We start from the raw sequence: 40,836 nt of genomic DNA on the forward strand, positions 1-40,836 counted from the left end.
GGTTGGGATTGGGATAAAAAATGCATCAACGAAGCCATAGCGACTTTTCCAACAACCTCCCAGGCGCGGTTTCATTTTCCCAGTAACCTACCAAGTTAGATGGTGTAGGGTGGAACATTTTCTAATTCATAGTTTATCTAAACTTATCCATTGAGTAACGCATTAATAATCGTTGCTAGTTTCTTCAAATTCACAGGTTTGGTCATATAATAGGATACACCAGCGGCTAAACATTTTTCGCGATCGCCTGACATCGCCAGCGCCGTTATCGCAATAATTGGAATGTTAGCAGTGCGGGGGTTGGCGCGAATCTGTTGGGTGGCGCTTAACCCATCGAGTTCTGGCATCTGAATGTCCATTAAAATCAGATCAGGCTTCCGCCGTTGGCTGAGTTGTACGGCTTCTTTGCCATCTTTTGCTATGATCATTTCATAGCCGATTCCCTGTAAGTAATCGGATAAGGTTTGGGTGTTGGCTTCGTTGTCTTCAGCTAATAAAATTAAGGGAGTCGTTCGCGGCAAATTAGTGTCTTCAATGTCTGATAAACTACACCCAAACGTCGCCTTTTCCTCTGGGGAACTGATGGGATGATTTGCTGAATGAGAACGCCAAGGAAGTCTCACGGTAAAACAACTTCCTTTTCCGAGTTCACTGTCTACTGTTACCCATCCCCCATGTAATTCCACAATTCGCCGGACTAACGCCAATCCTAACCCGGTTCCCTGATGACGCCGGGATAAACTGCTATCAATTTGGACGAAGGATTGAAAGAGTTTCTCTAGATGTTCTTTAGCAATACCTATTCCGGTATCACTAACACTGATACAGAGAATATCTCCTGGGGATGTAGAGGCGTAGCCGGCTACGTCTCTACATTCCGTATCTTGATGAATTTCTACCGTAACCCGTCCCCCCTCTGGGGTAAATTTCACCGCATTACTTAATAAGTTAATTAAGACTTGCTGTAAGCGTCGTTCATCGCCCAGAATCGTCCCTAATCCTTCGGCAATATTAGCCGTCAACGTAATATTTTTATCCAAAGCGAGAGGTTTAATCAAGGTTAAACTCGCATCACACAGTTGGGTAATACTGACGGATGTCAGGTTTAACTCCAACTTCCCCGATTCAATCTTGGCTAAATCGAGAATATCATTAATTAACTCCAGTAAATGTCTACCACTTTTTTCAATCGTGGCGAGAGATTTGCGCTGCTTGTCGGTAATCTCCCCATAAACTTCTTCTTGTAAGCTTTCAGATAAACCCAGAATCGCATTTAGAGGCGTTCGCAATTCATGACTCATATTTGCCAGAAACTCGTCTTTTAACTGGGTGGCGTGGGCGAGTTCCGCATTTGTTGTCGCCAAGATATCATTATTGTGGCGCAATTGCTCGTATAATTGAGACTGTTTAATCGCGATCGCGAGTTGGGTGGCTAGGGATAGGAGTAACTCAATTTCCCAGGTTTTCCACTCTCGCGGATGGGAACATTGATGCACGATTAGTAATCCCCAGAGGATATCCTGTTGGACAATGGGGACAACCAGTTTTGCCCGGATTGCGTACTCCCCCATGAAGTCTACCATACAGGGTAAAACATCCTCGCGATCGCGATCGGCTAAAGTATACACTTTCCCCTGAACATAATTGTGATAACAGCTTCTGGGAAAGGCTTCCGCCGAAAAAATAATATTCAATAACTGGGGAAATCCTGACGCTACCCCTTCCGCAATCGCCCGTCCCCGATTATCCTCAAAAAGCTGATACACTAATACTCGGTCAGCCATCAGTAATTGTTGGACTTCTTTAACCGTTGTAGTGAGAATTGTCTCCAAGTCTAGGGATTGACGAATGCGTTGAGACATCGCACTGATTAATCGTTCCCGTTCAACCTGTTGACGCAGAGTTTCTTCAGCCTGTTTGCGCGACGTAATATCTGACGCCGTACCCAGAATCTGTTTCGGTTTCCCCTCAGATGTGCGAGTAAAAATGGTATCCCAACTATATAACCAACGCCATTGACCATTTGCATGGCGCATCCGATACTCACATTCAATAATATCCCCATCTTTCGCCTGATCAAAGCGTTGTTGCTTGAGTGACATTAAAGCTAAATCATCGGGATGCATCAGAGAGGGAAATAATCTAGATTCCATCTGCTGAATTTCTTCTGGGCTATAGCCCAAAATTTGAGCAACGGAACGGTTAATGTAGATATTTCGTTGTTCTACTAGATCATAAATATATAACACATTCGGGTTCGTATCCGCAATCCGTTGGATAAATCGCTGACTTTCTTGCAGCGCCAATTCTGCTTGTTTGCGATCGCTAATATCCCGAAAATAGACGGATAACCCTTCCTCCGAGGGATATACCCGCACTTCAAACCAGATATTATGGGGTGCATACAACTCCTCAAACGCCATCGGTTTTTGTTCCCGCGCCGCTTGGCGATAGACATCTTCAAATTTCGTTCCGATGGCGTCAGGAAATTCATCCCAGATACATCTACCAATCATGTCGGGTACGGGACGATTAATTAAGGGGGCTAAGAGGGAGTTAAAGTGGGTAAATCGCCAATTTTGATCCAGGGCAAAAAAGCCTTCAGTAATACTTTCTAATATATTATTAATCTTGCGATGAGAGTCTTGTAGGGCTAATTCCGTTTGATGGCGTTCATTAATTTCTCGGTGCAGTTGTTCCACCGTCTGTTCTAACGCCGTTGTCCGTTCTTGCACCCGCCTTTCTAGGGCTTCATTCAAGTGTTTCAGTGATTCTTCGGCTTGTTTGCGATCGCTAATATCTCGATAGGCACTTAAAAAGAAAATTTGATTATCTTGGTAAATAATTGAATTCGATACTAACAGGGTTTTCTGTCTGCCTATTTTATCTACAAACGTGGTTTCAATATTTCGCAGTTTGCGTCTGCGATTGGAATTTTTTTGCCATTGCTTCACTTGCTGATAGAGAACCGGATCAGGATAAAGTTGGAGGAGAAAATCATCACAACGATTCGCCTCCTGGCGTGTATATCCGGTAATTTGCTGCATTTGATGATTAAAGATGCGGAATTTTCCCTGACTATTACTCAGGGTAATTCCTTCGCCTACGGTATCAATCACTGTAGACAACTGTCCCGCCATAGATTGAATCGCTTGTTCGGCTTTTTTTCGTTCCGTGATATCCGTAACCGTGGTTACCCGCAAACAGCGTTCCCCTTGCTGCATGATTGGTCCAGTGGTAACCTGAATATCAATTAATTTACCATCATGACGCCGTACCTGCCATTCCCCGGAATGGTTAGGGTTAAGGAATTCGGTTAAGGGGCGTCCTAATAAATAATCATACGGATAGGCAAATAGTTGGCAAAAGGCAGGATTCACCCGAACCAGTTGCCATTGTTCATCGGTAATACATAAGCCTACTGGGGCAGATTCATAAAATAACTCTAACAGTTTTTCACTGGTTTGGGCTTTTTCCTGCGCCTGAACCCGATGGGAAATATCCAGCCATGCACCAATTATTTCTTGGGGGATTCCTTGTTCATTGCGAATTAATTTCCAATCATCTTGTAGCCAAATATACTCTCCATTTTTCTGTTTAAATCGATATTCTTGAATCGAATAGCCTTGCTGAAAAAGTTGAGCAAATCCGGTGAGGGCGGTGGGTAAGTCTTGGGGATGAATATGATTTAACCAAAAATCGGCTTGTTCCAAGATTTCCGCTGGTGTATAGCCAATCAGAGCAGTAATATTATCACTAATAAATGTGGTTGGATAGGGAGGAATAAACTGGCGACTATAAATTGCTGTGGGACTCGCGGAGAGTAAATAATGCAGTCGTTCTTGAGTCGCCTTTGCCAATTTTTCTGCCTTTTGTCGTTCAGCGAGTTCCGTTTGCAATTGGGCAAAAGCATTCGCTTGTTGAATCGCGATCGCGATTTGAATGCTGAGTTGTTCTAATAAGTCCAATTCCTCGGGTTGCCATTGATGGGGGGCAGCACAGTGATGGGCGACTAATAAGCCCCAGAGTTGTTCGTTAATAATAATGGGTACGGTGAGAATAGCTTTGACTTGAAACTGTTCGAGTAATTCTAAATGGCAGGGATTTAACCCTTGATGATAGATATTATTCGCCACCTGACGCCGCCCATTCAGATAGTCAGCCCCCTTGGTTTCTTGGAAGTAACTATCGCGAATTTGTGAGCCGATAACTGGGGGGAAATCACCCACCGATTCAGCGACAATCTCTCCACTCCAATCCTCAGTGAACTGATAAACCAAGACGCGATCGCAATGGAGTAATTGCCGCACTTCCTGAACCGTGGCTTGGAAGATATCCGGCAGTTTCAGGAAGCAGCGAATCCGTTGGGCAATGGAACGTAAAATATGTTCCCGTTCTGCCTGTTTTTGTAACTGTTCAGTGCGGGATTGGACTAATTCTTCTAGCTGGGTATTGCGACTTTCTAATAAGTCAATTTTTTCCGCTTCTAACTGACCGATGACTTGCTGTAATTGGTCAATCACGCCATACATTTCCATCGGATCAAGAACTTGCAGCAACCGAGTTTGGGTGACAATTCCCAACAATTCCTCCTCGTCACCCGTGACGACTAATCGCCGTACATAGCGACGCTGCATTTCCTGATTGGCGTGCCAAAGATTATCTGTGGAACGCAGGCAAAATAGGGGTTGACTCATGACATCATTTGCCTTTAATCCACTTAGATTGACACCCAATACCTGAAACTGGACAATATCCCGTTCCGTGACAATTCCTACAGGTTTTTGTTGATTTTTTCCCGAAATCTCTTGACAAATGACCACACAACTGACTCGATGTCGTGCCATCAACTGTGCCAGTTTGAGAACTGAGGTATCGACGGTTGCTTGAATTACGGTAGTATTCATCACCTCATCTACCGTTCGTAGTTTGAGCAGATGAGATGGTTCAATGACTGAACGCAGGGTGGAAAGCGTAATTAAACCTAGCAACTGTTCCTGATCATCCACCACAGGTAGATGACGAATCTGGTATTGTTTGAGAATACCTAGGACACTAAAAACATCTCGAAACTCGCTCGACTTGAGGCGATAATCCGGGGGACTCATTACCTGGCGAATACTCACCCCCGCCAAATTTCGCCCTTGTGCAGTTAAGCGCACCACATCCCGTTCAGTAAAGATACCCATAAGCTGTGATCCTTGGATGACTAACACACAGCTAGTGGAGAGAAACAGTAAGGGATTCTCAGAGGGTTCTGGCGTCTGATCTTTATCCTGGGAACAGGAACATCCCTGCACCTGACTCATTCGCGCCAAAACCTCAACCACCGGGGTATCCAGCGTCACTGTAACCGGCTGGCGATCGAGGATATCGTTCAGTTGGGGAGAGTGGAAGCACCAAGGTTGGTTAGGGAGATGAGGAGCGGATGCCATAGGGATGCTAAACTAATAAGCTATGAGTGATTAAGTCATAAAGTCGAATGGAAGGTCGCATTAGTGACCGTTTTGGGATAAAGGTGTACTATTCCTTTTTCAGCATACTGTTTTGATTACTGTTCGTAGTTGCGATGCGAGCGCCATAAGCCAGTGGAGCGCTGAGGACTGGCGTGATACAGCTAAAATAGTTCTTGTTGGAAACGTGGAAAAGCCTAACTCCCCAGCCCCCTTAAGAGCCTATGGCTTACTCACATCTTTCTGGGCTCAATACGTTTTTCTCTATATCTATGACGTAGAAAGCCGCTTTTGAGATGGTGATCGCTAAAACGATTATGGGATAAGGCTTTAGCCTTGCTGTAGTATATCTACACTGGGGAGACTTCCTTCTAAGATTGCTACTGCGCCGAAAATCAAAAATAACACTCCCCCTAACGCCGTCACCCAACGTTCAGAAATTCGTCCTGCAATTAATCGTCCACCGATTACCGCAATCGCCGTGCAAATCCCATGACCTAAAATTGCCCCTAAAGTAACGCCAATCGGTTGATAGGAGGCGGCTAAGGCGATGGTGCTAATTTGGGTGCGATCGCCCCACTCCGCCAGAAAGGTCATGGTAAAGGCTTGCAGTACAATAGCGAGATTGGCAGAACGTGACTTATCTTTTGCTGAACGTGCGATCGCGCCATCCGGATTCTGCTTGGCGACTTCCATCGCCGCTTCCTTTGCCCCTGTATTTTCAGCTTGAGCTGGCATTTGACTGGCATCATACAACAGCTTAAAGCCAAATCCTAAAAATAAAGCAATTTCCCCATAATGAATATAATATTGAGGGAGCAACGACACCACCTGTCCCAATAACACGGATAGTAGTGTCATCGCGGCTAACGCCCCTAGGACTCCTAAAAAGACCAGCCGCCGCGAATGGCGCATGGACAAGATTACGCCGATAAAAAACGTCTTATCCCCTAACTCAGAAATCGTAATCAGTAATAATCCGGCGGTAAATGCGGCTAACATTCTCTCAAGCTCCTTAACTAATATACCGCTGATAGAGCTTGATGAGAAAAGGCAGACCTCACCAAGCTCACATCAACTTGTGAACTTAGTGAAAGTCTCGCTACCAAGGGACTAGAAAAAAGTGCAGCTCGTGATTCTGGAGATTTAACTGACATTACACTTCAGTCCCTTGTCACCTGAACCAGGCTCATCGCCAGTATGTTGATTCAGGTGTCCTGGTAATATTTGACCAGGAGCTACTCCCTTTCATTATTTTTTAAGATAGCATAATTTATTTTTTTTATCGAGTATTCTCAGAGATTCAATTCAGAAGCTATTTTCCATATCTGTTCATTTTTCATTCATATTGATTTCATCTTTTAAAGTAAGGAGTCTGACAAAATTCCTTACTATACCGTAGGGTGGGCATTGCCCACCAGCCAAAATCTCTTAACTTTATCCATCAGGATTATTTGTTATAATATGGAGTTTTATCCATCATCCAGATTCCCGTTCCCCAGAGAGTAAGTCGGTAGATAACTCTCTTCCAGAAGGATAATGGAGCTACTCAACGGCTCAGGGCAAGCTCATCAATCAAGTTTTTCAATCGTAGAGATAGACACAGGCAACATCCGTCTATACCTGATCAGCTTGACTAAATTTTCAGTATCAGTTGTAGCAAATTTAGGTTCAAAGTCCTGGACAATGATTCTCCAAAAACCAATTGACGAATCTTGCCGAAACCTGCAAGCTTGAAAAGAACTGACAATCCGTCTATAAACAGTAAGGGATAGCTAACCGTTAATTAGGGAGCATTCTAAAGAAAACCTAAAGAAGACGCGGGTACAGCTAATGTCATGTCAGACGAATGCTGCTGAGAACGCTGACATTAGCTGATATTAGTATGCTCCCCTTTGAAGCTGTACCCCATGGCTTTCATCGGCATACTCAGTAAAAATTAACCAAAAGGAGAATTTCATGGCACCTATCAAAGTCGGCATTAATGGATTTGGTCGCATCGGACGCCTAGTTTTCCGGGCTGGACTAGCAAACCCCAATATCGAGTTTTGCTGCATTAACGACCTAGTTCCGCCAGAGAGTATCGCCTATTTGTTAAAGTACGACTCAACCCATGGTCGTTTCAACGGTAAGGTAGAAGCCAAACCCGACGCCATTGTCGTCAACGATAAGGTAATCCCCTGCGTCTCAATCAAGAATCCAGAAGAACTACCGTGGGGTAAATATGGCGCTGAGTATGTGGTTGAGTCCACGGGTCTATTTACCGATTATGCTGGTGCATCCAAGCACCTCACCGCAGGGGCGAAGCGAGTCGTCATCTCAGCTCCCACTAAAGAAAAAGACCCCGAAAAAGTCCCCACCCTCTTGATGGGTGTGAATCACAAAAGCTACGATCCCGACAAGCATACTGTCGTATCCAACGCCAGTTGCACCACAAACTGCCTCGCTCCCATTGCCAAAGTCATTCAAGACAACTTCGGTTTGGCAGAAGGTTTGATGACCACCGTTCACGCCATGACCGCAACCCAACCCACTGTAGACGGACCGAGTAAGAAAGACTTGCGGGGTGGACGCAGTGCGACTCAAAACATTATCCCCGCCTCTACAGGTGCAGCCAAAGCCGTCACTTTGGTTCTACCCGAACTCAAAGGCAAACTTACCGGCATGGCATTCCGTGTACCGACTCCCGATGTCTCGGTAGTTGACCTCACCTTCCGTACCGACAAAGCCACCAGCTATCAAGAAATCTGTGACGCGATGAAGAAAGCCTCGGAAGGGGAACTAAAAGGGATTCTGGGATATACGGACGACTCCGTTGTTTCCACAGACTTCACCACCGATCCCCGTTCTAGCATCTTTGATGCTGGAGCAGGTATGGAACTCAACTCCAACTTCTTCAAAGTCGTGGCTTGGTATGACAACGAGTGGGGCTATTCTAATCGCATGATTGACCTAATCCTGTCCATGGCAGCCCAAGGGTAAGTAGCGGTAGAACATCCTGGACAAAATCTATCTTGGGTAGGGGTACAGCAAAGACAAAAGCTTGCTTTAACTTGCGGTGGGGGATTGGGGGGCATGGGTCCTAGATAAGTGGCGCAGGGCAGCAATGTCTAACAGCGATGTTGGAAGCCCACACCAAATCAAAGATTATGGTGTGGGAGGATGTCACTCAAACCAAGTTGCTACCCCCAACAAGGGCGGGTGTGAGTAAAGTTATCGGACATCGACAAAACTTTGCTCTGTTAAACCCGCCCCTGTCCCCCTGTTGACAATTGTTTGACAATTCCGAAACTGATTCCGTAAAATCGTATTTTTTTATAGCGCGGTCGAAGACAACCAACCGGGTTGTCTTTACAATTTTTATAGCCAGATTAAGGATACAGTGGGATGACAGAACCTTTTGCGGATGTCTTTTGGTTGACCTCGGTGAATCGGCATCAGTTATTATATGTCAATGGGGCGGCTGAGCAGATATGGGGTCACACTCCTGAACAATTATTGACTCATCCGGGAGGGTATCTACAGTGTATCCTCAATGGGATTGAGCCCAGGGATCGAGAGCGAGTGGCGGCGGCTTGGACTCAACAACCCGCGAGTGAAGTGCCGCAAGAGTATCGAATTGTCAAATATGATGGCTCAATCCGATGGGTGCGATCGCGCTCTTTTATTATCCCTAATCCCTGGGGGGAAAGCCAAACAGGTGTTCCTCAAGTTCTCCTCGCCACGATTACCGAAGATATTACCGAAGACAAACAGATTGCAGACACGCTCAATCAACGGGAACAGGAATTTCGAGTCCTACTGGATCATTCTCCGGATATCGTCGCTCGCTTTGATCGCAATCTGCGTCATGTCTACGTCAATCCAGTCATTGAACAGGAAACAGGTATACCCTATCAGGACTTTCTGGGGAAAACCCACCGGGAATTAGGATTACCAGAATCTGTTATCCCAGTATGGGAGGAATCCTTACAAACTGTGTTCCACAAGGGTGAGGAAAATGAGAGTGAATTCAGTTTCTTGACCCCCCATGGACAACGGTATTACCAATCGCGTCTGGTGCCCGAATTTGCCCCGGATGGTTCCGTCGAATTCGTCCTCAGCGTTTGCCGCGATATTACCGAAATTCAGCAGGCTCAACAAGCTGTGCGTGACAGTGAAGCGCGTTTCCGCACCGTATTTGAGTTGGCGCCGATTGGGATGGCGATCGCGAATGCTCAAGGGCGGGTCATGCATACTAATTGGGCGCTGCAAGATCTACTCGGCTACAGCGCTGATCAATTATTAAATAAATCATTCCATCTGTTTATCCATGCCGATGATCTGACAGAGTGCTATCAAAACTTACAGAAACTGATCACTGGGGAAATTACTCACCTGAACGCCGAAAAACGCTATATTCACAAGCAAGGTCATCTGGTTTGGGTAAATGTGTCGGTGTCAGCTGTTCGTGGCGCTAATGGCTTCTCGGAGTACACGATTGCTCTGATTCAAGATATTAGCGATCGCAAACAAGCTGAATTTCTCCTGCAACAGGCTCATCTCCAATTGGAACAACGAGTTAGCGAACGAACCGCCGAATTAGAACAAGCGAATATCCGCCTCCAGCAAGAAATTACTCACCGTCAGACGATAGAGATACAATTACAACAAGCCAAGGAGCAACTGCAAGCGGTTTTGGATGCGGTGCCAGGGTGCGTCTCCTGGATGAATCGCCAAGGACAATACCTGGGAGTTAATCAGTATTTGGCAGACATGTTCAACCTGTCGCCGATAAATTTTGTCGGTCAACCCCTCGGCTTTCTCAACAATAATCCGACCTTTGTCAGCTATATCGAGCAGTTTATAGAGAGTTCGGCTCAAACTGACCAAAATATTCTTGAAATTAATATTAAGGGTTCCCGTAGATACCACCTGATTGCTGCTCAAAAATACCAGCAAGGAACAAATATTGTTTGTGTGGGAATTGATGTCACTCAAAGTCAAAAATCTCAGCAAGAATTACAAAATCAAAAAGATTTTTTGCAAACAATTATTGACACAAATCCGAATTTAATTCATGTTAAAGACAAAATGGGAAATTATATCTTAGCAAATCGCATGTTTGCCGAGCATTGGGGTATTCCGGTAGAGGAATTGCTGGGAAAAACAACAGCAAAACTCCATAATAACGCGGCAGATGTAGAACGCTTCCTCGCTGAAGACCAAGAGATATTGACGACCTTACAGCCGAAGTTAATTCCCGAAGAATTTTCCTGGAATCACAGGGGTGAAATGCGGTGGTATCAAACCATTAAAACTCCCTTAGTTTCTCCAGATGGACAGGTAAATCAAGTTCTCGGTGTGAGTACAGATATCACTGCCCGTAAACTAGCAGAGGAACTCTTACAGCAAAGTGAAGCCCGCTTACGTCTTGCCCTAGATGCTGCACAGATGGCAAAGTGGGATTGGAATTTGCAAACCGGAACCATTACTTGGTCTCATCGCCTCGAACAACTCTATGGATTGGCATTTGATAGTCCAGAAATTCCCTACGAAAATTTTTTAGAAAAGGTTCACCCAGAAGATAAAGAACTGGTTAAAAAAAATATGCAAAATGCAATTAAAACGGGGGAGGATTATGATATTGAATACCGGATTATTTGGCCCGATCAGATTGTGCGTTGGATTCAAAGCAAAGGTCAGATTATTTATGACAAAACAGGTCAGCCTATCTGGACAATTGGACTAAATCTGGATGTGACAGAACGTAAGCTCGCCGAAGAACAGCTACGCCAACGTGAAGAGCAATTACGTTTAGCCCTAGATGCGGCTCGTATGGGATTCTGGGATAGAAATCTGGAGACGGAACAAATTACCTGTTCCTATCATCTGCAACACCTGTATGGGTTAGACGCCAAAACTACGCAGATTAGCTACGAAACGTTCCTGGAAATGGTTCATCCCGAAGATCGCGATCGCGTCAACCAGGCGGATCGACGAGCGATTGATCAGCAGGAAGATTGCTATGATATTGAATTTCGCATTCTCAGAAACGAGGATAACCTGCGTTGGGTGGAAAGCAAATCTCAGGTATTTTACGATGAAGCGGGTCAGCCTGTACGGGTGATGGGAATTAATCTGGATATCACGGAGCGCAAGCAAGCTGAAATCCAAATTCAAGCCTCTCTGCGAGAAAAAGAAGTCTTGCTTCAGGAAATTCACCATCGAGTTAAAAATAATTTGCAGGTGATTTCGAGTCTGTTGGATTTACAATCTCAGTACATTACCGATCCAACGACAGTGGAGTTATTCCAGGAAAGTCAGAATCGGGTTAAGTCAATGGCGCTGGTTCATGAAAAATTATATCAATCTCAAGATTTTGCCCGGATTAACTTTGCCGAGTACATAGAGAATCTGACCAGTTATTTGTTTCAAATTTATATTGTCGAATCCAAACAAGTGAATTTAGAATTTTATATCCATGAGGTTAACTTAACCATTGATACAGCCATTCCCTGTGGTTTGATTATTAGTGAATTAGTCTCCAACGCTCTCAAATATGCGTTTCCGGATGACAGAGAAGGGACGATTGAGGTATTTCTTACCGCAGAATCTGGTGATCGATGTCACCTAACGGTCAAAGATAATGGCGTAGGATTTCCACCAAACCTTGAATTTGCTAAACCTAAATCATTAGGATTACAACTCATTAATGTTCTGACTGAACAATTGGAGGGTGATCTAAGCTTTAACCTGGAAAAGGGAACAGAAGTTAATATTACTTTTCCCATTGGAAGTTGTAATTATAGCAATCGCCATAGCGGTTAGGACGCATCATTTTGTATTTTCAACTAAACAAATGATCAAAGCCAAAATTTTAGTCATTGAAGATGAGAGGGTTGTCGCTCTCAGTATTCAAAATCGACTAGAAGCCCTCGGATATATCATAACCGCCAATGTGATATCCGCCGAAGTTGCGCTTACTAGAATCCGGCAAAACCCTCCAGACTTAGTGCTGATGGATATCCAGCTCAAAGGCGAGATGGATGGAATTGAAGCGGCTGCTCAAATGCGCCAACAGTTCCAACTACCAATAGTATATTTGAGTGCCTATAATGATGAGGAGACTCTGGAGCGAGCTAAATTCACAGAACCTTATGGTTACTTGCTCAAGCCCTTTGAATCCAAAGATTTAGCGACCACGATTGAAGTAGCGCTCTACAAGCATAAAATGGAGCAACAGCTTCTGGAGCGAGAGCAAAGTATAAACTCAAGCCCCAAAATTTAAACCAGTAGATTTAGGTGATTCCGTTTCATTGTACTTTAGCGTAAAATCGAAACATAAGTACACACTTAGAACCAACATGCAACAGGGGCATCTGTCAACGATGGAAAGTAGAAGCACTCAAAGTCAGCCAGATATGAAAAAACCCGAAATGCAAATGAGACGGATTACCAGTTATCAGGCACTGTGGAGACCCCTAGACAATAAAGGTCACTTTTGGTTTACCTATTTTGATGGCGATAGAGAACGCACGGAAGATTTAGATGCAGACAATTTCCGAATCATGCTCGATATTTTAGATACAGATAAGCCGATTTTCGGCGATCACTCCACATCGGCTGTTGCCGTACATTGGCCCGATAACGATATCCAGACTGGAGCCTGGGCGTAATTGGAACAGATATAGGCAAGATGGGGGAGGTGGGGAAGATGGGGAAGGTGGGATGAAACGAATTACCAGCTATCAGGCATTGTGGAAATCTCTGGAAAACAAAGGTCACTTTTGGTTTACCTATGCAGATGGTGAGCAAGAACGCACCGTTGATTTAGATGCCAAAAACTTCCAGATGATTCTGGAAATGCTGGGAACCCAGAAGCCAATTTTCGCCGATCGCACCATCTCAACTGTGGCATTACACGGGGCAGTTCCCCAGAAACGCCTAGAGGTTCCGCTTAACGATGTTACGTTGTGTAAACCTCCCTCAAACCCTTCCCCATGACAAAGGACATAGAGCCAATGACGATCCTCACCGTTGACGTTAACCCATGCTGACCTACTGATTGGACTTGATCTAACACAATTGTTAAGAAGTTTCATCAATGTTGCCTTTCCCCTCAATAATGATATAAGGAGAATTTTTTGGGAGAGGTTATTATGGCTTACGTATGCGAGATAGGCACGGGCCAAAGAGTTTACCTCGATAATCAAGGAACACAGACAATTGTCACCACTTTCAGTGGTAGTCCCGGACAGCAGCAACAAGCCAGTAACGGGTTTCAAACGGGAAACTGGACATCACCGCCGGAGATATTCCGCACGCCTAACGGTGTGGTGTTAAAGATTTCGACAGCGCAAGGTGACCATTTTATCCAAGTGCAAGGAAGCAGCATGGGCGTAATCAGTGGAACTCCGTCTGTTAGTAGTTCCCAACAAATGCAAGTGCAGCAAGTCGATAGCACACCCGCTTCATCCATGCCTTCGATGCAGCCGATGCAGCCGATGGAACCGATGAAGCCGATGGAACCGATGAAGCCGATGAATATGGGAGACATGCAAATGAACATGAACCCCATGGAAATGCGGATGGGCAATATGGAGATGCGGATGGGATCACCGAAGTCCTCTTCGTCTCCGGCTCAAAGCAGCAAACGCTTTTGCCCTCAATGCGGCTCATCCCTGACTCCTAGTGCTCGCTTTTGTTCAAGTTGCGGACATCAGCTCAATTAAATCTGATAGTGGACACTCTACTACCATTTTTCCGTAATCATGCAACGAATACACCCTCCGGGCTATCGCCAGGGGGGTCGGATATGGCGCAACATCATGGAAAATTGGTATAACGTGACGATGGCTAAAAGTCCTGTATAGTAGCGGCAAGGAGGTGATGCAAATGTTCTGTCTAACCTACGAGTACAAGCTTAAGCCAACCTCTAACCAAATAGTCATTTTTGAAGATTGGTTAGAGCAAAATCGCCGTGTATACAACTACGCATTAGCTGAACGTAAAGATTGGTTTCGTTCTCGTTCGTGCCGGATAGACGCTTGCTCCCTTCCCTGTGAATACATCATCCCGGCTGATGTACCCCGTCCGACCTATAACCGTCAAGCGGTAGCTTTAACTGCCTATCGCCAAACAAGGGAAAACCTGCAACAAGTCCACTCACAAGTCCTACAACAGACACTTAAACGGTTAGAGCAGGCATTCGTCAGTATGTGGGAAGGTGGGCATGGGTTTCCACGCTTTAAAAAGGTCGGTAAAATGCATTCCTTTGTGTTTCCTCAGTTAGGGAAAGACCCTATCCAAGGAAACACAATTAAGCTACCCAAAATTGGGTTAGTCCGTTTCCGGCAATCGCGCCCTATAGCTGATGGCGCAACCATTAAACAAGCCCGTGTAGTTAAGCGTGCGTCCGGTTGGTACGTTATGCTCACTTTGCAGTGGAATGTGTCTGTACCAGAGATTCTTCCCCACGGAGAACCCATTGGGATTGATGTTGGAATAAGTCATTTTGTCGCTGTGTCTAATGGGCAATTATTTCCTAATCCGCAACCGTTTAAACGCCTCGAACGCCAGCTTAAATTGCTGCAACAGAGGGTTAGTCGGAAACGGCTAGGTTCAAATAATTGGCGCAAGGCACAAGCTAAGGTCAGTAGACTGCATGAACGAATTGCCAATGTTCGTAAACAGTATCACTGGAAATTAGCTCATAACCTTTGTGATTGGGCGGGGATGATATTTGCTGAGGACTTAAACCTAAAAGCCTTAGCCAAGGGAATGCTAGCTAAGCATTGTCTAGACGCGGGTTGGGGTCAATTCCTTAATATTCTTCCCCAGTGCTGTTTTAAGCGGGGTGTTTATTTCCAAAAAGTAGACGCCAAAAAGACATCGCAAATATGCCCAAATTGCTTAACACAAACGGGCAAAAAACCATTGTCACAGCGCGTTCATTCATGCCCAGAATGTGGCTACACAATCGACCGGGATGTAGCCGCAGCACAGATAGTCTGTATTCGTGGACTTGCAGCCGTGGGACACACGGTCAAGATGCTTTCCGAGGGTAAATTCATTGGAATCCCTGCGACGAAAGAATCACCGTCCTTTTAGGGTGGTGATTGTCAACAATCTGCTTTCACTAACATCCTCCCAGATCAGAAATTGCATTAAATCATAAATTATCAATTATTAATTATCAATTATCAATTTCCTATTTCCTATTTCCAGACCAATGACAAAAGGATGACCAATGTCCATCAAAGTTAACCTAAATCATCAGCTTGCCTATCACTTCGAGCGCCCCGTTATTCTTGGTCCCCACACCCTAGGATTGCGTCCATCACCTCACTGTCGCACACCTATTCAAAGTTATTCTCTAACCATCCAGCCTCAAGAGCATAGCTTGACCTGGCAAAATGATCCCTACGGGAACAGCCTAGCCCGGTTGAATTTTCCTAAGCCTACCGATACTCTCGCTATTGAAGTCGATATTATTGCCCAACTGCAACCCATTAACCCCTTCAATTTCTTGGTGGAACAGTATGCTGAACGCTATCCCTTTAACTATGATCCCCAGCTACAAAAAGAACTGAGTCCTTTTCGAGAAATCAGCGAATCGGAAAAACTCTTATCAGCTTGGGTAGAAACGAATCGAAAAACTGATATCTATATTACGGAATTTTTAGGAACACTTAATCAACAGCTTGCCCAGGATATTTCTCATACCATTCGCTTAGAAGCCGGGATTCAATCCTGTGAAGAAACCCTGACAAAAAAAGTCGGTTCCTGTCGCGATACCGCCTGGTTACTGGTGCAAATCTTGCGGCATTATGGTTTAGCGGCGCGATTTGTTTCCGGTTATCTGATTCAACTCAAAGAAGACAACCCCCCTATAGATGGACCTCAAGGTATCGAAGCCGATTGTGCCGATTTTCACGCTTGGGCACAAGTGTATCTTCCTGGTGCCGGTTGGATTGGTTTAGATCCCACATCAGGTTACTTGGCGGCGGAAGGACATATTCCCCTTGTCTGTACTCCCAACCCAGAAGCGGCGTCTCCAGTGAGGGGAACCAGTGAATCTTGCCAGTCTCGATTGGAGTTTGCTGTAACGGTGTCGCGCCATGAGAACATCGCCAGCCCCAGTCAACCCTATACGGAAACCCAATGGCAAGAGATTGATACCTTAGGGAAAGCTGTAGAGGAAACGCTACAAGGTGCAGGTGTGGGCTTAACCATGGGAGGTGAACCCACTTTTGTTTCCATTGACGATTTTGAATCTCCCCAATGGCAAATTGCTGCCCTCGGTGATGAGAAACGGAAAATTGCCGGACAGTTACTCAAACGCTTAGAAGCCCGGTTTTCTAAGGGAGGTGGATTATTACATTATGGTTTAGGGAAATGGTATCCCGGCGAGATTTTACCCCGTTGGGCATTGGGATGCTATTGGCGCAGTGATGGTATTCCTATTTGGCGGAATCCAGAGTGGTATGCAGAGGAAGGGAAGAATTACAGTCATACACAAAAGCACGGAGAGTCTTTTATTCAGGCGTTAGCGAAGCATCTGGGTGTTAATCCAACCTGTATTATTCCAGCTTATGAAAATGAAGGGGACATCGGTGGGTATGTTTTACCGATATTACCAGTATTAAAAGATGAGCAATTGTATTGGACTACCTGTCATTGGCGATTCCCGGATGAGACGTTGAATCTTCTGGTTGGCGACTCCCCCGCCGGGTTCCGTTTACCCCTGAACTCCATAGATTGGTCTGAGGAATTGGTACAGGAAGGAATTGTACCCTTGGACGCTAACCCAGCCATACCAAGTCCTGAATTTATTGATTCGCCCGATAATGCGATTCGTATTGCTTTAAGTGTAGAAGCTCGGCAAGGAATTCTGCATATCTTTCTACCGCCTCTGACTTCAGCGCGAAGTTTCTTAGATTTAATCACCGCGATTGAACAGACAGCCGAAAAGGTCAAAACCCCGGTGTTAATTGAAGGCTATACGCCTCCCGGTAATGCGGGAATTGAAGGGTTTCAAATTACGCCTGATCCGGGTGTGATTGAGGTGAATATTCATCCAGCAGGAAATTGGCAGGAATTGGTTGATATTACCACAACGCTGTATGAAGAGGCGCGGCTTTGTCGTTTGGGGACAGAAAAATATACGTTAGATGGACGGCGAGTGAGTACGGGGGGCGGTGCTCATATTACGATTGGCGGCAAAACTCCATTAGAGAGTCCTTTATTAGGGCGTCCCGATTTATTAAGAAGTTTGATTAGTTATTGGCAAAATCACCCCAGTTTGTCCTATTTGTTTGCTGGGTTATTTGTTGGACCAACCAGTCAGTCGCCCCGTGTTGATGAGGCGCGACATGAGAGTTTGTATGAGTTAGAGATTGCCTTTCAAACGTTAAAACCGGGTGAGGAGGTATCGCCGGAATTAGTAGACCGATTGTTACGCAATCTATTGGTTGATGTGACAGGGAATACCCACCGCACAGCCTTCTGTATTGATAAGCTTTATCCGGTAGAAAATTACCGGAATCAGTTGGGCTTACTTGAGTTTCGGGCGTTTGCGATGCCTCCCCATCTGAGAATGAGTTTACTGCAAATGCTGCTGATTCGGGCGCTGGTGGCGTGGTTCTGGGATCATCCCTATACCCAGAACTTAATTCGCTGGGGGACGATGTTGCACGATCGCTTTCTGTTACCGTACTACATTGGTCAAGATTTGCGGCAGGTAGTCAGCGAGTTACAGGAGGCTGGGTATCCGTTTAAATGGGAGTGGTTTGAGCCGTTTTTTGAGTTCCGTTTCCCGCGCTATGGGGAGATTAACCGAGAGGGAATTGAGTTAGAATTACGACACGCGATCGAACCGTGGCATGTTTTAGGGGAAGAAACGGGTAATGGCGGAACGGCTCGTTATGTGGATTCTTCTATGGAACGGATTCAGGTAAGGCTGCGGGGAGCGATGGGACATTCCCCCAATCGAGATAATTTTTCATCCCGTTATCAGGTTACTTGTAATGGGTATCCGATACCGTTAAAGTCTACAGGAATACCGGGAGACTATGTGGGTGGGGTACGCTTCCGCGCCAGGGAATGTGCGGCGTTATTGCATCCTTCAATTAATTCTCATTCACCATTAGTATTTGACATTGTAGATACCTGGACTCAACGGTCAATTGGCGGCTGTCGCTATCATGTTAATCATCCCAATGGCATCGTTTATGATAAATTTCCCGTTAACCACCGGGAAGCGGAGTCACGTATGTTGGAACGGTTTATTCCTCAGGATCATACACCGGGAATAATTTCGATTCCACCATTATCATTGAGTCTGGAATATCCGTTGACATTAGATTTGCGACGGGTGAATTCGTTTAAGGAAGAAACATACAGCGCTGCGCGCTGTAATATTTACAGATACTGAAAGGCGGCATCAGCAGCTTGATGAACATTAAAATCATGTTTGAGCAACTCTTTTCCTATAGCCGTTTTCACTTTGTGCCACCAATGTTCAAATTGAAGTTTTTCTCAGACGTTCGATAGCTTAACCTATCTAACCTTAGTGGAAATCAAAACCAATCAAGCTAATGTGAAAACAACGCCTATTTATAAGAGACTCATCGCCTTTTCGGGAATGTGTTGCTCAGATGCAGTAAATTTTGATTCCTTGACACGCGATCGCTTAGGAAAGAGAAAATTCATGAAACTTAGTCAGGCTCTTACTCAGAGCGTTTCACTCATCGTCACTTCAGTGGGAATGATTTGTGGTATTGCGACTGTACCTACCTTGGCGGCAGGCTTATTGAGAATGAATAAGTGAATGAGAATGATAATCATCTGGGTGACGATCCAAGAGTCTGTTGGTTATCTTTAATTCTTAAATGCCCCCCAAAGCAGCACCCAGCAAGGGTCGCAAGGTTTTTGGGTCGGCGTGCGATCGCGTCCTATTGAAATTGCCTCTGAAATCCAGTCATGTCTTAGGATAACGCGGTTGATGATGCTGATTTATCGCCCTCGCAGTTATCGATAAACCTTTTTAGCCACTAAAGTGGCTACTACAAACGATCGCACCCTCTCCGGGTTGACTACCCGCTTGATAAGTTAGTCCGCGTAGGCGGACTTTGTTTGTGTAGCTGCGATTTAAATCGCCATCGCATAAAACTAACAAATAAACCCCCCGGAATCCGGAGGGTTGGAGAGATCTCAAAGGAGGAGAGATCAAACCTTCGCTTCTTCTTTCACCAACTTATCCCAACCCAAATCCTTGAGGCTGTTATTGCGACGCAGGGGACGAGTTGCCAACTCCAGAATATCCCGCGCATTGGTAAAGCCGTGAATCTGAGCAAATGTAAACTCAACGGACCACTTGGTATTAATTCCTCGCGCTTCTAAGGGATTCGCATGTGCCATTCCCGTAATTACCAAGTCCGGTTTCAACTCATAAATTCGCTGAATTTGATTGTAGTTATCCGGTTTCTCGATAATCTTCGGTGTCGGTACTCCCATCTCCTGACAGGTTTTCTCCAGCAGATCCAATTCCGCCTTTTGATAACGCTTATCCATATAGGGAATGCCAATTTCTGGACAAGTCATCCCGCAGCGAATCAGGAAACGAGCCAGGGAGATTTCCAGCAAGTTATCCCCCATGAAGAAAACCGACTTACCGCGTATTAACTTGACATATTCTTCCAGGTTTTCCCAAATATTCGCTTCCCGTTCATCTAACCCTTTCGGTTCAATTCCAAACACCGAACAAATCTTCTCAATCCAGGCGCGAGTTCCATCGGGACCAATGGGGAACGGTGCGCCGATTAGTTTACACTTGCGGCGACGCATTAAGGTTGTCGCGGTGCGGCTTAAGAAGGGGTTGACACCAGAGACATAATACCCTTCTTCAATCACGGGGAGTTCCGTATATCGCTTCGCGGGTAACCAACCAGAAACCTTAATTCCTTGCTTCTTCAGTTCTAGGGTAAGGTTTGTCACCACGGGGTCAGGTAACGAGCCAAATAATACTAGGGGTGGGTGATCCACATACTCCGATTCTTCAGCCGCTACCTCTTCTTTCTGGCGTCCAAAGTTGAGCAGTTTGGAAATCGCATTCCGTTCTTCTTTTTCCGCTTCTACTTTTGGTGCTTTACTGGGACATTTGTGAGCCATCGCCGCGAGGACTGTATCTTCCCCTTGAGTGAACGCATAGTCCAACCCATTCGCCCGCGCTGTAACAATGGGAATCCCAAGCTCCGCTTCCAGCTTCGGCGCTAAGCCTTCTAAATCCATCTTAATGATTTCCGTGGTGCAAGTGCCAATCCAGACAATTACACTAGGGTTGCGATCGCGCTTAATCTGTAAACATAACCGCTTCAGTTCTTCGTAGTCATTCAGTTGAGCGGAAATATCTCCTTCTTCTAATTCCGCCATCGCATAACGGGGTTCAGCAAAAATCATCACCCCCATGGCATTTTGCAGGAAATAGCCACAGGTTTTAGTCCCAATCACTAAGAAAAAGCTATCTTCAATCTTCTGATATAGCCAAGCCACACAGCTAATCGGGCAAAATGTATGGTAATTTCCAGTTTCGCATTCAAACTCTAGCGATTGGGGGTTTTGAAGCGCTGTCATAATTAATTCTCCTCTCTTCGTTTATTAAAATTTTCATTTGTCATTTGTCCGTTGTCTTTCGTAACTGTTCCTTATTTTTTGGTTCTCGGGTTTGGGTGAAGCATTTGGGAAGAAGCATTGATGTGACAGTGACAACAGATAGTCCCCCAAATGCTTCACCCCTACAAACCTACAAACCTAACCACAAATGACTAATGACCAATAACCAATGACTAATTAAACCATCATCAGGTCAAGTTCTTCTTCCTCTGATGTTACCTTGGGTTGTGGGGGATTCAGGTAGAAGTCAGACAGTAAGGAGAACAACTCGCGATCGGGGGAGTCGTTGGGAATGACTCCTTCTGGACGTGCCAATACTTGATCGGCAATATTGAGATAATAATCACACACAGGTGTCAGAGACGGATCAGTTTCTGCCATTTCAAAAATGGTTTTTCCCTTAACCCGAGAGATGCGAATATCTTCAATTAAAGGCAGAATTTCCAACACGGGAATGGGTACGGCTTCAATATACTTATCGATCAGATCCCGCTTCGAGGTACGATTCCCGATGAGTCCCGCTAGGCGCAAGGGGTGGGTACGGGCTTTTTCACGCACGGAAGCCGCAATTCGATTCGCCGCAAATAAAGCGTCGAAGCCGTTATCGGTAACGATCATGCAGTAGTCGGAATAGTTCAGAGGCGCAGCGAATCCCCCACAAACTACGTCACCGAGAACATCAAACAGAATTACATCGTACTCGTCAAAGGCATTGAGTTCTTTGAGTAGCTTCACCGTCTCACCGACAACATAGCCACCGCAACCTGCACCGGCTGGGGGTCCACCCGCTTCGACGCAATCAACGCCACCATAGCCTTTGTAGATCACGTCTTCGGGCCAAACGTCTTCGTAGTGATAATCCTTTTCCTGAAGCGTATCGATAATCGTAGGAATGAGAAAGCCTGTCAGGGTAAAGGTGCTGTCATGTTTCGGATCACAGCCAATTTGCAACACCTTTTTGCCGCGTCTGGCTAAAGCTACGGAGATATTACAGCTTGTTGTGGACTTACCAATACCGCCTTTTCCATAAACTGAGAGTTTCACGCTTCGTCGTCTCCTATCGTTTGGATCAAAACTGGAATGTTGTCGTAGCTATTAAATGAGCTGGCATCTGGGCTTGGGCTGAGTCGTCAGCCGTTGCTTACCGCCTGCTAATCGCATTATTGACATAACTCCTCTGGAAAGGAAAGGGGGAGTTGGAATGGGATGGGGTTTAAGTCTCCATCTAATGACGCCTATGAATGCCTAAAAGCTTTTATGGGTTCAGAATGACTCTGAAGCCAATTTAAGCAAATTATTCGAGTTTTGTGTATTTTATTTATATAAATGTGAACAAAAGCAAAAAATACGGGTAATTGACCTCAAGGCTGACCAAGCTGGCTCACTTTAGTGACCTGATTCCAGCTCAACGCTGACGGGAAATGGGGTATATAGATGGGGTTTGGCGCGATCGCATCCCCTAAGCTCGAAACGCCCTGATCCCCAAAAACCCTAGATTTACGTCAGTTATAGAACCTGCGATCGCGGGTTTGGCTTTCCTTCGGCAAGATGGTTGTAAATAAAGATTAATTTTTGTGGCAGTGATTACACTCGCCGCGATCGGCAACCACTGGCATAGCTTTAAATCTATGGTTGCAATATAAATATACATATAACCAAAAAACCAATGGTGTTGAGATCGTTCACCGGAGAAAGGCGGAGCGGGTTTAGTCACATCCCTTGTGCAACCAAAAAGATAATAGTGAAACCCGCCCCTACGCACGCGCCAGGTTCCCTATTGTTTTTAAATAGCATCAGGATAACCACAACCCAATAGAAAAGCCGCGACGCTTGTTTACTACTAAAATAAGATTACTAGCGCTCCTTTAACTTCAGGCTTAACAGGGATAAAACTATGAAATTTATCAGCCCCAAGGTCGATTATGCCTTTAAAAAAATATTCGGTTCAGAACAAAGCAAAGAGGTTTTAATCAGTTTCCTCAATGCCATTATTTATAATGGAGAGAAAATCATTCAATCTTTGACAATTGCCAATCCTTATAATCCAGGTCAGGCAATAACCTTAAAAGATACTTATTTAGACATAAAAGCTGTTTTAGCTGACGGCTCTGTTGTTATTATTGAAATGCAAATAGCGCGGGTGACAGCTTTTAGCAAACGGATCGTTTACAACCTGACTAAAGCTTATAGTAATCAGTTAGGAATTGGGGAAAATCACCTGATTCTCAATCCGGTGATCGCCGTAACGATTACGGATTTCATCCTGTTTAATAATACCCCAGATGTGATAAATCAATTTGTTTTTCAGGAAAAAAACAAAAATTTTAAATATCCTGATCCAGAATTGCAGCTAATCTTTGTAGAGCTACCGAAATTCAACAAAACATTGTCAGAGTTAACAAGTTTAAGCGATAAGTGGATTTACTTTCTAAAAGAAGCGGCTAGTCTTGATAATATTCCTAATAATTTGGGAGACGTGTCTGAGATAGAACTGGCTTTAAATATTGCTAACCAAGCTAAAATGACAGTAGAAGAGTTAGAAGTCGTGGAGCGGCGGGGGATCATGTTGCAAGATGAGAAAGGGCGGATAACCTATGCGGCAGAACAAGGGGAAGCAAAAGGAAGAGAGAAAGGACGTTTGCAAGAAGCGATTGCTCTAGTTATGCGTTTACTTAAAAAGCGTTTTGGAGAACTGCCAGAGGCGATAAGTACCAAAATTGAAAGCTTGCCTTTACAAGAGTTAGAAAATTTAACCGAGGAGATTTTAGATTTAAATCGTTTGGAGGATTTGGAACGTTGGTTAGACGAACATTCACCGTCTTAATCAGGTTTACGAGAATCTAGGTACGCCAATGGGTTCTCTTGGATCTGGGGTGGAAATTGTAGCAGGAAAATACAAAATAGATTTTGGTGATCACGCAAATGCTTAAATCTATCCTAGAATAATGTTTGTTTATCACCCTCAGTACAATGGCACTGAAATAAGCATTTTTTGATTAACGAAACCTTGATATACCGTAGGGTGGGCACTGCCCACCAGCATACCAGTCAGCGCCATTCACCCTAAGAAGGAGAGAGAGCAACCGGAAGTTGCTTTTTGGAGTTAGGGACTTTCAACCGGAAGTAACTCTCGGAACTCCCAATGACCAAGTTCACCTAAGCGGTTAATCAGTGCTACAGCCGTTTTTTAGCTTGATCATTACTGCTTTCAATAGCAGCAGATAGGATAATCTTATTATACACAGATCAATAGGTAATATAGCTTTCCCAAGCCGAATCCCATAGGTGAGATAAAGCCTCATCTGCTGGAAAAATTTTACTCACATTCTGACTCGCCCAGCCTGAATCAAGTAAAACTAGCCAAGGAAACCACTGACCATATACTGAACGAATTGCCTGTGATGGCTCATAATCTGGATCGAGATGTTCATCAAGTATCTGTCGAACTTATCTCTGGGTTGTACCTGCATCCTGATTATTCAAGTTAGGTTCTATTACAGCAAGCAGTAACTTAGCCAGTCCCAGTGCTTGTTTAACTTCTTTATCTCTCTTGGCAATCGCACAGAATGATAGTATGAGCCTTTCCAGCTTGATAACTTTTGCCCACCCTACCTAAAATTGACGGCTTTCAATTCTGGTAATTGATCTTCTGGCTATATAAGTCAACAATCTTCTTGAACCGAACTAATGTTTCAATCGTTTACGTCGATTACGACGCCGCAAGACTTGTGCTAATCGGATGGCTTCCCGTTCGGCTTTGAATAAATCTACCGATCGCGACGTCAGTAGAAATGCACCCGATGGTTTGTACTGCACCAAAGGTAGCTTAGTGATCTGATATTCACAGACATTAGAGATAATCGCTTGTGTTGACGAGTGCTGCACCTTCTGGAGAGTTCTCCAATCAGTATTAACTTGTGACGCGATCGCTTTGAGTTCTAACAACGCCGCTTCTAGCTCTGTCGATAGCTGATTAATGTGGGAAGCTTGATACTCTAACCGTTTCCAGCCTTCTCGGGTTCGTTGCTGTAGCACCCGCACAGACGATTGAAGCTCTAATGATAAAGGTGGTTGGGATTGAGACGTCATAGGTTGAGGTGGTGCATTGATTGCCATTCGGGAAACTGGATAGGGGGAACGATAACGCCTACGAGGTGGCTTTTTTCGGACGCGAGGTGGTTGACGCTGCATGAACTGGGAACGCAGGAATTGAAGTCCGGCTTGCAGTGTTTTCATGAGGATCTGGCTTTAGTTAGTACAAGTGTACTATATTAAGCGTGAAATAGCAAGAGGTTCCCTCATTGCCAATAAAGAAACTGCACCCCTTACTCAACCCTCTGTCAAGAAAGAAAGCCACAACTAAGAATCCCCCCTTTTACGAGAAAAGAGGGGACTCCCAAGGAATAGATTTAGGATTAGATAGACAGACAAAAGGAATGATACCAAATCCGCCTTTATCACCCCTTTTGCCACGGCGATTGAAATCGCTGCTACACAAACAAAGTCCGCCTGCGCGGACTAGGTTATAACGGGGATAGCTAACCCGGATTTGGTATAATTACGGTGCTAAAGCGTTTCCGCGCAACAGACTACCAATGGTTTTGGCAGTAATTTTGAGCTGCACTAAAGGATTAGCAGGTACAACCGTTTTGTACAAGTAACTGTCAAATGTGAGTCGCTGCACATCCAGATCCGAACACATCTCCACAAATGCTTCACGAGTCGCATCGGAGCGATAGAATACGGTTTGCAGAATATCCAGCACCTTATAGGTGATGCCATATTTCTTATCCCAACGCTTGAGATAAAGCTTGAGGTCATCTTCCGTGGGAATGCGAGTTCCACCATTGGAGGTTTCGACAATGGTTTCGGCGCACATCCGCGCTGATTTTGCCGCAAAGTAAATCCCTTCACCGGAAGATTTCGTTACTGTTCCGGCTGCGTCTCCAACTAACGCCACCCGACCAACAACTCGCCGAGGTCTGGGATGCTCTGGAATCGGGTGTGCTTCTACTTTGATAATTTCACCACCGACGAGTTTCTTGGCTGCACGAGCGCGAATCCCCGCCTGTAGCTTTTTAATTTTGGCTTGGTTAACCTTCATCGTACCCGTGCCAACGGCAACGTGGTCGTATTTGGGGAAGACCCAAGCGTAGAAGTCAGGAGAAACGTCGTTACCCACATACATTTCTGCCAGGTCTTCGTAGTAGTTCATCATGTCCCCTGGTAGGCGAATCCGCTCTTGGAACGCGATCGCATAATTGTAGTCCCCGGCGTCAATTGCCTTAGCCACGCGGGAATTAGCGCCATCAGCACCAATCACCAGGTCTACTTTCAGGGTTTTTTGTACGCCACTGAGACTCCCATCGGAATGGTCGGCGTAGTGAAGGGTATAGGGTTCTGTATTACTTGTGGGAATATCGACTTTATGAACAGTGCCATTAATTAAATTTGCACCCAACTTGGCAGCGCGGTTCCGCATGAAGCCATCTAGGACTTCGCGGCGGCACATGCCAATATATTCGTCTTCTTTTATCAGGTTGATATCCACCTCTATATTCGATGGCGAGATCATTTTCATCTTTCTGACTCGCCGATCGATAATCTCAGGTGGCAGGTCAAATTCACTAACCATACAGAGCGGAATGGCTCCGCCACAGGGTTTAGCATTGTCTAGCTTGCGCTCAAACAAATAGGTTTCGATTCCGGCTTTTGCTAGAGTCTCTGCGGCAGACGAGCCAGCAGGTCCTGAACCAACAACTGCAACCCTTAGTGCAGGCATGTTTTCTCCCAATCGTTTTCGAGGTACGGATGGCATGGTATCACGGACGTCTGGCTGATTTCATCACTTAGGTGCGATCGCGGCTCAATTTGAAATACAGCTTAACAATTCGCCGTAATAAAGCTTAATATTTGTCTTATGTCCTTTGTCTTGTGTCATTTGTCAAGAGACAGGCATCTCCATCGTTACAATTGAGAAAACTGTTCAATCCAATACTGGTATGTCAGCACCGCACTTGTCGCCAACACAGACAAGACAAATACTGGTATGTCAGCACCGTACTTGCCGCAAACAAGGTGCAGCAAAAGTCTTGGCAGCGTTTCAAGCCTCTGTTGTCAATGGAGTTACAGTTAGCGGTAGCCGCTGTCTAGGAGAATGTGGCAACGGTCCGATAGTCGTGGTTCTGCCTGAAGAAACCTGGTATTGTCGCGTTCACCCCGATGAAGTTCCCGCCGTAGTACAACGGCATATCAAAGACGGACAGCCCGTGAAGGCGATGCTTTATCGCAAGTACCATTGACCGAAGAAAGGCAGATGGCACAAGGGTGGGTTTTGTTGAGAGGTTATTGGTAGATACCACACCCCTATTGACTTCCATGGTATTCGTGGGTTAAAAAGGGAACATCCAAAACTTCACCGTCAACCTCTCCCACCTGAACCTTAAGACCAACGCCTCCAGCTTTGGTGCGGATATAGGCTAAACCTAAGTAACCTTGTTCCGTTTGAGTACAACTGGTTAACTTGCCTACTTTTTCCCCATCCACGGTTACCACGGTTCCCGGTTCCACAGGTGCTGGTAAACGCACTCCCCACAATTGCTGCTTGACACCCTTGTAAGTATTTAACCGCGCGATCGTTTCTTGACCGATATAACATCCTTTATCAAAGGAAATCGTATTCCACAACCCAGCTTCTAGGGGATTATAATCCTCTGTCAGTTCGTAATCGGGAAGTGGGCGCCCTTGTTCAATTCGCAACTGCTGCCATACGCGATCGCCCATTGGTGTAGCATTGGCTGTAGTTAAGGTTTGCCATAGCTTTGCCCCATCGCTGGCGGGGACAATTAAGGTATATCCAGGGAGTGCCAAACCACTTCCTCTAGCAATTCGCACATCTATATCATTTAGGTTTAGATGTTGATGACTGCCATATCCCTCTCCAATCGGCAACTGGACACCTAGCTTGGTCAAAAGGGTATCACTTTCAGGTCCAACTAGGCTAAAAATAGCAGTCTCATTCGAGATATCTCCCAATTCTACCCGATCCATAGGAAAGATATAGCGATCCAGCCATTCTAGTAACTGTTGACGCCGATTGGGAGATACTAAAAGTAATACCGCATCTTCAGTAACGTAAGTGGTTACCAGATCAATAGTACGGGCAGTTGAGGTAACAAAAACCGTATCACAACCTTGTCCTGGTTTCAGTTTCTGGAAATCATTGGTACTTTGATTATGCAAAAAGCGCAGTCTATCGTCATCGGAGATTTTCAGCAGTCCCCAATGGGATAGGTCAACTAAAGCCACCCCTTGACGCGCGGCTTGTATAGCGGCTGCATCATTGCCGAAACTGGTTGGCACTTGCACTTGGGCAACTGGCTCAAACGTTGCTCCTGCACTACGCTGCATCTCTTGTAAGGCTTGGCTCATACGTCAAATTCTGTAGTTAACCCAATACGGCTTGGTTCATAAAAATTGTAGAGTAAAAGATGAACATAGAAAACAGTCATTGGGAATTTGAGAAGAAGTTAACTGCTAAAATCTTTCTGTGCTTGCAGGTGGGTGACTATATGGTGTACTTTAGTTGATGGGTTATCACTCTCTGATAATTGCTTTTCTAATTTTTGAGCATTCGCAATAGCTTGATTAAGTTTTGGTTTCAGTAAACCGTAGTAACCTGATTGGCTTTTATCATAATCTTCAATGCCGACTTGCTTCAATTCCCTATTTAACTGCTCGATCACTTGTTTGCAATTTTCAAAGGGACTACTCGTATAGCGGTAATGGAGTAAAAACCAAAACTCAAAACAGGGAATAGACAAAATTGGCTTAATTGAATATCTATGGGCGTTCTCTCTAGCTTTCTTATATTCTGGTCTATCCCCATCAAAGATGCAAAAGACCTCCTCATAATCATTTTCATTACAGAGCTGAATAGCATTTTCAACGATATTGACGCAAGAGCCACCAGAACCTGAAACTACCTTTATGTTAGTTGTAGGTAATTTTAAATCATCTTTTAAGTCAGAAAAATAATTGTATTCTGTTTCACCTTCAACAACAATGAGAATAATTTTCTCGGTTGCCTATACCGTTTTTGACGCCTTAGTTTTTCCTCAGGTTTTCCTCGCTGCTTTGGCATAGTTTAAATATTGAGTCCACCGACAAATGGAATAGCTCCATATCGACCTTTTAGATAACCTTTTTGTAGGGATTCATCCTCACAAGGCTTAAATTCATGTAAGGAGTAGAGCTTGGTCATACTTTTATCTTTTTCTGTAAACCATATCTGATCGGGACGGAAAATTTCTCCATCGAGAAGACTCGTATCATGAGTTGTAAATATCAATTGAGCATTGTTTTTATTTATATCTGGATTATTAAAGATTCTAGCTAAGGCTGTTGACAAAACTGGATGTAGGCTTCTATCCAGTTCATCAATCATTAAAAGCTCTCCATCTTTAAGAACGTTCAGCCAAGGTCCAGCAAGTTCAAATAAACGTTGTGTTCCTTCAGATTCATCACCCATGTCCAGTGGTACAAATTTTTCAGAATCCATCATCTTATGCATAGCTTGAATCCCTAAAATATGAAAGTCATCCGCATTCATTTTTGGAGTTTTATTATTATTTTCGTTCCTTTGAATAACGTCTGTGATATTTTCAAATACTGTTTTAATTTCATCTGGCAAGGACGAAAAAGAGCGCATTTCTATCTCTATATCTGATATACCAATATCTGCTTGAATAAGAAGATTAACAACTTCTTGGCAAAATTCTTTGTCTTCCTGACATCTATGAGCAGTGTATGGACTAGAAAAATCTGGACTAATCAGATTTAAGTTTGTTCTAAACCACTGAAATACTTCTGTAAGCTGAGGATGATTATTTTGGGCAGCATGAGATAGAAACAAAGAATTGGGGCGCACAAATTTTTTAATTCGTTCCTTTTCTCCTTTTAATCCTGTTCCAAACGACCATTCATAGCCATCATCTGCCTTGAAGTCTGGATTTTCTGGATTGTAAGTACGAGAAAACCAAGTCTGGGCACGCCCTTTAGGATAGGCAAGTAGCCATTCTTCATAAACTCGCTTTTCGTCTAAAGTCAGTCCGTATTCATAACGAATTTGATTATTTATAAAAATAACTTCAAAGCTAGTGGGTTGCTTTTTGGATTCAGCATTCAACAAAAATGGTTCAATATCAAACTTATCACCCATTTGCATACGAGATGCTGAACTAACCACAATATTCCGTAATGTCTGCATGGCTCGCAGTAAATTACTCTTGCCAGATGCATTTGCACCATAGATTACAGCACTGGTGAGTAAGTGTAGATCCTTCGTTCTTGGCATAGGAAAACTATTGCTATGGAGCATCACTTCATCTTCCGAAGCCACCATACTTAAGGTTTGCCGTTCTTTAAATGAACGATAATTTTCTACACTGAACTCAACCAGCATACCTGATGTCTCACTTCATTAACTATCGAGTCTCATTCAAACATTACACCAAAAACCCTATTGAACACCTAATTAGATGGAGTAGGGGCGCACCGACGTGCGCCCAGAAATCAGTAAAATCTATTCCAAAATTTTAGCTGTGTCATGCCACTACAAGTAGAGGCTATACGTAATTTCCTACTAGCGGCAGAGCCGCTGAATAGCATTTCCAGCTAAAAGCTGGAAACGAGAATTGGTAAGGGTTGTGGCTTAAGTTGACACGCATGACCGACGTGTGCCCAGAAATCAGTAAAATCTATTCCAAAATTTTAGCTGTGTCATGCCGCTACAAGTAGAGGCTATGCGTAATTGTTTACTATACAATCACCGGATTTTTCCGATTCTCTGTAGAGGCTTTCGACTTTTCCTGCTGTGCTAAAAACTCCGCCAACTGTCCCTCAATCTGCTCCCTAACAATATGACGATATTCCATAAAATGCTCGTTGTGAGCGCAAACAATTAAATAATGCTCCCAAACCGCCGGATTCCGCCGAATCATACTAAACAAATGATGCCAAAACTTCCAGCGTGTTTTCCGTTTCACTCCCTGTCGCCAACAGACAATCGCCACTGCCTTTAAATCCACCCAACTCGGCAATTTAAACGGGGGTTTACACTTCGGTTCTCCCAGTTTAAGAAAATACCGATACACCCGATCTAAATATTGCTCTGGCTCATATAATTGCCAAAACGCTTCAACATATTCCCTGGCAATTTCTTCTAAAGGTCGCGTGGGGATAAAATTCATTAAAGTCGTCTGGTTAATATTGCCATCTTTCCCCCGGAGTCGTCCCTCCTTATCCAATCGATGCCACAAGGCTGTATTGGGTAAGGCTTGCAACATGGCAAAGGTTGTCGTTGGAATTCCCGTCTGTTCCGCAAATCGGACAATCCGCGAACCGGCACCAGATTTCTCGCCATCAAAGCCGACAATAAAGCCAGCAATCACCCGCAATCCAGCCTCAGTAATAATATCCACAGATTCCGCCAGTGAACTGCGGGTATTTTGGAATTTTTTAGTCAACTGTAAACTATCCTCATCCGGTGTTTCAATTCCCAGAAAGACAGCATCAAAATAGCACTCGACCATTAATTGCATGAGTTCGGGATCTTCCGCCAAATCAATGGAGGCTTCGGTATTAAATCGGAAAGGATACTGGTGTGCTTCTTGCCAAACCTTTAATTCTTTCAGCAATAACTTGACATTCCGTTTATTGCCAATGAAGTTATCATCGACCATAAACACACCCCGCCGCCATCCCAGTTCATAGAGATAGTCTAATTCTGCCAATAACTGGGCGGGTGTTTTCGTCCGGGGCTTGCGTCCATAGAGGACGATAATATCGCAAAATTCACATTGAAACGGACAACCCCGCGAGAATTGCACCGACATTGAATCATAAGCGTCAAATTCCAATAAATCAAACCGAGGAATTGGCGTGGTTGTCACATTCGGCTTTTCCCCATTAGCGCGGAAGATTCCTGTCTCATCTCCCCGTTGAATCGCCTCAACAAACAGAGGTAATGTAATTTCGCCTTCATCTAAGATCAGATAATCAGTCCCCGCCTCCTGCACCTCATCGGGAACAGAGGTAGGGAAAGGACCACCACAAGCGACACGCTTCCCTCGCCGTTTAGCTTCCCGGATTTGCGCCAGTAAATCCCCTTTTTGCACAATCATCGCCGAGAGAATCACAATATCCGCCCATTCCCATTCCGCTTCAGTGACGGCTCGGATATTGCGATCAACCAGTTTAAACTCCCACGTCTGTGGTAAAATAGCCGCAACAGTGACCAACCCTAACGGAGGAAGTAAAACTTTGCGATCGACTAATTCTAATATTTTTTCATAAGACCAGAATGTCTTGGGAAAAAGGGGATAGACAAGTAATGCTTTCATATTAGAACTAAATCACCTAAACTTTGGCATCGGATAATAGTACAAGTTTTAACACAAAAATCCGGTTAGATTAACAAATCCAACGTCATGAATTTCGAGTGAGTGCTTTACCCCCTAAAGCAAACTTGTCAGGAGATAACTTATCGTTTCTCGAATTCTACAAAACCTTCCCTCAAAACCTCTCAAATCCTCTGCGCCCCTCTGCGTACCCCTCTGCGTACCTCTGCGTTGAAAAAATATAATCTTCACTCCATCATGCCAACCTCTGACCTAAAAATAGTCTCCCTACTCCCCAGCGCCACCGAAATAGTCGCCGCCTTAGGCTTAACCGATGCAATTGTCGGGCGATCGCACGAATGCGACTATCCTCCCGAAATCCAGAATCGCCCCGTTTGTACCGAGGCGCGACTGGATGCAGAAAAACCCAGCGCCCAAATTGACCGGGATGTGCGTCGCTTAGTCAAGGATGCCCTGAGTATATACCAAATTAAAATCGATATCCTGGAAAAGTTACAACCCACCCATATTGTTACTCAAGATCAATGTGATGTCTGTGCGGTAAATTTTCCAGAGGTGGAGAAAGCGGTTGCTCAACTCACCCGTAGCCAGCCGAAAGTGATTTCCTTGCAACCGAATCAACTTAGCGAGGTTTGGGCAGATATTGAACGAGTGGCGGCTACATTAGGGGTAGACTCGCAACCCTTACTCAGTCAACTCCAGTCTCGTGTGGAGGCGATTCAGCAAAAGACACAGAACCTATCCCTAGCAGATCAACCCACAGTCGCCGCGATCGAATGGACTGATCCGTTAATGGCGAGTGGAAACTGGATTCCCGAATTAGTTGATATGGCGGGGGGTCATCATTTATTTGCCGCCTTGGGTAAGCATTCACCGTACTTAGAATGGGACGCACTGTTGAAAACTGACCCCCAGGTTATGATTATTATGCCCTGTGGTTTTGATTTAGAGCGCACCCGTAAAGAAACCCAGCAGTTAAGCCAGCGTCCAGAATGGTCAGAGTTACAGGCGGTACGGAATAAGAGAGTCTATATTACTGATGGGAATGCCTATTTTAATCGTCCAGGACCCCGATTAGTTGATTCCTTAGAAATTTTGGCAGAAATTCTGCATCCGGAATTATTTAGTTTTGGCTATCGGGGAACGGGTTGGGACGTTGTAGAGACGCGCCATGCTACGTCTTGAATCTTGTGTAGGGGCGGGTTTTACGACTAACATTTCTTACCTCGTAACCGATGTAACTAAACCCGCCCCGACTAGGTTATCATATCTATCGAAAACGTTATTATTTCGGGTTTGCTGCACATAAATTAATTGGGCGCACGCCATGCGATTGGGCGCACGCCATGCGATTGGGCGCACGCCATGCGATTGGGCGCACGCCATGCGCCCCTACGGTACGTCTTCCCTTGGAACCATCTGCCTTCAATACATGATATCACTAGGCTGTCCCCGGATACCCCCATCCCTGCACCTGCGTTCCTATCAGCAACAAGCGGTAACCAACTGGTTTGGCAATCAGGGACGTGGTACGCTGAAGATGGCAACAGGGAGTGGCAAGACAATTACCGCACTCGCGATCGCAACCCAACTCTATCACCAAATTGGCTTACAAGTCTTACTCGTTGTTTGTCCCTATCGCCATCTGGTTACCCAATGGGCGCGAGAATGTCAGACGTTTAATCTAAAACCGATTCTGGCGTTTGAAAGTGTACACCATTGGCAAAATCAACTCTCTTGTGCCCTTTATAACTTACAATCGGGTAATCAATCCTTTCTGACGATTATCACCACCAACGCCACATTGATCACAGAGAGGTTACAATCTCAACTCAAGTACCTTCCCCCAAAAAGCTTAATTGTGGGTGATGAAGCCCATAACTTAGGGTCTCGACGCTTGGAAGAAAGTTTACCACGCAACATTGGCTTACGGCTTGCCCTATCGGCTACACCAGAACGCTATTTTGATGAAGAAGGAACCCAAGGGTTATTCAACTATTTTGGCTCAGTCTTGCAACCTGAACTAACTCTAGCCGATGCGATTCGCCAAGGGGCATTAGTTAACTATCTCTATTATCCGATATTAGTGGAATTAACCGAAACCGAATCAATCGCCTATGCCAAGTTTACTAAACGCATTGGCTGGGCGCTAATGGATAATCAAGATAGCGACATCCAGAATAATGATACTGTAACCGCCCTCTTAATGCAACGCGCCCGTTTAATTGGGTCAGCCGCTAATAAGTTAACCGCATTGCGAGAGTTAATGGCACAACGGTTAGAAACTTATCACACCTTATTTTATTGTGGAGATGGTTCAGTTGAAGGGAATGTGAGTCAGGAAACCACTCGTCAATTAGCAGCAGTAACCCGGTTATTAGGAATTGAACTGGGATATCGGATTAATACCTATACAGCAGACACACCGTTAACGGAACGAGAGGAATTGCGTCATCAATTTGAAACCGGGAAATTACAAGGATTGGTGGCGATTCGCTGTCTTGATGAAGGAGTAGATATTCCGGCGATTCAAACGGCTGTTATTCTTGCCAGTAGTGGGAATCCCCGCCAGTTTATTCAACGACGGGGGCGGATTTTGCGTCCGCATCCTGATAAGGAACGGGCGACGTTATTTGATATGATTGTTCTCCCTCCAGATTTAGGGCGAGAAACCTTAGATGTGGAACGGAATTTACTGAAAAAAGAGTTAAAACGGTTTTTAGAGTTTGCTGACTTAGCTGATAATGCGGGAGAAGCCCGACTGAAATTGCTGCAACTTCAAAAACGGTATGGGTTGCTGGACCTATAAAGTTCATCACCCTAAATCCGATTTAACCCAATCGGTAGGGTGTTGGGGCGGGTTTTACTGTTATCGTTCCTGGTTTACCCAGATGTGACTAAACCCGAAGGTGTAGGGGCGGGTTTTACTGTTATCGTTCCTGGTTTACCCAGATGTGACTAAACCCGCCCCGACTAAGCCCAATAATTAAGTCGTTAAACTCTCCTCTTCTGTCTTAGATTTCTGCTGGGCTCTCTTGAATTTCTTGTGGGCTAACCAACCGAGTCCCAACAATCCCAATGCGGCGGATGAACCGGGTTCAGGAACCGACTGCGGTTCTGACTCCAGGGCTAAGAATGCATCGGTAGCGAGTTGTTCATGGGCGACGGTGGTTGGGTGAATCCCATCCCAGAATAAATACTCGTCTGGATTGTCACAGACTTTAAAATCTTGTGTTCCATCTAATTTCCCGTCATCCTTGAGGGGTTCAATGCAAGAGTCGGTGACATTGGTGAAACCCTTTGCTTCTGGATTGGCGATGGTTTTATTCAGGAGCGAAAAAGCATCAAGCTGTACGATATTGATGTTATCCAATTGACTCAAGTTATCAAGACTTGCACCTAATAGAGTGTTATGGGTCTGAGATAATGAGGTAAGAGCCATGGACATGTCATTACCCATGCTCAGTACGCGAGGGGTTTTGCCTAAATCTGGCAAATTGGGTACGAGGAAATTACGCGCCCCTAAATCGTAGAGCGTTTGTACCGCTTCAGCTAAATTGCCTACTGTTTGCATGGGGTTAGGGTCAGATACAAGCTGATAATCATTAGGACCTCCCCATACAATATAGAGTGCATCCTCATCGGCTTGTTGACCCGCTACCGCTAGGTCATCTTCAAACCAATCAACCTGAGTTAATATTCCTGGTATCAGTTCACCAAGCTCACCCACCCCTTGAGTACCCGTTTGAGCTGCACCGAAGGCGAAGTTTACGCTGTTGGTAGCTGTCGCACCATTAAAGAATGGGCTAACTTGAGGTTGACCGTTAACGAATGCGATAGGAGAAGGTATATTAGAACCGGGAAACAACACGGATAATTCTGTAGAAGGTATCAGATTTATTCCTAAATCCTGTGCTAAATAATCGCTCCAAACTAAATCATTAGAAAAACGTCCGTCCTCGTCGTAGGGAGGAATCGTAGGTTCAACGGGTATTTCAAGTTGTTCAGGCAGTAGAATATTAGCGGCAGTTGTGGCATTGTAAATGTTACCGGGATCTGAGAGACTATCCCCAAAGACATACAGTTTGCTGAATGTAGCCGCTAAAGCCTCTGCGGGCAACATGAAGGAAAGGACGGTAAATCCTAGAGCGACGATTGGTTTTTTCATGAGAGGTCTTCACAGTTATTACTAATGTGGACAATGAGGTTGTGGCATAGACTCCCTGGAAAATCAGGGTATCGTCTGTGCCTCAATAGGTTTGTATGCAGAGAATTGTGATGAATCTTTATGGGGTTATAACTAACCTAGCCTACCCACCATCAGGTCTTAGGTTGTTATAGTAGAGAGTGACATCAAAACAAGGTAGAAAGGTGATGAACAATAACGACCACCTAGTCTTACCGATAATCATGTATCCGTGAGCTGTAACCGTCACAGACCATGAACAACCTTCTCAAGTCAGCTTTTAATCCTACTCCTTAAAAGCCAACAAAGCGACCATCGTTTAACTAAATGCATGATTCTTCATGAACAAACACCCTGCTTAAATTAAGTATACATTACATTATTTTCCTCTGGGAGTAAATACAACACATAAGTTAAAGATTTCATAAAGAAATACAAATAAAGAATGAATATAATCGTAATTTAAGGTTTCGTCAACCCCCGATGTGATGACTTTTAAATATCCAGACATAGCCACTCAAGCAATCTCCAGAATTTTATCGGAAAAGCGTTCCGCCTATAATCGACAGGGGGCGTTATTTGACGTACAAGAACCGATTACCAGTGCGTCGCCAGAGGTGCGTCAGATTATAGAGAGAGTGTTACAAGCCGAAAAAGATAAGCTTTATATGAAGATCCCCCGCTATATTAATGATGACATCTTGAGAATTGTCAAGGAAGAAGTACAATGAAGTTGAGGTCAATCCGGCTGTGCAACTTTCGCCAGTTTTACGGTAAGACACCAGAAATCACTCTGGCAACTGGCGATCGCAATACGACGGTGATTCATGGGAACAACGGAGCCGGAAAGACTACGCTATTAAATGCCTTTACCTGGGTTCTGTACGAGAAATTCACGGCGGCGTTTGCGTCTCAAGAACAACTGGTGAACAAACGGGCAATTAACGAAGCCGCCCTGAAAGAATCGGTAGAATGTTGGGTAGAAATTGGTTTTGAGCATCAGAATAAACGCTATCAGGCAAAGCGACTGTGCCGTGCTTACAAGACGGAAGCGGGGGTGGAACAGGGTAAAAGTGAACTATACCTGCAAATTGCCGATGATGATGGTCGCTGGCTCCTACCGCAACAACTGCCAGAGGATATCATAGGGCGCATCTTACCTGCAAGTTTACATCAATACTTCTTCTTTGACGGGGAGCGGATCGAGCAAATTGTCCGATCTGATAAAAAAGCCGACATTGCTGAAGCGACGAAGACGTTGCTCGGCGTCGAGGTGTTAAATCGCTCAATCAAGCATCTCAAGGAAGCCAGAAAAAGCTTAGAATCTGAATTATCTTTAATTGGCGATTCAGAAACTCAAAAACTGCTCAAAGAACAAAAGCAACTCGAACAAAAAAGTCACAACCTGGCAAATCGACAAGTGGAAATTGACCAGGAATTAGCCCACCACGATGAATTAAAGCAAACCTTGAGTAGTCGCTTATTAGAACTCGGTGGCGCGACAGAGTTGCAACAGCTACGGGATGAACTCGAAGCGCAGCAAATATTACATCGAGAACAGCTCAAACAAGCCAAAGATAGCCTCAAACGTATCCTGTCTACACGCGGCTATACCGTGTTGCTATCGCAGATGATTACAGACTTTCACTCCATTGTCGAAGAGTTGCGATCGCGCGGCGAACTTCCGGTGGGGATTAAACAGCAATTTGTCCAGGATTTACTGCACAGCCAGCGCTGTATCTGTGGTACCCCATTACAGGAAGGAACCTCAGCCTATCAGCAGGTTGCAGCCTGGATGGATAAAGCCGGATTAGCTGATGTGGAAGAAACGGCGATTCGTTTAGGAGTACAGGTTAGTGAAATTAAACGGCAAATCCCCGGATTTTGGACAGATATTGATCAGCAACAGATGATTCTATCTCAAGAACGAGCAGAACTCTCTCGCATTGAAACCCAACTCGATGATATTAGAAAGAAACTGATCACGTTTCCAGATGAGGATATTAGTCAACTGCAAAAGCGCTTAGATGAAATCGATACAACCTTTCGCGATTTAACCTTAGAAAAGGGTTCAAATCAGCATAAAATTGAACAGTTAAACACTGATATCCAAGCCATACTCAAGCAAATTGCCAAGCATAAAATGAATGAAGCGAAACAAGCCTTGGCGCAGCGACGGATTGCTGCAACTCAGGATGCTATTGAACGGTTAATCGAAGTCAGAATCCGACTAGATAATCAGTTTCGCACGTCATTAGAAAAGCGAGTCCAGGAAATTTTTGCCGGGATTTCCTTCACCCCCTATCTCCCTAAACTGAATGAGAACTATGAATTAACTTTAGTGGAAACCACCACGGGAAACGAGGAAATCGTGGCGGCGTCTACAGGAGAAAACCAAATTCTCAGCCTTTCTTTTATTGGTGGAATTATTGATCGGGTGCGGGATTGGATTCAAGAACACGCGCTGATGGGACCCGACAGTAGCACATTTCCCATCGTTATGGATTCACCCTTTGGCAGTTTAGATGAAATTTACCGCCGCCAAATTGCTCAAACCCTTCCTACTTTAGCTAATCAGTTAGTCGTGTTAGTCACCAAGACTCAATGGCGAGGGGAGGTGGCGAAAGAGATGGAACCCTATATCAGTCGAGAATATGTCCTGGTTTACAATTCACCCAAACCAGAGTGCGATCGCGACTGGATGGAACTAGGAGGCGTTCGTTATGATTTAGTCAAACCGAGTCCGAATGAGTTTGAATATACAGAAATTGTGGAAGTAGAGTATGTGTTTTAGTGAAGCTGTTTAACCGGATTGGATAGTATAGGGTTATTCAATGTCTTGATATTTATCGGTTTAGTATAGATTTGCCTGAATAGTCTCATAACCAATGACCATTATTACGATTCGGGAACAGCAGTCAACGGATAGCGGATTTACTGCGACTCTCAGTTTTGATGGGCGGGTGAATTATCCCATCGCGATTACTGATCCTTTCACCCCGAAACAAGAACAGATTCTGGAATGGTATTTTGAGGAATGGCTGGTTTTTCCCCAATTGGGAACAGTGAAGGCGGAACAGGCGAAGGAATCGGTTAAGGCTTACGGGGAACAATTATTTGAGCAGGTATTTAGAACCAATATTGACGCCTATAGCGAGTATCGGCAAATCCGGGGGAATTTAAGTCAGATTCTAATTGAGATTGAAAGCCAGACGCCAGAGTTTCAAGCCCTCCATTGGGAAGCCCTGCGTGATCCGGATTTACCCCGTCCCCTGGCGGTGGATTGTCTGATGCTGCGGAAGCATACTAAACCGGTTCCCATTGGCGCAAGTATGCCAGCATTTCCGGTAATTAATTTACTCTTGGTGACAGCACGACCGGATCAGGAAAGGGATGTAGGCTATCGTACCATTTCCCGTCCCTTAATTGAAGCGATTGAGACGGCAAAGTTACGGGTGAATGTGGAGTTATTGCGTCCGGGAACGTATCAAGCCTTATCGAAACATCTAGAGGAGAAAGGGGCGGGATATTATCATATTATTCATTTTGACGCCCATGGCTCATTGATGAGTTATGACCAAGTGCACAAGGGGATAGAAAAGAAGCGGTATACATTTCAGGCGCGGTGGGGGCGAGAGGATATTTCTCCATATCCGGGAGTGAAGGCGTTTCTATTTTTGGAGGGGGAAACTCAGGGAAAGGCTGATCCGGTGGAGGCGTCAGAATTAGCCAATTTATTAACCGGAAAAGGAATTCCCGTCTGTATTTTAAACGCCTGTCAATCCGCCAAACAAATCCGAGGAGATACATCAAACCCCGCACCCGTAAACCCGGTAAACCCGGTAAACCCGGTAAACCCCGTAAACCCGGTAAACCCGGTAAACCCCGTAAACCCCGTAAACCCGGTAAACCCGGTAAACCCCGTAGGGGCGAAGCATTCGCGCCCAGATATGTCGGTTGTTTCATCAAATGAAAACGCGAATGCTTCGCCCACACCCACATCAAACGCGACAACATCTCCCATCCTCCATCCCCCATCCCCAACATCGCGCCCAGATATGTCGGTTGTTTCATCAAATGAAAACGCGAATGCTTCGCCCACACCCACATCAAACGCGACAAC

28 protein-coding genes (1 of these 28 cut by a window edge) are annotated in these 40,836 nt (G+C 44.9%); 15 read left to right on the forward strand and 13 right to left on the reverse strand.

Annotated features, from left to right (window positions below; translation table 11 throughout):
• From ACLGGO_RS06900 to ACLGGO_RS06910, 3 genes are all read right to left on the reverse strand, one after another.
• A protein-coding gene (locus ACLGGO_RS06900; RefSeq protein ID WP_446418749.1) for a hypothetical protein crosses the window boundary here: on the reverse strand, nucleotides 1–75 show its 5' portion. It extends 102 nt beyond the left edge of the window; the window shows 75 of its 177 coding nt (coding positions 1–75); it begins with the start codon at nucleotides 73–75; the stop codon falls past the left edge of the window.
• Nucleotides 76–143: 68 nt separating this feature from the next.
• Nucleotides 144–5,435 carry a PAS domain S-box protein gene (locus ACLGGO_RS06905; protein ID WP_446418750.1) on the reverse strand — a complete coding sequence of 1,764 codons (5,292 nt, stop codon included), beginning with the start codon at nucleotides 5,433–5,435 and terminating at the stop codon, nucleotides 144–146.
• 348 nt (nucleotides 5,436–5,783) lie between these two features.
• A complete protein-coding gene (locus tag ACLGGO_RS06910; protein WP_446339386.1) occupies nucleotides 5,784–6,455 on the reverse strand; it encodes a TMEM165/GDT1 family protein in 672 nt (223 codons plus the stop codon).
• A 957-nt stretch (nucleotides 6,456–7,412) separates the two neighbouring features.
• On the opposite strand from ACLGGO_RS06910, the gene gap reads away from it, so the two are divergent.
• From gap to ACLGGO_RS06950, 8 genes are all read left to right on the forward strand, one after another.
• Complete coding sequence (gap, locus tag ACLGGO_RS06915; RefSeq protein WP_446339387.1) at nucleotides 7,413–8,435, forward strand: type I glyceraldehyde-3-phosphate dehydrogenase; 1,023 nt, start codon at nucleotides 7,413–7,415, stop codon at nucleotides 8,433–8,435.
• A gap of 405 nt (nucleotides 8,436–8,840) precedes the next feature.
• A complete protein-coding gene (locus ACLGGO_RS06920; RefSeq protein ID WP_446418751.1) occupies nucleotides 8,841–12,263 on the forward strand; it encodes a PAS domain S-box protein in 3,423 nt (1,140 codons plus the stop codon).
• A gap of 31 nt (nucleotides 12,264–12,294) precedes the next feature.
• Complete coding sequence (locus ACLGGO_RS06925; protein ID WP_446418752.1) at nucleotides 12,295–12,723, forward strand: response regulator; 429 nt, start codon at nucleotides 12,295–12,297, stop codon at nucleotides 12,721–12,723.
• A gap of 100 nt (nucleotides 12,724–12,823) precedes the next feature.
• Nucleotides 12,824–13,111 (forward strand): hypothetical protein, encoded by a 288-nt coding sequence (locus ACLGGO_RS06930; protein WP_446339390.1) that lies wholly within the window; start codon nucleotides 12,824–12,826, stop codon nucleotides 13,109–13,111.
• Between the two features lie 52 nt (nucleotides 13,112–13,163).
• Entirely contained in the window at nucleotides 13,164–13,439 is a 276-nt protein-coding gene (locus ACLGGO_RS06935) for a hypothetical protein (RefSeq protein ID WP_446418753.1), read from the forward strand.
• 155 nt (nucleotides 13,440–13,594) lie between these two features.
• Nucleotides 13,595–14,167, forward strand: a complete 573-nt coding sequence (locus ACLGGO_RS06940; RefSeq protein WP_446418754.1) for a zinc-ribbon domain-containing protein — start codon at nucleotides 13,595–13,597, stop codon at nucleotides 14,165–14,167.
• 163 nt (nucleotides 14,168–14,330) lie between these two features.
• Nucleotides 14,331–15,545: an RNA-guided endonuclease InsQ/TnpB family protein gene (locus ACLGGO_RS06945; protein ID WP_446418755.1), complete on the forward strand. Its 1,215-nt coding sequence runs from the start codon at nucleotides 14,331–14,333 to the stop codon at nucleotides 15,543–15,545.
• A gap of 139 nt (nucleotides 15,546–15,684) precedes the next feature.
• Nucleotides 15,685–18,870, forward strand: coding sequence for a transglutaminase family protein (locus ACLGGO_RS06950; RefSeq protein ID WP_446418756.1), 3,186 nt, complete (start codon nucleotides 15,685–15,687; stop codon nucleotides 18,868–18,870).
• A gap of 794 nt (nucleotides 18,871–19,664) precedes the next feature.
• Here the strand turns inward: ACLGGO_RS06950 and ACLGGO_RS06955 are convergent.
• From ACLGGO_RS06955 to ACLGGO_RS06965, 3 genes are all read right to left on the reverse strand, one after another.
• On the reverse strand, nucleotides 19,665–21,068 hold the full coding sequence (locus ACLGGO_RS06955) for a ferredoxin:protochlorophyllide reductase (ATP-dependent) subunit N (RefSeq protein WP_446334842.1): 1,404 nt from the start codon (nucleotides 21,066–21,068) through the stop codon (nucleotides 19,665–19,667).
• Nucleotides 21,069–21,284: 216 nt separating this feature from the next.
• Entirely contained in the window at nucleotides 21,285–22,151 is an 867-nt protein-coding gene (gene bchL, locus ACLGGO_RS06960; protein ID WP_446334843.1) for a ferredoxin:protochlorophyllide reductase (ATP-dependent) iron-sulfur ATP-binding protein, read from the reverse strand.
• 415 nt (nucleotides 22,152–22,566) lie between these two features.
• Nucleotides 22,567–22,821 (reverse strand): hypothetical protein, encoded by a 255-nt coding sequence (locus tag ACLGGO_RS06965; RefSeq protein ID WP_446418757.1) that lies wholly within the window; start codon nucleotides 22,819–22,821, stop codon nucleotides 22,567–22,569.
• Nucleotides 22,822–23,001: 180 nt separating this feature from the next.
• On the opposite strand from ACLGGO_RS06965, the gene ACLGGO_RS06970 reads away from it, so the two are divergent.
• Nucleotides 23,002–23,931: an Rpn family recombination-promoting nuclease/putative transposase gene (locus ACLGGO_RS06970; protein ID WP_446418758.1), complete on the forward strand. Its 930-nt coding sequence runs from the start codon at nucleotides 23,002–23,004 to the stop codon at nucleotides 23,929–23,931.
• A gap of 860 nt (nucleotides 23,932–24,791) precedes the next feature.
• Here the strand turns inward: ACLGGO_RS06970 and ACLGGO_RS06975 are convergent.
• Both ACLGGO_RS06975 and chlP read right to left on the reverse strand, forming a co-directional pair.
• Nucleotides 24,792–25,343, reverse strand: a complete 552-nt coding sequence (locus tag ACLGGO_RS06975) for a hypothetical protein (protein ID WP_446418759.1) — start codon at nucleotides 25,341–25,343, stop codon at nucleotides 24,792–24,794.
• A gap of 322 nt (nucleotides 25,344–25,665) precedes the next feature.
• Complete coding sequence (gene chlP, locus ACLGGO_RS06980) at nucleotides 25,666–26,889, reverse strand: geranylgeranyl reductase (protein ID WP_446418760.1); 1,224 nt, start codon at nucleotides 26,887–26,889, stop codon at nucleotides 25,666–25,668.
• A gap of 220 nt (nucleotides 26,890–27,109) precedes the next feature.
• On the opposite strand from chlP, the gene ACLGGO_RS06985 reads away from it, so the two are divergent.
• The gene (locus ACLGGO_RS06985) at nucleotides 27,110–27,409 is read left to right on the forward strand and encodes a (2Fe-2S) ferredoxin domain-containing protein (RefSeq protein ID WP_446418761.1); all 300 of its coding nucleotides are present in this window, start codon (nucleotides 27,110–27,112) and stop codon (nucleotides 27,407–27,409) included.
• Between the two features lie 64 nt (nucleotides 27,410–27,473).
• On the opposite strand, the gene ygfZ is transcribed toward ACLGGO_RS06985, so the two are convergent.
• From ygfZ to ACLGGO_RS07005, 4 genes are all read right to left on the reverse strand, one after another.
• Complete coding sequence (ygfZ, locus tag ACLGGO_RS06990; protein WP_446418762.1) at nucleotides 27,474–28,538, reverse strand: CAF17-like 4Fe-4S cluster assembly/insertion protein YgfZ; 1,065 nt, start codon at nucleotides 28,536–28,538, stop codon at nucleotides 27,474–27,476.
• Between the two features lie 98 nt (nucleotides 28,539–28,636).
• Nucleotides 28,637–29,182: an RloB family protein gene (locus ACLGGO_RS06995; RefSeq protein WP_446418768.1), complete on the reverse strand. Its 546-nt coding sequence runs from the start codon at nucleotides 29,180–29,182 to the stop codon at nucleotides 28,637–28,639.
• A gap of 71 nt (nucleotides 29,183–29,253) precedes the next feature.
• Nucleotides 29,254–30,570, reverse strand: a complete 1,317-nt coding sequence (locus ACLGGO_RS07000; RefSeq protein WP_446418763.1) for an AAA family ATPase — start codon at nucleotides 30,568–30,570, stop codon at nucleotides 29,254–29,256.
• A 355-nt stretch (nucleotides 30,571–30,925) separates the two neighbouring features.
• A complete protein-coding gene (locus ACLGGO_RS07005; RefSeq protein ID WP_446334850.1) occupies nucleotides 30,926–32,509 on the reverse strand; it encodes a B12-binding domain-containing radical SAM protein in 1,584 nt (527 codons plus the stop codon).
• A gap of 255 nt (nucleotides 32,510–32,764) precedes the next feature.
• On the opposite strand from ACLGGO_RS07005, the gene ACLGGO_RS07010 reads away from it, so the two are divergent.
• A complete protein-coding gene (locus tag ACLGGO_RS07010) occupies nucleotides 32,765–33,712 on the forward strand; it encodes a cobalamin-binding protein (RefSeq protein WP_446418764.1) in 948 nt (315 codons plus the stop codon).
• A 247-nt stretch (nucleotides 33,713–33,959) separates the two neighbouring features.
• On the forward strand, nucleotides 33,960–35,336 hold the full coding sequence (locus ACLGGO_RS07015) for a DNA phosphorothioation system restriction enzyme (RefSeq protein ID WP_446418769.1): 1,377 nt from the start codon (nucleotides 33,960–33,962) through the stop codon (nucleotides 35,334–35,336).
• A gap of 177 nt (nucleotides 35,337–35,513) precedes the next feature.
• Here the strand turns inward: ACLGGO_RS07015 and ACLGGO_RS07020 are convergent, their stop codons facing one another.
• Nucleotides 35,514–36,695, reverse strand: a complete 1,182-nt coding sequence (locus ACLGGO_RS07020; RefSeq protein WP_446418765.1) for an SGNH/GDSL hydrolase family protein — start codon at nucleotides 36,693–36,695, stop codon at nucleotides 35,514–35,516.
• Nucleotides 36,696–37,201: 506 nt separating this feature from the next.
• Between ACLGGO_RS07020 and ACLGGO_RS07025 the strand changes: the two genes are divergently transcribed.
• The 3 genes from ACLGGO_RS07025 to ACLGGO_RS07035 form a co-directional block, all read left to right on the forward strand.
• On the forward strand, nucleotides 37,202–37,444 hold the full coding sequence (locus ACLGGO_RS07025) for a hypothetical protein (RefSeq protein ID WP_446418766.1): 243 nt from the start codon (nucleotides 37,202–37,204) through the stop codon (nucleotides 37,442–37,444).
• Nucleotides 37,441–39,507 (forward strand): AAA family ATPase, encoded by a 2,067-nt coding sequence (locus ACLGGO_RS07030; protein WP_446334854.1) that lies wholly within the window; start codon nucleotides 37,441–37,443, stop codon nucleotides 39,505–39,507. The genes ACLGGO_RS07025 and ACLGGO_RS07030 overlap by 4 nt, the downstream gene beginning before the upstream one ends.
• Nucleotides 39,508–39,601: 94 nt before the next feature.
• The coding region (locus tag ACLGGO_RS07035; RefSeq protein ID WP_446418767.1) for a CHAT domain-containing protein at nucleotides 39,602–40,836 on the forward strand (1,235 nt) is incomplete at its 3' end.

Origin of the sequence: Coleofasciculus sp., assembly GCF_046565525.1 — a bacterium.
In the GTDB taxonomy this organism is placed as follows: domain Bacteria; phylum Cyanobacteriota; class Cyanobacteriia; order Cyanobacteriales; family Coleofasciculaceae; genus Coleofasciculus.

What these genes read in the sequence shown, in the direction of transcription:
- ACLGGO_RS06910 (WP_446339386.1), bottom strand. Translation starts at nt 6,455, where the DNA reads ATGTTAGCCGCATTTACCGCCGGATTATTACTGATTACGATTTCTGAG.
- ACLGGO_RS06940 (WP_446418754.1), top strand. Translation starts at nt 13,595, where the DNA reads ATGGCTTACGTATGCGAGATAGGCACGGGCCAAAGAGTTTACCTCGAT.
- chlP (WP_446418760.1), bottom strand. Translation starts at nt 26,889, where the DNA reads ATGCCTGCACTAAGGGTTGCAGTTGTTGGTTCAGGACCTGCTGGCTCG.
- ACLGGO_RS06955 (WP_446334842.1), bottom strand. Translation starts at nt 21,068, where the DNA reads ATGACAGCGCTTCAAAACCCCCAATCGCTAGAGTTTGAATGCGAAACT.
- ACLGGO_RS06920 (WP_446418751.1), top strand. Translation starts at nt 8,841, where the DNA reads ATGACAGAACCTTTTGCGGATGTCTTTTGGTTGACCTCGGTGAATCGG.
- ygfZ (WP_446418762.1), bottom strand. Translation starts at nt 28,538, where the DNA reads ATGAGCCAAGCCTTACAAGAGATGCAGCGTAGTGCAGGAGCAACGTTT.
- gap (WP_446339387.1), top strand. Translation starts at nt 7,413, where the DNA reads ATGGCACCTATCAAAGTCGGCATTAATGGATTTGGTCGCATCGGACGC.
- ACLGGO_RS07030 (WP_446334854.1), top strand. Translation starts at nt 37,441, where the DNA reads ATGAAGTTGAGGTCAATCCGGCTGTGCAACTTTCGCCAGTTTTACGGT.
- ACLGGO_RS07020 (WP_446418765.1), bottom strand. Translation starts at nt 36,695, where the DNA reads ATGAAAAAACCAATCGTCGCTCTAGGATTTACCGTCCTTTCCTTCATG.
- ACLGGO_RS06930 (WP_446339390.1), top strand. Translation starts at nt 12,824, where the DNA reads ATGGAAAGTAGAAGCACTCAAAGTCAGCCAGATATGAAAAAACCCGAA.
- ACLGGO_RS07010 (WP_446418764.1), top strand. Translation starts at nt 32,765, where the DNA reads ATGCCAACCTCTGACCTAAAAATAGTCTCCCTACTCCCCAGCGCCACC.
- ACLGGO_RS06945 (WP_446418755.1), top strand. Translation starts at nt 14,331, where the DNA reads ATGTTCTGTCTAACCTACGAGTACAAGCTTAAGCCAACCTCTAACCAA.
- ACLGGO_RS06950 (WP_446418756.1), top strand. Translation starts at nt 15,685, where the DNA reads ATGTCCATCAAAGTTAACCTAAATCATCAGCTTGCCTATCACTTCGAG.
- ACLGGO_RS07000 (WP_446418763.1), bottom strand. Translation starts at nt 30,570, where the DNA reads ATGCTGGTTGAGTTCAGTGTAGAAAATTATCGTTCATTTAAAGAACGG.
- ACLGGO_RS06905 (WP_446418750.1), bottom strand. Translation starts at nt 5,435, where the DNA reads ATGGCATCCGCTCCTCATCTCCCTAACCAACCTTGGTGCTTCCACTCT.
- ACLGGO_RS06985 (WP_446418761.1), top strand. Translation starts at nt 27,110, where the DNA reads ATGTCAGCACCGCACTTGTCGCCAACACAGACAAGACAAATACTGGTA.
- ACLGGO_RS06975 (WP_446418759.1), bottom strand. Translation starts at nt 25,343, where the DNA reads ATGAAAACACTGCAAGCCGGACTTCAATTCCTGCGTTCCCAGTTCATG.
- ACLGGO_RS07005 (WP_446334850.1), bottom strand. Translation starts at nt 32,509, where the DNA reads ATGAAAGCATTACTTGTCTATCCCCTTTTTCCCAAGACATTCTGGTCT.
- ACLGGO_RS06935 (WP_446418753.1), top strand. Translation starts at nt 13,164, where the DNA reads ATGAAACGAATTACCAGCTATCAGGCATTGTGGAAATCTCTGGAAAAC.
- ACLGGO_RS07015 (WP_446418769.1), top strand. Translation starts at nt 33,960, where the DNA reads ATGATATCACTAGGCTGTCCCCGGATACCCCCATCCCTGCACCTGCGT.
- ACLGGO_RS07025 (WP_446418766.1), top strand. Translation starts at nt 37,202, where the DNA reads ATGACTTTTAAATATCCAGACATAGCCACTCAAGCAATCTCCAGAATT.
- ACLGGO_RS06970 (WP_446418758.1), top strand. Translation starts at nt 23,002, where the DNA reads ATGAAATTTATCAGCCCCAAGGTCGATTATGCCTTTAAAAAAATATTC.
- ACLGGO_RS06925 (WP_446418752.1), top strand. Translation starts at nt 12,295, where the DNA reads ATGATCAAAGCCAAAATTTTAGTCATTGAAGATGAGAGGGTTGTCGCT.